40 protein-coding genes and 1 pseudogene are annotated in these 43,899 nt (G+C 67.4%); 24 read left to right on the top strand and 17 right to left on the bottom strand.

Annotation, left to right across the window (positions count from 1 at the left end):
- Window positions 1-49: 49 nt before the first annotated feature.
- From QRO93_RS07975 to QRO93_RS08005, 7 genes are all read left to right on the top strand, one after another.
- Window positions 50-535 carry a DUF962 domain-containing protein gene (locus QRO93_RS07975; RefSeq protein ID WP_164087717.1) on the top strand — a complete coding sequence of 162 codons (486 nt, stop codon included), beginning with the start codon at window positions 50-52 and terminating at the stop codon, window positions 533-535.
- A gap of 333 nt (window positions 536-868) precedes the next feature.
- Window positions 869-3,697 carry a monovalent cation/H+ antiporter subunit A gene (locus tag QRO93_RS07980; protein WP_180878904.1) on the top strand — a complete coding sequence of 943 codons (2,829 nt, stop codon included), beginning with the start codon at window positions 869-871 and terminating at the stop codon, window positions 3,695-3,697.
- Window positions 3,697-4,089, top strand: a complete 393-nt coding sequence (locus QRO93_RS07985; protein ID WP_180878902.1) for a Na+/H+ antiporter subunit C — start codon at window positions 3,697-3,699, stop codon at window positions 4,087-4,089. The genes QRO93_RS07980 and QRO93_RS07985 overlap by 1 nt, the downstream gene beginning before the upstream one ends.
- The gene (locus QRO93_RS07990) at window positions 4,086-5,621 is read left to right on the top strand and encodes a monovalent cation/H+ antiporter subunit D (protein WP_008266484.1); all 1,536 of its coding nucleotides are present in this window, start codon (window positions 4,086-4,088) and stop codon (window positions 5,619-5,621) included. The genes QRO93_RS07985 and QRO93_RS07990 overlap by 4 nt, the downstream gene beginning before the upstream one ends.
- On the top strand, window positions 5,618-6,124 hold the full coding sequence (locus QRO93_RS07995; RefSeq protein ID WP_008268238.1) for a Na+/H+ antiporter subunit E: 507 nt from the start codon (window positions 5,618-5,620) through the stop codon (window positions 6,122-6,124). The genes QRO93_RS07990 and QRO93_RS07995 overlap by 4 nt, the downstream gene beginning before the upstream one ends.
- Entirely contained in the window at window positions 6,121-6,405 is a 285-nt protein-coding gene (locus QRO93_RS08000; protein WP_006399171.1) for a K+/H+ antiporter subunit F, read from the top strand. Before QRO93_RS07995 ends, QRO93_RS08000 begins: the two co-directional genes overlap by 4 nt.
- Complete coding sequence (locus QRO93_RS08005; protein ID WP_133935766.1) at window positions 6,402-6,791, top strand: Na+/H+ antiporter subunit G; 390 nt, start codon at window positions 6,402-6,404, stop codon at window positions 6,789-6,791. Before QRO93_RS08000 ends, QRO93_RS08005 begins: the two co-directional genes overlap by 4 nt.
- A gap of 143 nt (window positions 6,792-6,934) precedes the next feature.
- Here QRO93_RS08005 and QRO93_RS08010 read toward each other — a convergent pair whose 3' ends face one another.
- Window positions 6,935-7,900, bottom strand: a complete 966-nt coding sequence (locus QRO93_RS08010; RefSeq protein ID WP_053451004.1) for a sodium:calcium antiporter — start codon at window positions 7,898-7,900, stop codon at window positions 6,935-6,937.
- Between the two features lie 73 nt (window positions 7,901-7,973).
- Window positions 7,974-8,636, bottom strand: coding sequence for a hypothetical protein (locus QRO93_RS08015; RefSeq protein ID WP_180878900.1), 663 nt, complete (start codon window positions 8,634-8,636; stop codon window positions 7,974-7,976).
- A 125-nt stretch (window positions 8,637-8,761) separates the two neighbouring features.
- On the opposite strand from QRO93_RS08015, the gene QRO93_RS08020 reads away from it, so the two are divergent.
- The gene (locus QRO93_RS08020) at window positions 8,762-9,322 is read left to right on the top strand and encodes a hypothetical protein (protein WP_053451006.1); all 561 of its coding nucleotides are present in this window, start codon (window positions 8,762-8,764) and stop codon (window positions 9,320-9,322) included.
- A gap of 81 nt (window positions 9,323-9,403) precedes the next feature.
- On the opposite strand, the gene hmgA is transcribed toward QRO93_RS08020, so the two are convergent.
- Window positions 9,404-10,711 (bottom strand): homogentisate 1,2-dioxygenase, encoded by a 1,308-nt coding sequence (gene hmgA, locus QRO93_RS08025; RefSeq protein WP_164087721.1) that lies wholly within the window; start codon window positions 10,709-10,711, stop codon window positions 9,404-9,406.
- 85 nt (window positions 10,712-10,796) lie between these two features.
- Window positions 10,797-11,909: a 4-hydroxyphenylpyruvate dioxygenase gene (gene hppD / locus QRO93_RS08030; RefSeq protein WP_008264994.1), complete on the bottom strand. Its 1,113-nt coding sequence runs from the start codon at window positions 11,907-11,909 to the stop codon at window positions 10,797-10,799.
- 129 nt (window positions 11,910-12,038) lie between these two features.
- Between hppD and QRO93_RS08035 the strand changes: the two genes are divergently transcribed.
- Together QRO93_RS08035 and QRO93_RS08040 are read left to right on the top strand one after the other, a co-directional pair.
- Window positions 12,039-12,530 carry a MarR family winged helix-turn-helix transcriptional regulator gene (locus tag QRO93_RS08035; RefSeq protein ID WP_053451008.1) on the top strand — a complete coding sequence of 164 codons (492 nt, stop codon included), beginning with the start codon at window positions 12,039-12,041 and terminating at the stop codon, window positions 12,528-12,530.
- A gap of 377 nt (window positions 12,531-12,907) precedes the next feature.
- Complete coding sequence (locus QRO93_RS08040; RefSeq protein WP_180878898.1) at window positions 12,908-13,963, top strand: YhcG family protein; 1,056 nt, start codon at window positions 12,908-12,910, stop codon at window positions 13,961-13,963.
- A 9-nt stretch (window positions 13,964-13,972) separates the two neighbouring features.
- On the opposite strand, the gene QRO93_RS08045 is transcribed toward QRO93_RS08040, so the two are convergent.
- From QRO93_RS08045 to QRO93_RS08060, 4 genes are all read right to left on the bottom strand, one after another.
- On the bottom strand, window positions 13,973-15,112 hold the full coding sequence (locus QRO93_RS08045; RefSeq protein ID WP_164087723.1) for a hypothetical protein: 1,140 nt from the start codon (window positions 15,110-15,112) through the stop codon (window positions 13,973-13,975).
- 233 nt (window positions 15,113-15,345) lie between these two features.
- Window positions 15,346-15,951, bottom strand: a complete 606-nt coding sequence (locus QRO93_RS08050; RefSeq protein WP_180878896.1) for a thioredoxin family protein — start codon at window positions 15,949-15,951, stop codon at window positions 15,346-15,348.
- A 19-nt stretch (window positions 15,952-15,970) separates the two neighbouring features.
- Window positions 15,971-17,470: a peptide MFS transporter gene (locus QRO93_RS08055; RefSeq protein ID WP_164241295.1), complete on the bottom strand. Its 1,500-nt coding sequence runs from the start codon at window positions 17,468-17,470 to the stop codon at window positions 15,971-15,973.
- 180 nt (window positions 17,471-17,650) lie between these two features.
- Window positions 17,651-18,526 (bottom strand): tryptophan 2,3-dioxygenase, encoded by an 876-nt coding sequence (locus tag QRO93_RS08060; RefSeq protein ID WP_180878894.1) that lies wholly within the window; start codon window positions 18,524-18,526, stop codon window positions 17,651-17,653.
- A 335-nt stretch (window positions 18,527-18,861) separates the two neighbouring features.
- Here QRO93_RS08060 and pdhA point away from each other — a divergent pair, with 335 nt between their 5' ends.
- Genes pdhA through QRO93_RS08080 form a run of 4 tightly spaced genes read left to right on the top strand, consistent with a single transcriptional unit; the run spans window position 18,862 to window position 22,744 of the window.
- Window positions 18,862-19,944: a pyruvate dehydrogenase (acetyl-transferring) E1 component subunit alpha gene (pdhA, locus tag QRO93_RS08065; protein WP_180878892.1), complete on the top strand. Its 1,083-nt coding sequence runs from the start codon at window positions 18,862-18,864 to the stop codon at window positions 19,942-19,944.
- A complete protein-coding gene (locus QRO93_RS08070) occupies window positions 19,937-21,004 on the top strand; it encodes an alpha-ketoacid dehydrogenase subunit beta (protein WP_006474353.1) in 1,068 nt (355 codons plus the stop codon). The genes pdhA and QRO93_RS08070 overlap by 8 nt, the downstream gene beginning before the upstream one ends.
- 1 nt (window position 21,005) lies before the next feature.
- Window positions 21,006-21,359: an SH3 domain-containing protein gene (locus QRO93_RS08075; protein WP_053451012.1), complete on the top strand. Its 354-nt coding sequence runs from the start codon at window positions 21,006-21,008 to the stop codon at window positions 21,357-21,359.
- A complete protein-coding gene (locus QRO93_RS08080; protein WP_053451013.1) occupies window positions 21,356-22,744 on the top strand; it encodes a dihydrolipoamide acetyltransferase family protein in 1,389 nt (462 codons plus the stop codon). Before QRO93_RS08075 ends, QRO93_RS08080 begins: the two co-directional genes overlap by 4 nt.
- 123 nt (window positions 22,745-22,867) lie before the next feature.
- Here the strand turns inward: QRO93_RS08080 and QRO93_RS08085 are convergent, their stop codons facing one another.
- The 3 genes from QRO93_RS08085 to QRO93_RS08095 all read right to left on the bottom strand — a co-directional run bounded on the left by QRO93_RS08085 (window position 22,868) and on the right by QRO93_RS08095 (window position 24,946).
- Window positions 22,868-23,254 (bottom strand): VOC family protein, encoded by a 387-nt coding sequence (locus QRO93_RS08085; RefSeq protein WP_180878891.1) that lies wholly within the window; start codon window positions 23,252-23,254, stop codon window positions 22,868-22,870.
- 349 nt (window positions 23,255-23,603) lie between these two features.
- The gene (locus tag QRO93_RS08090; protein WP_180878889.1) at window positions 23,604-24,311 is read right to left on the bottom strand and encodes a YafY family protein; all 708 of its coding nucleotides are present in this window, start codon (window positions 24,309-24,311) and stop codon (window positions 23,604-23,606) included.
- Window positions 24,311-24,946: an NAD-dependent dehydratase gene (locus tag QRO93_RS08095; protein WP_180878887.1), complete on the bottom strand. Its 636-nt coding sequence runs from the start codon at window positions 24,944-24,946 to the stop codon at window positions 24,311-24,313. Before QRO93_RS08095 ends, QRO93_RS08090 begins: the two co-directional genes overlap by 1 nt.
- A gap of 104 nt (window positions 24,947-25,050) precedes the next feature.
- Between QRO93_RS08095 and QRO93_RS08100 the strand changes: the two genes are divergently transcribed.
- The gene (locus tag QRO93_RS08100) at window positions 25,051-26,589 is read left to right on the top strand and encodes a GGDEF domain-containing protein (RefSeq protein ID WP_180878885.1); all 1,539 of its coding nucleotides are present in this window, start codon (window positions 25,051-25,053) and stop codon (window positions 26,587-26,589) included.
- A gap of 105 nt (window positions 26,590-26,694) precedes the next feature.
- On the opposite strand, the gene QRO93_RS08105 is transcribed toward QRO93_RS08100, so the two are convergent.
- Window positions 26,695-27,621: a DUF808 domain-containing protein gene (locus QRO93_RS08105; protein ID WP_180878883.1), complete on the bottom strand. Its 927-nt coding sequence runs from the start codon at window positions 27,619-27,621 to the stop codon at window positions 26,695-26,697.
- Between the two features lie 207 nt (window positions 27,622-27,828).
- Here QRO93_RS08105 and QRO93_RS08110 point away from each other — a divergent pair.
- Together QRO93_RS08110 and QRO93_RS08115 are read left to right on the top strand one after the other, a co-directional pair.
- Window positions 27,829-29,475: pseudogene (locus tag QRO93_RS08110) on the top strand (ABC1 kinase family protein); the annotation flags it as partial.
- A gap of 244 nt (window positions 29,476-29,719) precedes the next feature.
- Complete coding sequence (locus tag QRO93_RS08115; protein ID WP_180878881.1) at window positions 29,720-31,825, top strand: phosphoglycerol transferase I; 2,106 nt, start codon at window positions 29,720-29,722, stop codon at window positions 31,823-31,825.
- A gap of 394 nt (window positions 31,826-32,219) precedes the next feature.
- Here QRO93_RS08115 and QRO93_RS08120 read toward each other — a convergent pair whose 3' ends face one another.
- Both QRO93_RS08120 and QRO93_RS08125 read right to left on the bottom strand, forming a co-directional pair.
- Window positions 32,220-34,649, bottom strand: a complete 2,430-nt coding sequence (locus QRO93_RS08120) for a DUF3772 domain-containing protein (protein WP_180878879.1) — start codon at window positions 34,647-34,649, stop codon at window positions 32,220-32,222.
- Window positions 34,650-34,736: 87 nt separating this feature from the next.
- Entirely contained in the window at window positions 34,737-34,985 is a 249-nt protein-coding gene (locus QRO93_RS08125) for a hypothetical protein (RefSeq protein ID WP_006474562.1), read from the bottom strand.
- A 181-nt stretch (window positions 34,986-35,166) separates the two neighbouring features.
- Here QRO93_RS08125 and QRO93_RS08130 point away from each other — a divergent pair, with 181 nt between their 5' ends.
- The 3 genes from QRO93_RS08130 to QRO93_RS08140 all read left to right on the top strand — a co-directional run bounded on the left by QRO93_RS08130 (window position 35,167) and on the right by QRO93_RS08140 (window position 37,488).
- Window positions 35,167-35,661, top strand: a complete 495-nt coding sequence (locus tag QRO93_RS08130) for a lipocalin family protein (RefSeq protein WP_053511756.1) — start codon at window positions 35,167-35,169, stop codon at window positions 35,659-35,661.
- Window positions 35,662-35,673: 12 nt separating this feature from the next.
- Complete coding sequence (locus QRO93_RS08135) at window positions 35,674-36,882, top strand: FAD-binding oxidoreductase (protein ID WP_180878877.1); 1,209 nt, start codon at window positions 35,674-35,676, stop codon at window positions 36,880-36,882.
- A gap of 126 nt (window positions 36,883-37,008) precedes the next feature.
- Window positions 37,009-37,488, top strand: a complete 480-nt coding sequence (locus QRO93_RS08140; RefSeq protein ID WP_053451023.1) for a hypothetical protein — start codon at window positions 37,009-37,011, stop codon at window positions 37,486-37,488.
- Between the two features lie 127 nt (window positions 37,489-37,615).
- Here QRO93_RS08140 and QRO93_RS08145 read toward each other — a convergent pair whose 3' ends face one another.
- Window positions 37,616-38,050: a PepSY domain-containing protein gene (locus tag QRO93_RS08145; protein ID WP_049456463.1), complete on the bottom strand. Its 435-nt coding sequence runs from the start codon at window positions 38,048-38,050 to the stop codon at window positions 37,616-37,618.
- 143 nt (window positions 38,051-38,193) lie between these two features.
- Here QRO93_RS08145 and QRO93_RS08150 point away from each other — a divergent pair, with 143 nt between their 5' ends.
- Genes QRO93_RS08150 through QRO93_RS08160 form a run of 3 tightly spaced genes read left to right on the top strand, consistent with a single transcriptional unit; the run spans window position 38,194 to window position 40,468 of the window.
- Window positions 38,194-38,484: a PepSY domain-containing protein gene (locus tag QRO93_RS08150; RefSeq protein ID WP_180878876.1), complete on the top strand. Its 291-nt coding sequence runs from the start codon at window positions 38,194-38,196 to the stop codon at window positions 38,482-38,484.
- Window positions 38,484-39,143, top strand: a complete 660-nt coding sequence (locus tag QRO93_RS08155) for a response regulator transcription factor (protein ID WP_053451024.1) — start codon at window positions 38,484-38,486, stop codon at window positions 39,141-39,143. The genes QRO93_RS08150 and QRO93_RS08155 overlap by 1 nt, the downstream gene beginning before the upstream one ends.
- The gene (locus tag QRO93_RS08160; RefSeq protein WP_053451025.1) at window positions 39,140-40,468 is read left to right on the top strand and encodes an ATP-binding protein; all 1,329 of its coding nucleotides are present in this window, start codon (window positions 39,140-39,142) and stop codon (window positions 40,466-40,468) included. Before QRO93_RS08155 ends, QRO93_RS08160 begins: the two co-directional genes overlap by 4 nt.
- A gap of 59 nt (window positions 40,469-40,527) precedes the next feature.
- Here the strand turns inward: QRO93_RS08160 and QRO93_RS08165 are convergent, their stop codons facing one another.
- Both QRO93_RS08165 and speA read right to left on the bottom strand, forming a co-directional pair.
- Complete coding sequence (locus QRO93_RS08165; RefSeq protein ID WP_006474656.1) at window positions 40,528-40,848, bottom strand: DUF6122 family protein; 321 nt, start codon at window positions 40,846-40,848, stop codon at window positions 40,528-40,530.
- Between the two features lie 43 nt (window positions 40,849-40,891).
- On the bottom strand, window positions 40,892-42,781 hold the full coding sequence (gene speA, locus QRO93_RS08170) for an arginine decarboxylase (protein ID WP_133935788.1): 1,890 nt from the start codon (window positions 42,779-42,781) through the stop codon (window positions 40,892-40,894).
- A 191-nt stretch (window positions 42,782-42,972) separates the two neighbouring features.
- Here speA and speE point away from each other — a divergent pair, with 191 nt between their 5' ends.
- Entirely contained in the window at window positions 42,973-43,827 is an 855-nt protein-coding gene (speE, locus tag QRO93_RS08175; protein WP_008268330.1) for a polyamine aminopropyltransferase, read from the top strand.
- Window positions 43,828-43,899: the final 72 nt, after the last annotated feature.

Below are 43,899 nucleotides of genomic sequence, written 5' to 3' on the forward strand. Positions count from 1 at the left end.
CCCCCCCCCCCCCCCCCCCCACTACCGTTGTCCGAGGAAGCAACGCAGCATGCAGACCACCACCCAGCTTGCGCGGCCGATCGACCGCTACTTCGCCAGCTACTCCGACGACCACCGCAATGTGATCAACCAGCGCATCCATGTGGTGGCGGTGCCCGCCATCCTCTGGTCGGTAGTGGCCCTGCTGTGGTGCCTGCCGCCGCTGATCACCTGGTTCCAGTACGGCATCTGGTCGGCGTTCGCGATGTTCAGCGCCTGGTGCTTCTACAACAAGCTGTCGCGCCCGCTGGGCATCGGCATGCTCATCCAGTTCTTCGTGTTCGGCTGCCTGTGCCGCCTGCTGGAGGCCGAGATCGGCCTGCACAACCTGTTCTGGCTGGCGGTGGGCGTGTTCGTGGTGGCCTGGATCGCGCAGTTCATCGGCCACAAGTTCGAGGGCCGCAAGCCCAGCTTCCTGACCGACCTGACCTACCTGCTGATCGGCCCGGCCTGGGTGATGGCCAAGGCCTATCGAAAGCTCGACTGGCGCTACTGAGGTGCCGGCGGCCGACAGCGGCCGTCGTTTCCTGAACGGGCGGGTTCCGTCACCCGCACTCGACGGCGGCCCTGCCAGCCTGCGCCGGTGAACCGCTCCCCACGTCCCGCCCGTCGACGGCAGCCCCTGTGCGACAGGGCCTGCGGTCTCCCTGCGCGGGCGTAGGGTGTCCCCCGAGGGCAACCGGGGAGGTGATGCAGGAACGTGATGCTGCGCCGCAAAAAAGATGAATCAGCGGACGTTACATGCAATTGATCGCTGTTCGATGGGTTTCGGCGACATTTCGCAGCCTGTTATCCTCCCTGACCTGCTCGTGAATCATGGATTCCCTGCATGCTCCCCAGCCTGCCCCTGCTGCTGGCCCTGCCCTTCCTGATGGCAGCGGCCGTTGCGGCCTTCCCCCGTAGTTCGCGCTCGACTGCTGCCTGGCTGGCGGCGCTGGCGCCGTTGGGCGGGCTGGCCATCCTCGGCTGGCTGACCCCGTCCGTGCTCGATGGCCAGCTGGTGCGCACGATGGTGCCCTGGCTGCCGCAGATCGGCCTGGACTTCACCCTGCGCCTGGATGGGCTGGCCTGGATGTTCGCCGGGCTGGTGCTGGGCATCGGCGCGCTGGTGGTGCTGTATGCGCGCTACTACCTGAGCCAGCAGGACAGCGCGCACCGCTTCTACTGCTACCTGCTGCTGTTCATGGGCGCCATGCTGGGCATGGTGCTGTCGGGCAACCTGCTGTTGCTGATGATCTTCTGGGAAATGACCAGCATCAGCTCGTTCCTGCTGATCGGCTTCTGGTCGCACCGCCAGGACGCCCGCGAGGGCGCGCGCATGGCGCTGGTGATCACCGGCGGCGGTGGCCTGGCCCTGCTCGGTGGCGTGCTGCTGATCGGCCGCATCGTCGGCAGCTTCGACCTGGACGTGGTGCTGGCTGCCGGCGAGCAGATCCGCGCCAGCGCGCTGTACCCGTACGCGCTGTTCCTGGTGCTGGCCGGCATCTTCACCAAGAGTGCGCAGTTCCCGTTCCACTTCTGGCTGCCGCACGCGATGGCGGCACCGACCCCGGTCTCGGCCTACCTGCACTCGGCCACCATGGTGAAGGCCGGCGTGTTCCTGCTGGCGCGCCTGCACCCGGCGCTGGCCGGCAGCGACCTGTTCTTCTACACGGTCAGCGGCATCGGCGCGCTGACCCTGCTGATCGGTGCCTGGAACGCGATCTTCCAGCACGACCTGAAGGGCCTGCTGGCCTATTCGACGATCTCGCACCTGGGCCTGATCACCCTGCTGTTCGGCCTGTCCACGCCGATGGCGGTGGTCGCCGGCGTGTTCCACATCCTCAACCACGCCACCTTCAAGGCCTCGCTGTTCATGGCCGCCGGCATCATCGACCACGAGACCGGCACCCGTGACATGCGCAAGCTGGGCGGGCTGCGCAGGCTGATGCCGTTCACCAGTGCGCTGGCGATCATCGCCTCGCTGGCGATGGCCGGCATTCCGCTGCTCAACGGCTTCCTGTCCAAGGAAATGCTGTTCGCCGAAGCGATCACCGCGGGCGGCCCGGGCATCATGCGTACGGCGGTGTCGATCGCCGCGCTGCTGGCCGGCGTGTTCGGCGTGGCCTACAGCCTGCGCTTCGTGCACGACACCTTCTTCGGCCCCGGCCCGCACGACCTGGATCGCGTGCCGCACGAGCCGCCGCGCTGGATGAAGGTGCCGGTGGAGCTGCTGGTGGTGATCTGCATCGCGGTGGGCGTGGCTCCGGCGCTGACCGTGGCACCGGTGCTGCACGCCGCCGCTGCCTCGATTCTCGGCCCGGCCATGCCCGAGTACAGCCTGGCGGTGTGGCACGGCTTCAACCTGCCGCTGGCGATGAGCGCGATCGGCGTGGTCGGTGGCGTGGCGCTGTACTTCGGCCTGCGCAAGCTGATCAACCTGCACGGCGTGACCAACGTCAGCACCGGTCGCAACGTGTTCCATGCACAGCTGGATGCGGTGTCCGCGCTGGCCATGCGCCTGACCAACGGCATCGCCAACGGCAGCCTGCAGCGCATGCTGCTGGGCCTGGTGCTGGTGGCGATCGTGGTCGCTGCGGCGCCGTTCGTGGCCAATCCGGCCTCGCCGAACTGGACCGCACCGCAGCCGATCCCGCTGCTGGGCTGGGCGCTGTGGCTGGTGATGATGGCCTGTGCAGTGGCCACCCTGCGCGTCTACAAGCAGCGCCTGCTGGCGGTGCTGCTGGTCGGCGGCGTCGGCCTGATGGTGGCGCTGACCTTCGTGTTCCTGTCCGCGCCCGACCTGGCCCTGACCCAGCTGCTGGTGGAGATGGTCACCCTGGTGCTGATGCTGCTGGGCATGAACTACCTGCCTGCACAGTCGGGGCCGGAGCGGCCGCGCTGGCGCAAGCGCCGCGATGCGGTGATCGCGATCGTCGCCGGTGCCGGCCTCGGCGCGCTGGCCTATTCGGCGATGACGCTGCCGCCCAACACCATGGCCGGCGAACTGCTGGGCCGGGCGCTGCCCGAGGCGTATGGGCAGAACGTGGTCAACGTGATCCTGGTCGACTTCCGCGGCTTCGATACCTTCGGCGAGATCACCGTGTTCGGCATCGCAGCGCTGGTGGTGCATGCGCTGCTGCGGCGCACGCGGATGGCACCGGAGCAGATCATGCCCGGCCCGCCGATCAAGCTGCCGGTGCCGGCCGACCTGGCCCAGATCATGTTCCCGCTGACCCTGACCGTGTCGATCTTCCTGTTCCTGCGCGGCCACAACGCGCCGGGCGGTGGCTTCATTGCCGGCCTGGTGCTGGCGGTGCCGCTGCTGATCCAGTACGTGATCCAGGGCACCGCGTCGGTGGAATCGCGCTTCGGCTTCGACTACATCCGCTGCATCGGCATGGGCCTGCTGATCGCCCTGCTCAGTGGCAGTGCCTCGATGCTGTTCGGCGTGCCATTCCTGACCAGCGGCCACCTCGATCTGCACCTGCCGCTGATCGGCGACGTGCCGCTGGCCAGCGCGATCGGCTTCGACATCGGCGTCTACCTGGTGGTGTTCGGCGGCGCCATGCTGATGCTGTCGATGATGGGCACGATCAAGCCGTCGCGCACCCGTATCGCCCGCAAGGGCGAGATCGACCTGCAACGCCGTTCGGCACGCACCGGGGAGATGCACTGATGGAACTGGCCCTGGCTACCGCGATCGGCGTGCTGACCGCGATCGGCATCTACCTGCTGCTGCGTGCGCGCAGCTTCGATGTGATTCTCGGCATGACCTTCCTGTCCTACGCGACCAACCTGCTGATCTTCGCCGGTGGCCGCGTGGTGCTGGGCAAGGCGCCGGTACTGCAGGAGGGCGTGGACAGCCACCTCGGCAACTACACCGACCCGCTGCCGCAGGCACTGGTGCTCACTGCCATCGTCATCGCGTTTGCGATGACCGCGGTGAGCATCGTGCTGGCCATGCGCAGCCGCAGCGACAACCACAGCGACCACGTGGACGCCCACGAGCCGGATGACGACCTGCAGGACGAGAGCATGCCGCCGCGCCAGGGTGAGGACCGCGCATGAACCATCTGGTGATCCTGCCGATCCTGATTCCGCTGTTGGGTGCTGCGCTGTCGCTGTTCGTCGAACACCGCCGCTATGGCCCCAGGGTGCAGCGCGCGGTGGCCTGGACCTCGCTGTCGGCGCTGGCCCTGGCGGTGGGCCTGCTGTTCGCCACCACCGCCAGCGGTGAGATCAACGTCTACCTGCTGGGCGACTGGCCGTCGCGGCTGGGCATCGCGCTGGTGGCCGACCGGCTGTCGGCGTGGATGCTGTTGACCACCCTGCTGCTGGCCATCCCCTGCCTGCTGCATGCCTGCTCGGGCTGGGACCGCCGCGCGCCGCACTTCCATGCGCTGTTCCAGTTCCAGCTGGTCGGCCTCAACGGCGCCTTCCTGACCGGCGACATCTTCAACCTGTTCGTGTTCTTCGAGGTGATGCTGATCGCCTCCTATGGCCTGCTGCTCAGCGGCGGCCGCGGCCTGCGCATGCGCATCGGCCTGCACTACGTGGTGTTCAACGTCACCGCCTCGACCCTGTTCCTGATCGCGCTGGGCCTGCTGTATGCCTCGCTGGGCTCGCTGAACATGGCCGAGCTGTCGCAGCGCATCGCCGAGGTGCCGCCAGCCCAGCTGACCCTGGTCAAGGCGACGATGGGCCTGTTGCTGCTGGTGTTCTGCGCCAAGGCCGCGCTGATGCCGCTCTATCTGTGGCTGCCGGAAGCCTATTCGCGTGCACCAGCGGCGGTGGCCGCGCTGTTCGCGATCATGACCAAGGTCGGCCTGTACGCGGTGCTGCGCATCCAGATGCTGTGGTTCGGCGACGACGCCGGTGCGATGGCCGGCTACGGCCGCGACTGGCTGCTGTGGGCCGGTGTGGCGACGCTGGTGCTGGGTGGCCTGGGTGCATTGGCCGCGACCCGACTGCGCGTGTTGATTTCGTACCTGGTGATCGTCTCGGCGGCCACGCTGTTCATCGCCTTCGCCGTGGGTACGCCACAGGTGCTCTCCGCTGGCCTGTACTACCTGCCGCACAGCAGCTTCGTCGCCGCCGCGCTGTTCCTGATTGCCGACCTGATCCGCCGCCGCCGCGGTGGCGCCAGCGACCGCAAGGAAGTGGTCGCGCCGATGCCGGGCAAGGAAACGCCAGCGGTGCTGTTCCTGATCGGCGCGGTGTCGGTGGCCGGCCTACCGCCACTGTCCGGCTTCCTGGCCAAGGCCGCGCTGCTGGCCGGCATGCCGGCGCAGTACACCGGCCCGGTGTGGACCGCGGTGCTGGTCAGCAGCCTGCTGGTGATCATGGGCCTGACCCGTGGCGGCATCCGCCTGTTCTGGCGCGTGCCGCCGGTCGATCCGGAGGCGCCGCCGCCACGCAAGGCACGCCTGCGCCGGGTCGAGCTGTATGCCGCCTGCATCCTGCTGGCCTACGGCATCGGCATGACCCTGGCCGCCGCGCCGTTGATGCGCTACACCGACGCCACCGCCGCACAGCTGCTGCACCCCAGCGAGTACGTGCAGCAGCTGCGCGCGACCACGCCGGAGATCCGCCAGCCATGACCGCCCAGCGCTCCCTGTTCCGCCGCATCATTCCCTCGCCGATGCTCAGCATCATGGTGGTGGCGTTCTGGCTGCTGATGTCCGACAGCTTCACCCTCGGCCAGATCGTGCTGGGGCTGGTGCTGGGCGTGGTGGTGCCCCTGTTCGCCGCACGCCTGGACCGCGAGTTCGCCCGCATCGGCACGTTGCGACCGCTGCCGAAACTGCTGTGCGTGACCCTGTGGGACATCCTGATGTCCAACATCCGCGTGGCCATCCAGGTGCTGGGCCCGGAGAAGAACATCCGCCCGGGCTTCATCTGGCTGCCGCTGGACATCGCCAACATCCACGGTATCGCCGCACTGACCAGCATGATCACGCTGACCCCGGGCACGGTCTCGGCCGTGCTCAGCGACGACCGCAGGTTCCTGATGGTGCATGTGCTGCACCTGGAGGATCCGCAGGACCTGATCGACACGATCAAGCGACGTTACGAAGCCCCGTTGATGGAGATCTTCCCATGACTGGATTCCAGATCATCCAGACCACGCTGGTGGTGTGCATGCACGTGGTCGGCCTGGCCATGCTGCTGGCCACCTGGCGCCTGCTGCGCGGCCCGACCGTGCCCGACCGCATCCTGGCGCTGGACACCCTGTCGGTGACCGCGATCGCCGAACTGATGCTGTTCGGCATGTACCTGAACTCCGCGATCTACTTCGAAGCCGCACTGGTCATCGCCATGCTCGGCTTCGGCAGCACCGTGGTGCTGAGCAAGTTCGTGCTGCGCCGGGACATCGTCGAATGATCACCGCGATCCAGATCGGCCTGTCGATCCTGCTGCTGTTCGGCTGCTTCTTCATCCTGGTCGGGGCACTGGGCCTGGTGAAGCTGTCCACGTTCTTCAAGCGCCTGCACGCCCCCACCAAGGCCAGCACGCTGGGCGTGGGCTGCGTGCTGGTGTGTTCGGTGTGCTACCACATCTTCCTCGGCCAGGACCCGCAGCCGCGTGAGCTGCTGATCACCGTGTTCCTGTTCATCACCGCGCCGATCAGCGCACACATGATGGCCAAGGCCGCGCTGTCGCTGCTGATGGAGAAGCGTCCCAGCCTGCCGGGCAACGAACCGGCCGCCGAAGAACAGCTGCCGCCGCCGGAACCGGTGCGGGAAGAAGAGCACGCGCAGAATCGGTAATTCCGGTAGAGGCCGACCTTGGTCGGCGCTTTTCCCCGGGTGCCAACCAAGGTTGGCAGCTACCGCATCATCGGCGGCTAGACCGGTAGGTGCCGACCGTTGGTCGGCACAGACAATCAACCGCATCCACGCATGGCGTGGATCTACAGGGCCGGTGCGCCCACCAGCAGCACTTCCAGCACCAGCCAGCCGACGAACGCGACCAGCAGGATCACGCCTTCGCCGCGGTTGATCTTCAGGTCACCACGCAGCATCGGGTACAGCACCAGCGCGAACGCCAGCAGCGCCGGCAGTTCCAGGCGCACGAACGAGGCCGGCAGCGCCAGCGGCTGCAGCATGGCCATCGCGCCGATCACCAGCAGCAGGTTGACCGCGCTGGAACCCAGCACATGCCCCAGCACCATGTCGCCATGACCGCGACGCGCGGCGGCGATGGCGGCGGCGACCTCCGGCAATGCGGTGCCGATGGCCACCGGCAGCAGGCCGACCAGCAACGGCGTCCAGCCCAGCGCGGTTCCGAAATCAGCCGCCGCACCGACCACCAGGCGTGCGCCCCAGTACAGGGTCAATGCGGCAATCAGCACGCGCAGGATGTTCAACGGCAGGCTGGTGCGGCTCAGCGCGGATTCGGCGATGGCTGCCTGCACCTCGGCGCTCTCGCGGCCGCCCCGGCGCAGCAGCACGACCTGCATGACGATGAAGCCGGCGACCAGCACGCCGCCTTCCCAGCGCACCAGCCGGCCGTCGAGGCCGAACAGGATCAGCAGCGCAGCGGCCGCCAGCAGCGACCACCACAGCACCGTCTGCAGGCGCGCGCGCAGCAGCAACGGTGCGGCGATCGCCGCCAGGGCCAGGGTCACGCCCAGGTTGGCGATGCTGCTGCCCACCGCATTACCCAATGCCAGCTCCGGTTGGCCGACCGCCAACGCCCGCGCGTTGACCGCCAGTTCCGGCAACGAGGTGGTCACCCCAAGCAGCAGCAGGCCGGCGGTGAACGGGCTGGCCCCGAAGCGCTGGGCCAGGCCGGACACGGCCTTGACGATGGAGTCCCCGCCCAGCGCCAGCAACAGCAGGCCGAGCAGGAACCAGGCAATGGCAATGGCGATCATCGAGCACTCCCCCAGCGGTCGTGGCGCGATTCTACGCTGGCCCCGCGCGCGTGGCTGGGCCGTGGATCAAGGATCAGCCACAGCCTTCCACGTAATCGACCTGCGGAGTCTTGCCGACCCGCCATGCGCCGACCTTGCCGTCGGCACCCAGCGCGAAGTCGATCACCGCATCGCCTTCCTGCGCCGGGCGCACACGCAGGTGCTGGGCCTTCTCGTCGTACTTGTCAGGGCCGACATCGGCGCGCTCGGGGTACAGCACCTGCAGCTCGCCCAGGGTCATGCCGACCTTGCCGCCGCCCGGTGCGATGATCGCGGCGCTGCGCACGTCATAGCGCACCAGCTTGCGGCCTTCGATCATCAGGCGCGGATCCTCGGCGTCCTGCGGACGCAGGAGGTAGCAGCCATCGTTGCTGTCGTCGGCCGGCAGCGGCTTGCCGGCCGCATCGGTGCCGAGCCCCTGCAGCGGCGTTCCAAATCCCGTGCGGACCTCGGCGATGCTGGCGCCCAGCTTGGCGCCTGCGAAGCCGTCCAGGCGCGCTGGGCTGTCAGCCCGGAGGTCATTGGCGGGGCGGGCGGCCAGATCCGGATCCGGATCCGCCGACTGTGCCGGCCCAGTTGCCGAAGCGGTTTCCGCCGGCGTGTCACTGCCGCTGCCCGCGGCGCCCTGTTTGTCGGAGCCACCGTTGCAGGCGGTAAGCGAAAGGAGCATCAGACCAGCAATCGGAAGGTGCTTCATCAGTGCGGTTCCCTGGCACGAAGGTGGCTGCACGCTAGCGCAATGCGCGTGCAGGCGCTGCATTGTCATCGCGGTTTCATCGCCTTCGTTCAGGCTCGGCCTGCACCGACTCGCCAGTCCCTTCCATGCAACCGCGCAAGACCGATCTCGCCCGAACCGCGCTGCAGGCCCACCGCGCGCCGCTGGACATGCGCCAGCGCCGGCTGCTGATCCTGTGCGACGGCCAGCGCACTGTCGCCGAGCTGACCGACCTGCTCGGCCAGGAAGCGCCCGCCATGGTGATCCAGCTGGTGCAGAGCGGCTACCTGGACACCGGGCCGACCACAGCACCGCTGCCGGCGCCCGCCGCACCGGCCGCACGACCCGCTGCGCCACCGGCCCCGACGCCCGTCACGGCCAGGGCGCCCGCACCAGCGCCCACCGCGCCGGTCGAACGCCGCCGCTCGCTGGTGGCCGCGCGCATCTATGTACTGGGCATCCTGGAAATGCAGCGCCACCCGCAGGCGGCGGCGCTGTTCCGCGACCTGCAGCAGGCGCGTGCGGAAGACGAAGTGCTGCAGCGGCTGCAGTCGGCGATGCAGATGCTGCCCGGACTGACCTCGGACGGCTATTGCCAGCGCGTGCGGCAGCGCCTGCTGGAGGCACTGCCGCTGGAGCATTGCGACGCCTTCGCCGAAGCCGCGTAAGCACAGGTTCCGGCGGGAATCATCCACGCATGGCGTGGATGCGGTCAGGATCCATGCCGACCAAGGTCGGCACCTACCAAGCTAGCGGGACGGCCGGAAATTGTTGCGCAGGCCGTTCCAGCACTGCTGGTAATCGCCCTGGCGATGGCCGGCGGCCAGCGCCTGTGCGGTCGGCCGGATCACCGCGCGGGTCTCGAACATGAAGGCCATCGTGTCCTTGATCACGTCCGCCTTCGACAGGTCGGCATTGGAGGCCTTGTCGAAAGTCGGCGCATCCGGGCCGTGGCCGCTCATGCAGTTGTGCAGCGACGCGCCGCCCGGCACGAAGCCTTCGGCCTTGGCGTCGTACGCGCCATGCACCAGGCCCATGAACTCGCTGGCGATGTTGCGGTGGAACCACGGCGGACGGAACGTGTTCTGCGCCACCAGCCAGCGCGGCGGGAAGATCGCAAAGTCCATGTTGCTGGTGCCCGGCGTGTCGCTGGGCGAATGCAGCACCAGGAAGATCGACGGATCCGGGTGGTCATAGCTGATCGAGCCGATGGTGTTGAAGCGGCGCAGATCGTAACGGTACGGCGCGTAATTGCCGTGCCAGGCCACCACGTCCAGCGGCGAATGGTCGATCGGTGCGCGCCACAGGCGGCCTTCGAACTTGGCGATCAGCTCGAAGTCACCGTCCACGTCCTCGAATGCCGCATGCGGGGTCTCGAAGTCGCGCGGGTTGGCCAGGCCATTGGAACCGATCGGACCGAGGTCGGGCAGTTTCAGCAGCGCGCCGTAGTTTTCGCAGATGTAGCCACGGCTCGGGCCGTCGGGCAGTTCCACCCGGAAGCGCACGCCACGCGGGATCACCGCAATCTGCTGCGGCTCGATCTCGATCACGCCCAGCTCGGTCAGCAGGCGCAGCGCGCCCAGCTGCGGCACGATCAGCAGTTCACCGTCGGCGTCGTAGAAGTAGCGGCCGACCATGTCGCGGTTGGCAGCGTAGAGGTGGATGCCCACGCCGGCATGCGCATCGGGCGAGCCGTTGCCGCCCATGGTGTACAGGCCTTCGACGAAGTCGGTCGGCAGCTCCGGCAACGGCAGCGGGCTCCAGCGCAGCTGGTTCGGCGAGGCCGGCTGTGCGCCGAAATCACACTGCAGCTGCGACTGCGCGAACGGGGTGAACTCGCCGTGGGTGACCGCCGGGCGGATCCGGTACAGCCAGCTGCGGCGGTTGCTGCCGCGTGGCGCGGTGAAGGCGGTGCCGGTCAGCTGTTCGGCATACAGGCCGTGGGCCACCTTCTGCGGCGAGTTCTGCCCGACCGGCAGTGCACCGGCCACGGCCTCGGTGGCGAATTCGTTGCCGAAACCGGACTGGTAGCCGCGGGCGGTGAGGGCGGTGGACATGGAAACTCCAGAGATTGCCGGCCAGCGGCCGGCACTACCATGTGGACAGGCAATGCCGGCGGGAGGCCGACATTGCCTGCAGACCTTACAGCACGCCGCGGCGGATCTGGTCGCGCTCGATGCTCTCGAACAGCGCGGTGAAGTTGCCTTCGCCGAAGCCTTCGTTGCCCTTGCGCTGGATGATCTCGAAGAAGATCGGGCCGATGCAGTTCTGGGTGAAGATCTGCAGCAGCTTGCGCTGGTGGGTTTCCGGATCGGCGTCGATCAGGATCTTGTTCTTCGCCAGGCGCGCGACGTCTTCACCGTGGTTCGGCACGCGCTGGTCGATCACGTCGAAGTAGGTCTCCGGCGTGTCGAGGAAGTCCACGCCCTGCGCGCGCATCGCTTCGACGGTTTCGTAGATGTTCTCGGTGAAGCAGGCGATATGCTGGATGCCCTCGCCCTTGTACGCGTCCAGGTATTCATTGATCTGGCTCTTCGGGTCGGACGATTCGTTCAGCGGGATGCGCACGATGCCGTCCGGCGCGGTCATCGCCTTGGACACCAGGCCGGTCTTCAGGCCCTTGATGTCGAAGTAGCGGATCTCGCGGAAGTTGAACAGGCGCTCGTAGTAGTCCGACCACTGCTGCATGTTGCCGAAGTACAGGTTGTGGGTCAGGTGGTCGATGAAGGTCAGGCCGAAGCCGACCGGGTGCAGGTCGGTGCCGGCGATCTGCTCGTAGTCGCCGTCGAAGATGCTGCCGGCGCTGCCATAGCGGTCGACCAGGTACAGCATACAGTCGCCGATGCCCTTGATGACCGGCGCGTTGACGGCCTTGCTGTCCGGCTTGAAGGCGATGGCTTCGGCGCCGTTGCCCAACGCGGTCTGGTAGACCTCCTGGCCCGGCTTCTTGAAGCGGATGGCGAAGCCGCAGGCGCACGGACCATGCTTTTCGGCGAAGTCGGCAGCGAACGAATCGGGGTCTTCATTGACCAGGAAGTTGACGTCGCCCTGGCGATAGACGGTAATCGGACGCTGCTTGTGCTTGAGCACCGCGCTGAAGCCCATCTTCCGGAAGTACTCGTGCAGCTCCTGGCCACGGCCGGCCGGGGCGGCGAATTCGACGAACTCGAAGCCGTCGATGCCCATCGGGTTCTCGAAGGTGGTGACCTGCATGCCGGGGTTGGGGTGCGAGGCGGTCGGGACTGCGGTATTCATGGCGTGGCTCCGAATCGGTACCGCATCGGTACAAACCAGGTGCGGGCAGGTAGGGACCCGGCGAGAATGCAGGGTCTGGACCTACCCCTTATAGTTACACTTGAAACCACCAGCAAGGTGCACCGCAACATGAGCCCCGAACCCGCCTCGACCCGCCTGCGTGCCTCGCACGTCCTGCTCGACCTGGAACAGTTCCTGCCCTACCGGCTGAGCGTGCTGTCCAACCGGGTCAGTGGCAACATCGCCAAGCTATACGGCGATCGTTACGGCCTGGCGATTCCCGAGTGGCGGGTCATCACCATCCTGGCGCTGTACCCGGGTTCGTCGGCCAGCGAGGTCTCCGACCGCACGGCGATGGACAAGGTGGCGGTCAGCCGTGCCGTGGCCCGCCTGCTAGAGCGCGGCTTCATCAAGCGCGAGACCCACGGCGATGATCGTCGTCGCTCGGTGCTGGCACTGTCGGCGGCCGGCTTCGAGGTGTACGAAACCATTGCGCCGATGGTGATCGAGATCACCCGCAAGCTGATGTCGGTACTGAGCGACGAGGAAGAGCAGGTGCTGGAGAAGCTGATCCTGCGCCTGGCCGGCGACGGCCTGGAGCGGATGGGCGAAGGGGTGTGAGCAAAAAGGGGCGGAGGGGATCAAGTCGTTTTGGGCCCCAAGTCACGGGTGCCGGCCCTGACCGGTAGCAGAACAGTGGCTGGGCGATTGTCGTCCTCCCCCTTTGATCTGACGGGACCCACTCTCTAGCGGGCGGTGGGCCGACTGCGAACGAGGCCGTCGAACGTATTCACTTCCCGCAGATCCCGTCCTGAAGTGTCGCCCTCGCCCGCCAGCATTTCCGCATTGGCCCGATACGGCCCGTTTCCGCGAGGCTGGTGTATCGAAACCGGCTGATCCAGTGAGTTCTCCTATTGGACTGTCTGTGTGTGCGGCCTGACGGTAGGCGTTCAACGGGTATCAGCCCGGCCACGGATCCACATCGCACGGGCTCCCTCATGGATGACACGTGTTCAACGCTGCCGCATGGCCAGGAATTGCTGGCTGATCTCAGAGAGCTGATCTGCACGGCGCGCAGCAGTATGCACAGGACCATCAACGCCGAGCTCACTCTGTTGTACTGGCGAATCGGGCGTCGCATCCATGTGGACCAGATGGCTGGGCAACGCGCGCGCTACGGAGAGCTTGCCTTCATCCGGATCGCCAAGGCGCTGTCTGCCGAATTCGGCACATCCTTCGGTGAGAAGAGCCTGCGCAGGATGGTGCAGTTCTCAACCGCATTTGCAGACGAGCAGATTGTCGTATCGCTGATACGACAATTGAGCTGGACCCACTTCATCGCGCTGATCCCACTGGCGGATCCGCTCAAGCGTGACTTCTATGCGCAGATGGCCGCCACCGAGGGCTGGAGTGTACGCACGTTGCGCCAGCGCATCGATTCGATGCTGTATGAGCGCACAGCGCTTTCCAGCCAACCCGAGCAGACCATCGCCGATGAGTTGGCGGCACTGCGCAGCAACCAGCCGCTGTCTCCGGGTCTGGTACTGCGTGATCCCTACGTACTGGATTTTCTTGGTCTGAAGGACCGCTGGGACGAGCAGGACCTTGAAAGCGCGATCCTTCGCGAGATGCAGGGTTTCCTGCTCGAACTTGGCACGGGCTTCAGTTTCGTCGCCCGCCAGAAACGCATCCAGATCGACGGCGATGACTTCCACCTGGACCTGCTGTTCTACAACCGGCGCCTGCGCAGGCTGATCGCCATCGAGCTGAAGATCGGCGAGTTCAAGCCCGCCTACAAAGGGCAGATGGAACTCTATCTTCGATGGCTGGACCGCTACGAACGTGAGGACGGCGAGCAGGAGCCGTTGGGCATCATCCTCTGCACAGGGAAGAAGGCCGGCCAGATCGAATTGCTGGAGCTGGACCGCTCGGGCATCCATGTTGCTGAATACCTGACCACTCTGCCCTCTCGTGAGGTCCTCAAGCAAAGATTGCAGACCGCCATGGAGCGGGCCCGGCAACAGCTTCAGACCGCGCCCCCAAGCCCCCGGTAGACGCATGCCTCAGCTCAGGTGCTTGCGCCGCGCGTGTATCCACGGCACTGCCAACGCCGCGATGGCGCCGCCGGCGAAGCCGAGCGAGGCGGCGACGGTGGCCGCTTCTACCGCCCCCGGCAGTGCCAGCGCCGCGGCCACCAGCAGCAGTGACGGCAAGCCGACGAAGGTACCCAGGAAGAAGTGCCAGCGCGGCGACCAGGTGTTGAGCTGCAGCAGGCTGACCGGCTGCCAGGCTTCGGATGCGGCGTCTTCGGCGATCTTCGCCACCACCTTGCCCAGGTCCACTTCGGGCAGCGCGCGGCCAAGCCGGGCGGTGGCCAGCAGTTCGGCAACCGCCTCCACCGGCGGGAAGCTGGTCGGCCACGCGACCGGTGCCGGCACGCCGTAGGCGGTCAGCAGCGGCACGCTCAGCCACGGCGCCACCAGCGGGCGCATGCGGCGTCGGCCATGCACGCACCAGATCTGCGGTTGGCCGTGCGCGGTGACGCTGTACAGCGCCAGCTCGTTGGCCGGCGGGTAGCCCAGCATGGTCACCCGCGCCGCCAGGCTGTCCTGGCCCATCGCACGCAGGAAGCCGGGGCGGCTGCGCCCTTCCTGCATCCACGCCAGGCCCAGCGCCCCCACCAGGTACGCCTCGGCCACGTCCTTGCTGCCGGCGGTGGCGCGCTCGTCACTGGCCAGGTACCAGGCCAGTGACTTCGGTTCGGACACATCATCCAGCCCCCAACGGCTGTCATCGCCCAGCACGTGGCGCACCGGCAGCCGCGCAGGGGCGGTCTCGCCCCGCTCGCCCGGCTGCAGGAACGGCAGCACGCCCTGGATGAAGGTGGACAGCTCGATCGCGCGCACGCCATGGCCCTGCCATTCCGGCGGCAGCAACCCGGCCAGCTGGCCCTCGGCAGCCAGCGCGTCGAGTCGTGATTTCTGTTCGACCAGCTTCTGCACCGCGCCCTTCAGCACCACGTTGTCGGGCAGCGCGATCTGCGGCAGGCGGTGGCGCGGGGGGGCCAGTTCGACGGTGTCCTGGCCGGTGCCCGCGTCATCCAGCAGCGCTTCCTGCGGCGGCAGGGTCACGCCGTCGCCTGCCCCAGCGTCGGCCAGGTCGCTGGCAGCTTCGGGCAATCGTTCGGCGTGGTCGCTGTGCATGGGGCGTTCCGGTAGGTTGCGTCGACGGCGCGTCGACTGAAGTCCTTGCCGGTAACGGCGTCCGTGCGGTGAAGTTGAGACGCCAATTCAGAGAGTGTGACGGCGCGCGCAGTAGATCCGCGCGGGGCGTGGATGCGACCCGGGATCAGTGCCGACCAACGGTCGGCACCCACCGGGCACCACGGCCAACGGTCGGTATCCACCGGGCATGCCGGCCAGCGGCCGGCGCGACCTCATTCCGGTTTGTCAGGCGCCCATTGTTTGAGGAAGGCGCTCACACGCACAGGCTGGAACGCTTCGCCCCGGCGCAGCTCGCCGGTGGCCTGCGACACCAGCAGGCTGCCGTCGGCGTCGAGCACCAGCAGGTGCGGGTAGTCGCGCTCCATTTCCGGGAACTGGGCGAGGAAGGCGGTGTTGGGCTGTTCGTCGCTGGCGTTGACCTTCATCCACACGAAGTGGGCGTCGCGGAAGCGGCGCAGGTCGCCGTTGCCTTCCACCAGCTCGTCCAGCGCCTGGCAGCGATCGCAGGCCGCGTTGCCGACCTCGAGCAGGATGCGCTTCTTGCCGCGCTGGGCTTCCACCTTGGCGGTGGCCAGATCGTCGGCGGGGTCTCGGGCCGGGTCGAACTGCGCGCCGAGCCCGGCGATGGCGGCGATGTCCGCCGCCACCGGGGTGTTGCCTGAGGCCACCGGTTCGCTGGGGTCAGCGACCGGTGGCTCGGTGGGCCGGGTATCCAGCGGCTGCGTCGGCTCGGCGGCGGCAGGCGGTTGCGGTTGGGAACAGGCGCCGATCAGCGCCGCACAGACCACCACCACTGCACCACCGAGCTTCATACGCATGCCAGCTACCCTCTCTTCATCACTTGACGCCGTGCATCAGCTTGTTGATCAGCGGCGCGATCAGGAACAGCACCACGCCGGAGCCGATCAGGGCCCAGAACCCGAAGGTATACCCCTTCAGGGCCGACTCGACCGTCATGCCGCCTTCACCACTGACCACGCCGGCGAAGATGCCCGACAGGTTGTTGCCGATGCCGGTGGACAGGAACCAGCCACCCATGCCGAAGCCGACCAGGCGCACCGGAGCCAGCTTGGTCACCATCGACAGGCCGATCGGCGACAGGCACAGCTCACCCACCGACTGGATGACGTAGACCATGAACAGGGTCCAGAACGGGATCTTGCCGTCCACGACCATCTGCGACAGCGCATACATCAGCAGGGCGAAGGCGGCGCCGTTGAACAGCAGGCCGAGGCCGAACTTGCGCGGAATCGACGGATTGGCGCGACCCAGGGCCACCCAGATCCAGGCGATGATCGGCGCCAGGGTGATGATGGCCACCGAGTTGACCGACTGGAACCAGGCCGTCGGGAAGGTCCAGTCACCCATCTGGCGGTTGACGATGTTCTCGGCCAGGAAGGTGAACGAGCTGCCGGCCTGTTCGAAGAACATCCAGAACATCACGTTGAAGGCGAAGATGATCAGCATGGCGATCACGCGGTCGCGCTGCACCTTGCCCTCGCGGATGCCCTCAACCAGCAGCAGCACGGCCAGCGCGGTGAACATCGCGCCCAGGATCCAGGCCAGCGCGGTGGCGCCGGTGGCCAGCAGGAAGTAGGCCACCGGGATCGCGACCACGGCACCGACCAGCACCATGATGATGCGGCCGAAACCTTCAGCGCCGGCCGGCGGTGCACCGATGCCCTTCAGGCCGGCGCGGCCGATGTAGAACCACACCAGCGAGATCAGCATGCCCACGCCCGAGGCGATGAACACGACCTTGTACGACGGCATTTCCGAGGTACCGAAGACCTTGCGGGCCAGGTACTCGGTCAGCACCGGGGCGATCATCGCGCCGATGTTGATACCCATGTAGAAGATGGTGAAGCCCGAATCGCGACGCTCGTCCTTCAGGCCATACAGCTTGCCGACCATGGTCGAGATGTTCGGCTTGAACAGGCCGTTGCCAACGATGATGGTGGCCAGGCCGAGCTTGAAGATGTGCTCCTGCGGCAGCGAGATCATGAACAGGCCGGCGGCCATGATGATCGCGCCGGTCAGGATCGAGCGCTGGTAGCCCAGTACCCGGTCGGCCACGTAGCCACCGAAGATCGCCGCGGCGTACACCAGGGCCAGGTAGGCACCGTAGATGCGGCTGGCGTCGCCTTCACCGGCAGCGTTGCCGTTGTAGAACTGGGAGACGATGTACAGCACCAAGGCCCAGCGGATGCCGTAGAACGCAAAGCGTTCCCAGAACTCGGTCATGAACAGCATCCACAGCGGGCGCGGATGGCCCAGCGTGGTCTTGAAGTCCGGCAGGGCCGGCTCTGGGGTGTTCGCAGTGGCGTTTACGCTCATGCGGGTTTCCTGGTTCGGTGGATGACGAGCACGTCCGATGTGCAGTGGAGCAACGCGCGAGGATCACCGACTTCTGGCGTTCACGTCAAATACACGCCGTTTGAGGCAGGTCACCGCCTGCTCGCTGAACTTGCATCTGAAACGATCCAGCCGCCGGCCGGGATTCAAGCTGAATGGGGATCAGCCCAATGCGGCCGGGGGCGCCGCCTGCAGGCTGGTGCGTACCTGGAACAACTCGGGGAAGAAGGTCAGCTCCAGCGCCTTGGCCAGGAAGCCGACCCCGGACGAGCCGCCGGTGCCGCGCTTGAAGCCGATCACCCGCATCACGGTGCGCATGTGACGGAATCGCCACAGCTGGAAGGCAGTCTCCAGGTCCACCAGGTCCTCGCACAGCGAGTACTCGCGCCAGTAGCGGTCGGTGTCCTGGTAGATGCGCTCGAACACCGGCTGCAGTGCGTCGTCGGCTACATGCGGCTGGGTCCAGTCGTGGTTTTCATACACGGCCGGTACGGCGTGGCCGAAGCGGGCCAGGTACTTCAGGAATTCCTCGTACAGGCTCGGCGCCTCCAGCACGGTGCGCAGCTGCGCCTGCCCGGCCGGGTCGTGCTCGAACACCTGCAGCATCTGCGCGTTCTTGTTGCCCAGCAGGAACTCGATGTAGCGGTACTGCAGCGACTGGAAGCCCGAGGATGGGCCCAGCACATCGCGGAAACCCATGTACTCGGACGGGGTCAGCGTTTCCAGCACCGACCACTGCTCGGTAAGCTGGCGCAGCACCTGCTTGCTGCGCGCCAGCACCTTGCGGCACTGCCAGACTTCATCGCGCTGCAGGAAGCCGATCGCCGCGCGCAGCTCGTGGCCGAGCAGCTTCAGCCACAGCTCCGAGGTCTGGTGCTGGATGATGAAGAGCATCTCGTCGTGATGCGGCGGGCTGGACAGCGGCTGCTGCGCGCTGAGCAGCTGGTCCAGCCGCAGGTAGCCGCCATAGGTCAGGCGCCCCTGCAGATCGGTGTGGATGCCAGCTTCGAGATCGCGTTGGTTGTTGTCGACGGACATGGGCGGGACCAGATCGGGGGCGGCAAGGGTAGCGCGTTGCCGCCGCGCTGGCAGCCGCCGGGTCCATACCGGGCCGTGCGGTTGGCCGTGGAGCATCGGCCGATGCCGGGGCTGCGCGTGGAACCGATCAGGCCGTTGCGCAGCCAGTCAGCCAGAGGCGTATTCTGATGCTTTGCAGCAACGACTGAATACGTTGTTGTTATTGGCCCCCCACCCGCCGGCAGGGGTAAAACAGGGCATCGCCGTGTTGCGGCGCAGGAAGGCTATTCCGTACGCGTTCCTTAACATGGCGATTCATATCATTTGTAACTTCTCTGTCGAAGGTGCAGTACGCAATGACGGTTGCCGCTGAATTCAAGATCGAATACCTGCAGTACCTGGACGCGGACGGCAAGCTCGTCCGCGATGACCTGCCCGCGTCGCTGCGCGACCCCAAGGTCCTGGTACCGCTGTTCAAGCAGATGCTGTTCGTACGTACGTTCGACAGCAAATCCATCGCGCTGCAGCGCACCGGCAAGCTCGGCACCTACGCCGCCTGCCTGGGCCATGAAGCCGCGCACGTGGGCATCGGTGCCGCGATGCAGAAGGACGACGTGTTCGCGCCTTCGTACCGCGAGTATGGCGCGATGTTCATGCGTGGCGTGCGTCCGCACGACGTGCTGATGTACTGGGGCGGCGACGAGCGCGGCAACGACTACGGCGGCAACGCGGCCAAGGACTTCCCGTTCTGCGTGCCGATCTCCACCCAGTGCCTGCACGCTGCGGGTGCCGCGCTGAAGTTCAAGCTCAACAAGGAACCGCAGATCGCGGTGGCCGTGTGCGGCGACGGCGGCAGCTCCAAGACCGACTTCTACGCGGCACTGAATTCGGCCGGCGCCTACAAGCTGCCGCTGATCCTGTGCATCGTCAACAACGGCTGGGCCATCTCGGTTCCGCGTTCGGCCCAGACCGGTGCCGAGACGCTGGCGCAGAAGGGCCTGGCCGGCGGCCTGCATTGCCTGCAGGTGGACGGCAACGACTTGATTGCAGTGCTGGCGGCCATGGAGCAGGCGCGCGAACGTGCGCTGGCCGGCGACGGTGGCACCGTGCTGGAACTGATGACCTATCGCCTGTCCGACCACACCACCGCCGATGACGCGCGCCGCTACCGCGACGATGCCGAGGTGAAGGATGCCTGGCAGCGCGAGCCGATGCTGCGCCTGCGCAAGTACCTGATCAACGCCGGCGTCTGGAGCGAGGAAGAAGAAGCCGCTTGGGTCGCCGAGTGCGGCACGCGCGTGGACGAGGAAGTGAACCTGTACCTCAATACGCCGGTGCAGCCGGTCGAGGCGATGTTCGATTTCCTCTACGCCGATCCGCCGCAGGACCTGCTGGCCCAGCGTGCCCAGGCGATCGCCCTGGAGCAGCGCCATGGATGAGATCAAGAACGGCGCGCCCGGCGCGCACACCAACGCCGCCGACAGCGCCGCCGTCGCGCGCGGAGAACAGAGCATGACCACCACCCCCATCACCCTGATCGAAGCCATCACCCAGGCACTGGCCTGGGAGCTTGAGCACGACCCGTCGGTGCTGGTGCTGGGCGAGGACGTGGGCGTCAACGGCGGCGTGTTCCGTGCCACCGCCGGCCTGCAGCAGCGCTTCGGCTCCGAGCGCATCCTCGACACCCCGCTGGATGAAACCACAATCGCCGGCCTGACCATCGGCCTGGCCGCACAGGGCATGAAGCCGGTGGCCGAAGCCCAGTTCGACGGGTTCATGTACCCGATGGTCGACCATATCGTCTGCCACGCCGCCCGCCTGCGCTATCGCACCCGTGGCCGCCTGCACTGCCCGATGGTGCTGCGCGTGCCGTGGGGCGGCGGCATCCGTGCGCCGGAACACCACAGCGAAGCCAACGAGGCCATCTTCACCAACGTGCCGGGCCTGCGCGTGGTGCTGCCGTCGTCGCCGCAGCGCGCCTATGGCCTGCTGCTGGCCGCGATCCGCGAGCCGGATCCGGTGATCTACATGGAGCCCAAGCGCATCTACCGCCAGTACAAGGAAGTGGTCGTCAACGACGGCGAGGCCTTGCCGCTGGACGTCTGCTTCGTGCTGCGCGACGGCACCGACGTGACCCTGGTGACCTGGGGCGCGCAGGTGAAGGAAGCGCTGGAAGCGGCCGACAAGCTGGCCGGCGAAGGCATCAGCGCCGAAGTGATCGACGTGGCCACGCTGCGTCCGCTGGACTTCGCCACCATCGCCGAGTCGGTGGCCAAGACCGGCCGCTGCGTGATCGTGCAGGAGGCCCCGAAGACCGCGGGCTTCGGCGCCGAGATCGCCGCGCGCCTGGCCGAGGAATCGATCTACGACCTGCTGGCTCCGGTCGAGCGCGTCACTGGCTACGACACCCACATTCCGCTGTTCCGCCTGGAAATGAAGTACCTGCCGAGCGTTGAGCGGATCGTGGCTGCGGCCAAGCGCGCGGTGGCGGCCGGCTGACATGCGGGCCCGCCTTCTGGGGGCTTACCGCAGCCAGTATCCCAACCCGCTCCGGTTCCACACCGGCCAGATCGTCGAAGTAGGTGTTCGTGACGAGGAATGGCCGGCGTTTGCCTGGGTACGCACCAACGATGGGCGCGCTGGATGGGCGCCCGTCGCGTGGCTGCAGCTGCTGGACGAGGGTCGCGCCGAAGCGCTGTGCGACTACGACGCCCGCGAGCTGGATGTGGAAAGCGGCGAGATGGTGAAGCTTCATCACGAACACGGTGGGTGGTGGTGGTCCGAGCGCGCCAATGGCGCGACGGGCTGGCTGCCGGCCCGCGAACTGGAACTGCTGGAAGAGAACTGCACATGAGCCAGACCAAGAACTTCAACCTGCCCGACCTGGGCGAAGGCCTGCCGGACGCCACCATCGTCGAGTGGTTCGTCAAGGAAGGCGATGTGATCAAGCTGGACGAGCCGCTGGTCTCGATGGAGACCGCCAAGGCCGTCGTCGAAGTGCCCTCGCCGTTCTCCGGCAAGGTGCTGAAGCTGTCCGGCGCCGCCGGCGACATCATCCCGACCGGTTCGGTGCTGGCCAGCTTCGAGCTGGACCCGAACCTGCCGCAGCGTGCCGATGGCCAGGACACCGGCCACAGCCACGGCCACGCCGCGCCTGCCGCCGCACCGACGCCGCCGCCGCTGCCGGCCGCTGCCGCACCGGTGGCCACCGAAGCCGCCAAGCCCGCCGCCGCCGAGCGTGATGACGCCGGTACCGTGGTCGGTGCGATGCAGAGCTCCAACGCCGTGCACGCCGAGCAGGCGCTGGCCGTCGGTGGCGTCAAGGCCGTTCCGGCCGTGCGTGCCACCGCGCGCAAGCTGGGCGTGGACCTGTCCCGCGTGCGTGCCACCGGCGCCGATGGCGCGGTGACCATGGCCGACGTCAAGCAGGCCGCCGCCAATGGCAGTGCCAAACTCGGCGCCGCGCCGGCACCGGTTGCCGCGGCTGCCTATGCCGCGCCGGCCCCGGCGCAGGTGTCGGCCCCGGTGCAGAGCGAAGCGCGCACCCCGCTGTCTGCCGCCGGCAAGCCGATGCGCACCCAGCCGCCGGGCGTGGTGGCCAAGGGCCAGCCGGAACCGCTGAAGGGCGTGCGCCGCAACATGGCCCGCGTGATGGCCGATGCGCACAGCAAGGTCGTGCCGACCACGCTGAACGACGACGCGGACATCCACGCCTGGCTGCCGGGCAACGACGTCACCGCGCGCCTGGTGCGCTCGATCGTGGTGGCCGCGCAGAAGGTGCCGGCGATGAACGCCTGGTTCGACGGTGAAGCGCTGACCCGCACCCTGCACGCGCAGGTGGACATCGGCATTGCCGTGGACACCGACGACGGCCTGTTCGTGCCGGCGCTGCGCAATGCCGACATGCTCGATGCACGTGGCATCCGCGAAGGCGTCAACCGCCTGCGCGAGCAGGTGGAATCGCGTTCGATCGCCGCCTCGGAACTGAGCGGCTACACCATCTCGCTGTCCAACTTCGGCATGTTCGCCGGCCGCTACGCGACCCCGGTCGTGGTGCCGCCGTGCGTGGCCATCGTCGGTGCCGGCCGTGCCCGCCACCAGATGACCCCGGTGATGGGCGGCGTGGAAGCGCACAAGGTGATCCCGCTGTCGGTCACCTTCGACCACCGCGCGGCGACCGGTGGTGAAGCGGCCCGCTTCCTGCGCGCGATGATGGACGACCTGGCGCTGGCCAGCTGATCGGCCACCTGATCGGTAGGTGCCAACCTTGGTTGGCACATGATCTGGAAAAACGCCGGGCACTGCCCGGCGTTTTTTTGTGCCCGTATCCACGCATGGCGTGGATCTACACAATGCGGGCGATCAATCGCGCGCGACCATGCCCTCGGCGCGGCTGTAGACACGCAGGCGGTGGCCATCAGGATCGGCGCCGACGAAGGTGTGGCCGAATTCCAGTGTCACCGGCGCCTGCAGGATCTGCACGCCGAGCGCGCGCCACGCGTCGTGCATCTGCTGCACGGCTTCCGGGTTGGCCACCACCATCGCCAGTTCGGCGGCACCGGCCTGCGCAGACACGGGGGGCTGCACGTCATCGCGCTGCCACAGGCCGAGTGCGGTGCCATCGCCGAGCAGGAACAGGGCGAAACCGGGCGACTGCTCGACCGGCGGTTTGCCGAGAATGCCGCTGTAGAAAGTTGCGCTGGTGGCGACGTCGCGCACGTACTGCAGCAGGGTGCTGGGCGTGAACATGGGGAAGCTCCGTTGTTGGGAGGCTTCATGGTGGTACCGGCCTGCTGACAGATTCTGTCAGTAGCGTCGAGCTTGCTCGACGGCCGTTCGCGAAGATCAAAGGCGGTCGAGCAAGCTCGACCTCTACCGGGAGCAAAGAGCGAAGGCCGCCCTCCCCCCAGAGAGCAGGAAACGAAGCGCGAAAGACTGCTGTTGCCGTTGCTCTGGTAGATGTCGAGCTTGCTCGACGGCTGTTCGCGAAGATCAAGGGCGGTCGAGCAAGCTCGACCTCTACCAAGAGCAAAGAGCGAAGGCCGCCCTCCCCCCGAAGCAGGAAGCGAAGCACAGAAGCAGTCGAGCAAGCTCGACGCTACGAGCGGTCCAGCCAGTCCGGTGCGATGCCCTGCGCCTTCTGCCAGCGCCGCAGCAGGGTCGCGCGCGGCACGGGGTAGCGGTCCTCCAGCGCGCGCACCTGGCGGATGCGGTCCAGGCGGAAATGGCGGAAGTCTTCGCGGCTCTCGCACCAGGCCGCCAGCATCGGCACTTCATCGAAGTAAGCCAGTGCGAACGGCCAGACGATGCGTTCGCTGCGCTGGCCGTGCGCATCCTCATAACCAAACCTGAGGCGCTGCTGCGCACTGACCGCCTCGCGCACGGCCTGCAGCCGCGCGGCGGGCACCTTGGCCGTCGTTCGCGAAGGGCCAACGCGCAGGCCACTGTCACGCAATGCCTCGCGCCGCGCTGCAGGCAACACATGCGCGATACGCGCCAGGGCATCGCGTGCGGCTTCGGCCAGCGCAGGCTCGGTGCGCGCCGCAACCCAGCGCAAGCCCAACACCAGCGCGTCGACCTCGGCCGGTGGCAGGGTCATTGGCGGCAGGGTGTCACTCGGCACCAGCTGGTAGCCGATGCCGGCTTCCCCGCGCAGGTCGGCACCCTGCTCGCGCAGGGTCTCGATATCGCGGTACAGCGTGCGCAGGCTGATGCCCAGCGCGTCGGCCAACGTCTGCCCGGCCACCGGCCGCCGATGGCGGCGCAGCAGCTGCAGCAGCTGGGTCAGGCGCAGCGCACGCGACATCAGCCGACCAGTGCGCTGGATGCCACCACGTGCTCGCCCGGCGGCGGAGCCAGCGCGGCATCCACCAGCGCCCTGGCAATCCGTTCGGCCGGATTGATCCGCCACGCCCGCGGCAACACCGGCCCCAACACGCCCAGCACCCGCAGGGCGAAGTGTTCGCCACGGCGCACCTGCTGGCGCTGCCCGCCAATCAGGCCGGGCCGCACCAGGGTGAGCGAAGCAAACTCGAGCGCGCGCAGATCGCGCTCCAGTTCACCCTTCACCCGGTTGTAGAAGATCGCGGAGCCTGCATTGGCCCCCGCTGCCGAATTCAGTACGAAGGCGCGTGCACCCTGGCCGCGCGCCAGCTGCGCAAACGCCAGCGGGTAGTCATGGTCGATACGATGGAAGGCCTCACGGCTCCCCGCCTGGGCCATCGTGCTGCCCAGCGCGCAGATCACGGCATCCACCTGCGCCCAGTCGGGCGCCTCCGGCAGGGCGTCGAACTGCAGCAGCGGGGCGTACAGCTTCGGGTGGGCCAGGGTCAGCGCCCGCCGGGAGGGGGCCACCACGGCACGGCAGCGCGGGTCGTCCAGCAGCATCGGCAGGGCCAGCCCGCCGACCAGGCCGGTCGCCCCCACCAGCATCACGCGCATCACTACCTCCACTGCGGCATCCTGTGGCCCATCCTAGCCGTTCAAGCCGTCGGCGGCCGCGCCGATATGCTGGAACCAGTCCCTGCCAGCCCAGGATTTGCTCCATGACGGACCAGCCCGACCACCGCCCCGCCCCCGGTACTGCCCTTGGGCCGCCGGCACGCGTGCGCGCGGTGGTGGATGACGGGCTGGGTGACCGCGTGGTGCTGCAGGGCGGCGGTGGCGTGGCCCTGCAGCAGCTGTTTGCCGGCGCCGATGCGCCGGAACCGCTGCTGGCCGCGTTCGCCAACGGCATGGCCACCCTGCCCGGCGAACTCGGTGACATGGGCGACCGCCTGCAATCGGCGCAGGCCAGTGCCGATTGGCCGCGCTATGGGCGCGCGATGCGGCAGTTGATCGACAAGTACATCCGCACCATCGAGCAGCATTCACCGGATGGGCAGCCCGAAAGCCTGCGCTTGTCCGAGCAGCTGCGGCTGCTGCTGGGCGGCGCGGTGGTGGCGCTGCTGCAGCACGACCCGGACCTGCGCGAACAGGCGCAGGCGCTGGCCATGCGCCTGCGGCAGTGGCAGCCCGGCACGGCCCTGGAACCGATCGAACAGGGCGTGCGCGAACTCGGCCACCAGGTCGGCGTGCGCGCCGAGAGCTGGCAGGAGCAGCAGGCGCTGCTGCTGGAGCTGTTCGCGCTGCTGCTGGAGAACGTGAGCGAACTGCTGGACGACCGCAGCTGGCTGCAGGGCCAGATCGCTGCGGTGCGCCAGCTGCTGGACGGGCCGCTGGAGGCCGAAGCCGTCGAGCGCACCCGCGCCGAGCTGCGCGAAGTGATCTACAAGCAGGGCCTGCTGCGCCAGGGCATCGACGATTCAAAGGCAGCGATGCGCGGGCTGATGGGCGAGTTCATCGAGCGCATGGATGGCATGGCTGCCAGCACCGGCGAGTACCACGATCGCATCGGCAGCTACGCGTTGCAGCTGCGCGAGGCGCGCAGCATCGCCGACCTCAACCAGCTGCTGCAGGACGTGATGCGCGACACCGGCAAGGTGCAGCAGCAAGCCGCGCAGGCGCGCGACCACCTGGCCAATGCGCGTCAGGAAGTGGAGCTTGCCGAGCAACGCATCGCCAAGCTGGAGCAGGAACTGCGTGCTGCCGGCGATCTGGCCCGCATCGACCCACTGACCCAGGCACTGAACCGCCGTGGCCTGGAAGAACTGCTGCAACGCGAGCTGGCGCGTGCCGCGCGCAACAACTCGCCGCTGGGTGTGGCGATGATCGATATGGACGACTTCCACCAGACCAACGACGCGCACGGCCATGCCGGTGGCGATGCGCTGCTGCAGCACCTGGTGTCCGTATGCAAACTGCTGCTGCGCGCCACCGATGGCATCGCCCGGCTGGGCGGCGACGAGTTCGTGCTGGTGCTGCCGGAAACCCAGGGCGCCGACAGCATGGCCACCGTGCAGCGCCTGCAGCGCTCGCTGGCGCACCGCGTGCTGACGGTGCAGGATCGGCGCGTGCCGGTGCATTTCAGTGCGGGGTTGGCCCAATGGCAGCCCGGCGACGACGCCGAGGCGCTGCTGCGGCGCGCCGATGATGCCCTGTACGCGGCCAAGCGACAGGGCAAGAACCGGGTGCAGGCGGGATAGCGCCCGGCGCCCGTGAACCGCTTCGGTAGGTGCCAACCTTGGTTGGCACGTGCGGGAAGCAAAGCACCGACCAAGGTCGGCCCCTATCGGGGAATCCGTCGCCGCTTATTTCCCGCGCAGCTTCTGGAAGCCGCTCACCGCAGCCAGCACGATGGCACCGGCGATGATGCCGACCACCATGTTGCCGACCGCACCGATCAACCAGCCCCACTGGCCCTCGCCACCCAGTGCCTGCACCGCGTGATGCAGTGCCGGCACGTTGTGCGCCAGGATGCCGCCACCGACCAGGAACATGGCGATGGTGCCGGCCACCGACAGGAACTTCATCAGCCACGGTGCAGAGGCGACCAGGCCGCGACCGAACGCCGCAATTGCGCCGCCCTTGCGCGACAGGTACAGGCCCACGTCATCGAGCTTGACGATGCCCGCCACCAGTCCGTAGACGAAGATCGTCATTGCCAGTGCGACCACCGCCAGCGTCAGCAGCTGGTTGGTGAAGGTCGCGGTGGCCACCACGCCCAGGGTCAACACGATGATCTCGGCCGAGAGGATGAAGTCGGTGCGGATCGCCCCCTTCACCTTGTCTTTCTCCCACGCCACCATGTCCACCTGCGCGTCGGCCAGCGCCTTGCGCCGCTCGGCCTGGCGCTCGGCGTCGTCATCGGATGAGTGCAGGAAGCGGTGTGCCAGTTTCTCCACGCCTTCAAAGCACAGGAAGGCGCCACCGATCATCATCAACGGCACGATCAACGGCACATTCCAGCCACGGCTGTGCAACCACGCCTCCAGTGCACTGATCGCCAGCGCGGCCGGCACCAGGATCACCTTGTTGACCAGCGATCCCTTGGCCACCGCCCACACCACCGGCAGCTCGCGGTTGGCGTTGACCCCGGTCACCTGCTGCGCGTTCAGCGCCAGGTCGTCGCCCAGTACGCCGGCGGTTTTCTTCGCCGCGACCTTGGTCAGCACCGAGACATCGTCCAGCAGGGAGGCGATATCGTCGAGCAGGGCGAACAGGCTGGCACCGGCCATGGGGCATCCAAGTGAGGGAATGAGCGGATTCTGACCGATACCGGGGCCGCTGCGGAAGCGGCCGGATTCACCGCGTGCCTACCGCCCCCCGGCGACACTGCGGAATCTGGACATTGCCGGCCAGCGGCCGGCACTACCAACTTTGTCGCATGGGAGTGTCGCTTGAGCAATCCGCCCACCGCCAATGGCAATCCCCCGCTGGTCAAGGGCATGAACCGGCGCAGCCAGATCCTGCGCCTGCTGATGCGCTACCGCCATTCGGGGGTGTTCTCGGGCATGAACCTGGACGCCGCCAGCCACCAGGCCGACGTGCCCGCCGACGGCAACCCGGAACAGTTCGTCAGCGACCTGGAAGCCCTGGGGCCGACCTTCGTCAAACTGGGCCAGATGCTGTCCACCCGCCCGGACATGGTGCCTGTGGAATTCGCCACCGCGCTGGAGCGCATGCAGGAAAAGGTGGCCGAGATCCCGGTCGAGCGCATCCATGCCATCGTCGAGCAGGAACTGGGTGCGCCGGTGAACAAGCTGTTCGCTTCGTTCGATCCCGAGCCGCTGGGCTGCGCGTCGATCGCGCAGGTGCACCGCGCGGTGCTGCACGATGGCCGGCAGGTGGCGGTGAAGGTACAGAAGCCCGAGGTGGCCGCGCAGCTGCGTTCGGACCTGGAGGCGCTGCGCAGCTTCGCGCTGGCCGCCGACCACCTGACCCAGGTGGGCCGCCGCGTGCGCCTGCGCGACTGGCTCAACGAGTTCGCCAAGACCCTGATGCAGGAGTTGGACTACCACGCCGAGGCCGAGAACCTGGCGCGCTTCGGCCGGCACCTGAAGCCGTTCCGCCGGCTGTGGATTCCGCAGCCGCTGTGGGATTACAGCAGCCAGCGCGTGCTGACCATGGAACTGGCTACCGGCGTGCGCGTGGACGCGATTCCCGATGTGCGCCGCACCGAGCAATCGATGGACCCGCTGGCCGCGGCGCTGATCCGTGGCTACCTGGACCAGATCTTCGTGCACGGCGAGATCCATGCCGATCCGCACCCGGGCAACCTGCGGGTGATGCCCGACGGGCGGCTGGCGATCTTCGACCTGGGCATGGTCGCGCACATGCCGCCGCGCCTGCGCGAGCGGCTGCTGAAGATCCTGTTCGCCGCCGTGGATGGCCGCGGCGAAGAAGTGGCCGACGACCTGATCAGCATCAGCACCCGGCTGGAGGCGTTCGACGAGGAGCGCTACCTGCGCGAGACCGGCCAGTTGATTGCGCGCTACGCCGCCAGCGGCAGCTTCTCCGAGGGCCGCGTGGTGCTGGACATGGTGCGCATCGCCACCGCCTGCGGCCTGCGCACGCCGCCGGAGCTGAGCCTGCTGGGCAAGGCGCTGCTCAACCTGGAAACCGTGTGCCGGCTGCTGGCACCCGAGCTGGAAACCCGCCGCATCGTCGAGCGCCAGCTGCAGCACGTCATGCGCGCGCGCCTGAAGAAATCGCTGTCGGCCGCCAACATCGCCAGCGAAGCAATGGAGCTGCAGCAGCTGCTGCGCGATGGGCCGCGCAAGCTGTCGGACATCATGGCGCTGCTTGCCGAGAACCGCCTGCAGATGAAGGTGACCGGGCTGGAAGAATCACGGTTGATGGAGAACCTGCAGAAGATCGCCAACCGCGTGGCGGCCGGCATCATCAGCGCGGCGCTGATCATGGCCGCCGCGATGATGATGAAGATCGACACCGGCTGGCACCTGTTCGGCTACCCGCTCATCGCGCTGATCCTGCTGTTGATCGGCGTGGTGCTCGGACTGGGCATCGTGACCAGCGCACTGCTGTTCGATCGTCGCGCGCGGGCACGCGAGGAGCGCGGCCACCGTTAGCGCATCCACTGAAACCGCCGTATTCATGCGGTTTTTAATGCAATCCAACGAAGCCTTTCACGCTCGTTTTACCTTCCGGGCGTGATTGCGCGCGCGTCATTTCAACAAACATTTCAGTCAGGTTCGTGCATGCACTATCGGGTCATCGGCCTGTCATGTGGATGTGCTTGCGGCAGCGCCGGTCGGATGGACACGCGTCGGTACGACGTCCATCACCACCACCCCGTCACTGCCGAAGCTGCCTATGCTCTGGATACTGCTGCTGTCGTTGTTGCTGCTGTGCTGGTTGTTCCTCGCGTCCGACAAGTGGGTGTGGTGGAAGGCCGGTGCGTTCTCGCTGCTGCTGCTTGCACTCAGTGCGTGGTGGTTGATCGACAAGCTGTCCGGTGATGGGCTCAATGCCGCCACCCTGTACCACCTGGGCGCCGACATGGAAGGCGCTGGCGTCGCCGACTTCAAGGGCTATATCGCCGGTTTCATCGTGCTGGCGCTGGTCTCGCTGCTGCCGCTGATTGCCACGCGGGTGAAGCGCTGGCGCCGGCCCGGCCACGGTGCTGCCTGGTTTGCAGGCTTCGCGGCAGTGTGGGTGGCCACGATCATGATCAGCCCGCTGGCGCGCGACGGCCAGCGCCTGTACCAGCAGTTGCGCCCGGTCGATTTCGCCCGCATCGCACCCGAATACCAGGTGCCGACGCAGCCATTGCAGCGCCCGCGCAACATCGTCTGGATCTACGGCGAAAGCCTGGAGCGCACCTACCTGGACGAGAACGTGTTTCCGGGCCTGATGCCCAACCTCAACCGCCTGGCGTCCGAGTCGCTGGACGTGCGTGGGCTGGCCTCGGCCGAGGGCAGCGGCTGGACCATCGCCGGCCTGGTGTCGTCGATGTGCGGCGTGCCGCTGACCACCTCGCAGGGCGACGAGAACAGCATGGACCGCATGGGCAGCTTCCTGCCCAAGGCCGTGTGCTTGGGCGACTACCTGAAGCAGCAGGGCTACACCAATCATTACCTGGGCGGCGCCAACGGCCAGTTCGCCGGCAAGGGCCAGTTCCTGGCCAACCACGGTTTCGATGAAGTGCACGACCTGGCGTGGTTCAAGCAGCAGAAGAAGATCGGCCGCATCCACTACTCGGCCTGGGGCGTGCACGACGACGTACTGCTGGACACCGCCTACCAGCGCTTTGAACAGCTCTCGCGTGCGGGCTCACCGTTCATGCTGACCACGCTTACGATGGACACCCATCATCCCGCCGGCCACCTGCCGGTATCGTGCAAGGGCGAGCGCTACCAGAGCCAGTACGGCAACATCAACATGCTCAACGCGCTCAAGTGCAGCGACCGGCTGATCTCGCAGCTGGTGCAGCGCATTCAGGCCAGCCCGTACGGCAAGGACACGCTGATCGTGATCGCCTCCGACCACCTGGCGATGCCCAACGATCTGACCCATATCCTGACCCGGCAGAAGCGCGAGAACCTGCTGCTGTTCCTCGGCGACGGCGTGGCACCGCGCCAGCTGGCGGTGGAGGACGGTTCGACGCTCGATTCCGGCGCGACCCTGCTCAGCCTGCTCGACCCGAAGCTGCAGACCATGGGCTTTGGCCGCTCGCTGCTGGATGAAGAGCGCGCACCGAGTGCCAGCGTGGCCGCACACCGCGACGGCGGCCGCGACTATCCGCAGTACCTCGCCTTCGCGCGTTCACTGTGGCTGGGCGAACCGACCCGCGAACTGAAGATCGATGGCGATGACCAGGTGGTGGTCGGCCTGCAGCACGTGCAGCCGCCGGTGCTGCTGGAGTACGACAAGGACTGGGGCCTGAAGTCGGTGTACCTGGAAAACACCTCGCGCCAGTTCGATGACGCGAACCCGGACAACACCCTGGCCTACGTCGACCGCTGTACCGCGTTCGAGGACGGCTCGGCCGACGGCGACTGGTGCGCCCTGCTGGTCAACCGCGACAATGGCATCAAGCTCTACCGCGACAATGACCTGCGCGGCGGCATCGCGGTGGATGCACCACTGGACGCCTTCCAGGGCCCGCGCCCGAGCGTGCGCCAGGCGCACATGATCACCCAGAAGGGCCGCCGCACCCGTGCCGGCCAGTACATGCTGCAGCTGGTGGCGAGCACGCGCCCGGATCGCGGTTTCTGGATCGAGGCGGTGTCCTCGCAGCGCAAGGTGGTATTGGCGCAGCAGTGGGTACAGCCTGATGCCAACGGCAAGATCAACGTGTCCTTCGGGCTGGACCACGAAGTGGATGATCTGGAGATCCGTGCGTGGTTGAACCATGCCGAGAAGCTGGCGGTGGATACGTTCGCACTGGTGCCCTCGCGCAGCCGGCCGCGCGGGTAGGGTTCTTTGCAGGGCCTGCGGCCCTGCACCTGCTACAAGCAACGGCAACATCAAGAGCGGGCAGTCCGTGGGTTGGCGGGGCGGTGTCGACCTTGGTCGACACGTCTCTCAGATATCGAAATCAATCTGGGGTCAGATCCGTTTTCCTCCGGAAAACGGATCTGACCCCCAAGAGCATTTCCGACAGATCGCGGCCATCTGTCAAAGGCGGGGTGGGTCCGGTTGCGGGGGTGTCCGCGGCATGGATGCCGCGGCCAAGCCCCCATGGACGGGTTTACGGCGTCCCCCGCAACCGGACCCACCCCGCCATCCCACGGAATGCACGCTGTTGCTGTTGCTGTTGCGTTTGCTCTAGCCCGTAGCGGGTGCAGGGCGCAGCCCTGCAAAGAAACCCCTACTCCTGTGGATCGCGGGTGATGTGGATGTCGGTCGGGGTCGACAGCGGAATGTTCCGCTCCGCCAGGATCTGCAGCAGGCTGAAGTACAGATCGCTGCGGGTGGCATAAACCTGCCGCGGGCTGGCCACGTACGCAAAGCTGTTGATGGTGATCTGGCCACCGGCAATGCTGTCGATGTAGACCGTCGGCGCCGGCTGCTTCAGCACGTTGGTATGCGCGGTGTACGCATCCAGCAGCGCCTGGCGCAGATTGCCGACATCGGTGCTGGGCGGCACTGCGAACTGGATCTGGATGCGGCCCTGGTTGTTGCCCATCGTCATGTTGCGCACGGTCTTGGTGACCAGCTCGGAGTTGGGCACGATCAACGTCGACTTGTCGCCCACCTGGATTTCGGTCGAGCGCAGGCTGATGCGGCGGATGTCGCCTTCCTGGTCGCCCAGCTTCACCCAGTCACCGATCTTCACCGGGCGCTCGGCCAGCAGGATCAGGCCGGACACGAAGTTCTGTGTGATCACCTGCAGGCCGAAGCCGATACCTACCGACAGCGCGCTGACCAGCAACGCCAGCTTGCTCAGCTGGAGGCCCATGGCCGACAGCGCCCAGATCACCGCGATGATGATGCCCACGTAACGGGCGACGGTACTGACCGAGTTGCGTGCGCCCAGGTCCAACTCGGTCTTGGGCAGGTAGGTGTCGGTCAGCCAGCGCTGCACCAGCTGAGTGATTGCCAGGCCGGCCAGCAGCACCAGCACCGCCAGCACGATCCCCATCGGCTTCAACGTGGTTCCGCCCAGCGGAATGCCGGTCGTGAGCAACGAAGCGAACCGCTCCACCACTGCGCCGATGTTGCCGAACGGCGCCACCAGCGCCAACAGTGCGATCAGCACGACAATGGTGCGCAGCGCCGCCGACAGCAGCACGCCGGCCTGCTCAAGCCGCGACACGCTCAGCCCGGTGCTGAGCAGGATGGTCTGGCCAACCTTGCTGTCGGCATTGAGCATCCAGGTGCTCAGGTCATCGACGAACTTGAACAGCAGCGTCGCCGCCAGCACCACGATGCTGCCGCCGATCAGCTGCTGGTTCACGAACTTGGCGAAATTCAGATAGCCCAGCAACGTGGCGATGATGGCCGCCACCACCGCGATGTTGCCTGCCACGCGTGCCAGCACCAGCCAGCTGCTGCGCCGCACCGGCGTGCTCGCGCCCACACCTTCGGCCTGCGCTTCCAGTTTGGCTTCGGCCTCGGCGGTCTGCCGCCGATGCAGGCGTGCCAGCGTCACCAGCATGGCCATGATCAGGCCCAGGTAGGTCAGCGCGATCACACCGTCCAGCGCCACCGTGGTGACATCGCTGGTGCGCGTGGCCTGGTCGATGGCCACCAGCACCGTGCTCAGCCAGGCCAGCGCCGCCGCGCCCCAGGCGTACTTGCGCAACTTCAGCGCGGCGGTGTCATCCAGGTTCAGCAACCGCCACGAGGGCCGCGACGGCACCAGCAGGCAGGCACTGAGCGCGGCGATGAACGCGGCGGCGAAGGTGGCCTGCTGCACGCCGTCGGCCACGTTCTGCAGGCGCGGCGCAATCGCACCGATGGCGTTGAGCGAGGCGATGAACACCACCACCGCATAGCCGGGCAGCAGCGTGCCCACCAGCAACAGCCACATGGCCAGCCCGGAACGGCGCAGGCGGCCATCGGGCGCGCGGTCCGACGCAGCGAACTGCCGCCCCAGGCGGCGTAGCCACAATCGCAGCGGGAACATCATCACCAGCGCGGCCACCAGGCCCAGCAACGGCGTGCCCCAACCATTGGCGCGGATACCGGCGACGAACGCATCGCGTCCCTGCTCTGCCAACGGCGCAACCCGTGCGATATCGATCGGCAGGCGCTCGGCCACCTTGCTCCACAGCGCAGGCGACAGCGGCGAGGCGACCTTCTGCCCCAGCTCCTCGGTGCGTTGTGCGGCGCGTTGCTGGTCGATGTCGGTCGCCAGCTGCTGGGCGCGCACGGCACTGGCCTTGGCCTGGGCCACCGATGCGGCCAAGCCGTCGCGCTGCTTGTTGAGGGTGCGCCGTTGCGCCGCCAGTTCGGGCGGCTCGATGGCGCCCTCGGCCGGCGTGCCCAGCTGTGCCAGCTGCTCGTCGAGGCGGTCCAGCTGCGGCTGCAGCGACTTCTCCAGCGCCTCGGCGTCACGTCGCGCTTTCGAAGCGTCCTCGGACAACATGGCCAATGTTTCGATGGCCGCAGCATCACCACGCTTGCGGTCGACTTCCTTCAGCTTCGCATCGATATCCGCCAGCTGCTGTTTCGGCGTGGGGTCCTCGTCCTGCGCCAGCACCGGCGCGGACAGCAGGAAGACGCTGCACAGCAACAGGGCCAGCCAGGGGCCCCGTGCACGGATCGATCGCAGGAAAGAAGACACGCCAGCCACACCGGTTCGCGCGGACCACCGCGCCTGCGCGCGACTATACGGCACAGGCGATAAAGGGCGGGTGGGCAGCCCCAACAGCGTCGAGTGTCAGTACTTCAGGCGCAACTCTTCCACCGTGGGCTGCTGCAGCGCGTACCAGTCCTGGAACTCTTCCTCGGTGATCTCGTCGGGCGCATACACCGCCACCGGGTGCCAGTCGTGGTCGGTCGGCAACGGCTGGCGCGGGCCGGCGCGCAGGCTGTAGCTCACGCCTTCGTAGTCGACCAGGTCATCGACCTGCGGCCACTGTTCGCGCGCGAACGCGGATTCACTCTTCAACAGGATCACCTGGTACATCGGCACCTCCACCTCGGTTGGATCAGGAAAACACGGCGCTGGCGGCAGGATACCGCCACGCCGATGACAACGTGCACTCCGCCGGGGCGACGGAACGTTCTGGACACGGCCATCGCCCCGGCTTCACCCGCCCATGGCAAGGCCATCGGCATCGTGGAGGCCCACCCCTGCCACTACGCCGATGACCGACCACCCACCGCTGAAGACCGTCGCCGACCTCAAGCTGCCCCGCTACCTGGGCACCTGGTACGAGATCGCGCGCCTGCCGATGCGCCACGAGCCGGAAGGCTGCACCGACGTGTCGGCGCACTACACCCTGCTCGACAACGGCAACGTCGGCGTCACCAACCGCTGCCGCATGGACGGCGAGATCGAGGAAGCCAGCGGCGAGGCCTGTGCCGTCGACAACGACAGCGCGCGCCTGGAAGTGAGCTTCCTGCCCAAGGGCCTGCGCTGGCTGCCGTTCGCCAAGGGCGACTACTGGGTGATCCAGATCGCGCCGGACTACAGCGTGTCGCTGGTCGGCAGCCCGGACCGCAGGTACCTGTGGCTGCTGGCGCGCGAGCCGCGGCTGGACGCGACCGTGCAGGACCATTATCTGGCGGCGGCTCGCCTGCAGGGCTTCGATCTGTCCGAACTGATCCAGACCCCGCACACCGGCCACCCCACTGCCTGAGCTTCGTCGCGCATGGACCTGAAAAGTGGCTACCCGTGGTGGGCGGTGCGCAACGGCCTGATCCACGCCTTCCCGCCGTTGCAGCAGGACCTGCGCTGCGACGTGCTGGTGGTCGGCGGCGGCATCACCGGCGCGCTGATCGCCGACGAGCTGTCCCATCACGGGCATGACGTTGCAGTGATCGAGCAGCGCGACATCGGCTGGGGCAGCACCGCCGCCAGCACCGCGCTGCTGCAGTACGAGATCGATACCCACCTGCTGGAACTGACCGAACGCTACGGGCAGGACGCCGCTGCACTGGCGTACCGGGCCTGCGCGGAGGCAATCCCGGCGCTGGGCGACGTGGCTCGTGGCCTGAAGGACGTGGACTTCCAGCGCATGGACAGCCTGTACCTGGCCAGCCGCCATCGCGACGTGCCACGCCTGATGGCCGAGGGCGCCGCGCGGCGGGGCATCGGCCTGGATGCGCGCTGGCTGGGCCCGGAGGTGCTGCGGGAACGCTTCGACGTGGATGCCGGTGGCGCGCTGCTGACCCGCCAGGCGGCACGGGTCGACCCCTACCGGCTGACCTATGCGCTGCTGCAGCGCGTGCGCCGGCGTGGCGGCCACGTGCATGACCGTACCGTGCTGCACACGCTCACGCCGGGCCCGCGAGGCGTGCGTGCGCTGACCGAGGCCGGCGCCACCGTCCACGCCCGCCACGTGGTGCTGGCCATGGGCTATGCCAACCAGCGCTGGCTTGAACAGCGGGTCGCACGCAACCGCAGCAGCTACGCCTTCATCACCGATCCGATCGATGCCGACGTGCTGGGCCGGCTGCGCAACACGATGGTGTGGGAGAGCGCCCGCCCCTATCTGTACCTGCGCGCCACTGGCGACCGCCGCCTGCTGGTGGGCGGGCTGGATGATGCCATCGACATCCCCGCCCGCCGCGACCGGCGCGTAGAGCGCAAGGCCGATAAACTGATGAAACAGCTGCGGCATTGGTTCCCACGGCTGGATCCGGTGCCTGCCTTCTCCTGGGCCGGCACCTTCGCTGAAACGGCCGATGGCCTGCCGTTCTTCGGCCCGCATGCGCAGTGGGGGCCCCGGGTTCATTTCGCCATGGCCTACGGCGGCAACGGCATCACCTACTCGATGATCGGCGCGCAGCTGCTGCGGGCCCGGATCGAGCGGCGGAAGCATGCGCTGGAAGGGCTGTTCGGGTTCGGGCGGTTGTGACCTGCAGCCAGGCATGGCCTGGCTCTACCCCAATCCGGCGCCGACAGGCATCATTCAAGCAACCCCTGCTAGCGTCGGCCTGTACCGCCGCGTGTTGCGTGGCCACCTGTCCGCTGGAGCGCCGTCATGATCCGCCCCCTGACCCTGCTGCTGTGCCTGGCCCTGCCGGGAACCGTGCTGGCCCAGTCCGCTGCCGGCGCCACCGCGCCGCAGGCGGCCGGCCTGGACCTGTCGCTGCCGCAGGCGCCGATGCGCTACCTCAACGACCCGGCCCTGCAGCAGGACCCGCCCGGCACCTACTACGGCGACAAGAGCGGCCCGCGCGTGCACGACGACGCCAGGATCGCCGACGTGACCGACGACAAGGTCAAGGTGTCCGGCAGCTTCACCACCGGCATCGGCTATTCCAAGAACGGTGGCAACAGCCACTACAACGCCGCCACGCTGAACCTCAGCAAGAACTACACCACCGATGAAGGCAAGACCCACGGGGTCAACGTCAACATCCACGTGAGCGAAGGCAAGGGCCCGGGCTTCTTCGGCCCGTACGGCGGCTACTACGGCCGCGGCCCGGGCTGGGATTACCCGCCGCCGTACGGCTGGTAACGCCGACCCTCTAGAGCCGAGCCCATGCTCGGCTGGTAGTCGCACGGTAGCGCCGGCCGCTGGCCGGCGACTCGCGGGGTTGGAAACGATCATGGGTTGCCGGCCAGCGGCCGGCACTACCAGCAGGTCAATCCAGCCAGCCATCGCGCTCGCTGTGCAGGATGCGGCCGTCATATCCGCTCAGGCGCACCTCCACCTTCTGGTTGCGGGCATTGCGCGCTTCCAGCGACCAGGTCGCGCCGTCACGTTCCAGCGAATGGATCTCGCGCAGGCCATGCGCCTGCGCCCGTGCCAGTACCTGCTCGGTGGTCAACAGCGCGCGGCTGCTGTGCTCATCGAAGATCTCGCCGGTCTTCGGGTCCACGTAGACCTCGCTGAAGCGGCCATCGGCACGGCTCACGTCGGCTTCCCACAGGCCGTCATCGCGCTCGATCTCGTGGATCTGGCTGTAGCCGGCCTTGCGCAGGGTCTGTTCGACCTGGGCCATGCCCAGCGGTGCGGCCTGCGCGGCCGGTGCGATGGCCAGCGCAGCGACGGTGGCGAGAGTGAGCGACTTCAACATGGGGGTTCTCCTGTTCGTGGCCGGATCATCCCGGCACCGCCACGATGCATGCCCCGGTTAACAGCGCCTTAGCCGCGGCTGTTAGGCAACGGTTAGTCGCCATCGGCATACTCGCGCCGGTTCCCCTTCCTGGCGCAGTCACGATGCTCCCCACCCTCACCCTGCTGCTGGCCCTGGCCGGCGCCCCGAACGCTGCCGCTCCGACCCAGGACCCGGCGCAGCAGGTTGCGCGCCGTGCCGTGCAGCAGGGCCGTTATGTGCCGCTGGAAGGCGTGGTGCGTGATGCGCTCCGGCGCTATCCGGGCCAGCTGCTGGAAGTGGAGCTGGACGACGGCGTCTACGAGGTGGAGATCCTGCGCAGCGACGGCGTGGTGGTGGAGCTGGATTATGATGCGCGCAATGGAAAGCTGCTGAAGACGGAGCTGGACGACTGATGCGTATCCTGCTGGCCGAAGACGATGCGGCGCTGGTTCAACGGCTGGTGCCTTTGCTGGAACAGGCCGGCTACGTCGTGCACACGGTGGCCGACGGGCGCCAGGCCGAGGAGATCGGCCAGGTCGAGGACCTGCAGGCCGCGATCGTCGATCTGGGCCTGCCCGGCCTGGACGGGCTGAGCGTGATCGAGCGCTGGCGTGGCAATGGCCGCAGCTTCCCGGTGCTGGTGCTGACCGCACGCGGGCGCTGGCACGACAAACTGGCCGGCTTCGATGCCGGCGCCGACGACTACCTCACCAAGCCCTTCCAGGCCGACGAACTGGTGCTGCGCCTGCGGGCGCTGATCCGCCGCAGCCATGGCCATGCCAGCCCGCGCCTGCAGTGCGGCCCGTTGCAGCTGGACGTCAATGCTGGGCGCTTCGAGCTGGATGGGCAGGCGCTGGCGCTGAGTCCGCAGGAGTTCCGCGTGTTGAGCTACTTCATCCACCACAGCGGCAGCGTGATCAGCCGCGACCGCCTCGGCGAGCAGGTTTTCGAAGGCGGCTACGATCCCGATTCCAACGCGCTGGACGTCCTGCTCGGGCGGGTACGCCGCAAGCTGGGCACCGACCTCATCCATACCGTGCGCGGCCAGGGTTGGCGGCTGGCCGAGGCATGAGCGCGCGCCAGCCTTCGCTGCGCCGCCGGCTGCTGCTGGTCGCGGGCATCGGTCTGGTGCTGGTCTCGGTACTGGCCAGCGTCCTGCTGGGCGAGCTGTTCAAGCGCAGCGCGCGTGACCGCCTCGACCACGAGCTGCAGCAGGACATGCTGACCCTGCTGGCGCAGGCCGAAGTGGACCCGGAAGGGCAGCTGCGCCTGCGCCAGGAACCGAACGACGCCCGCTTCCAGCGGGTGTTCTCCGGTGCGTACTGGCAGATCGCGGACCAGCAGGGCAAGGTGCTGCTGCAGTCGCGCTCGCTGTGGGACCAGACCCTGGCCGCCACCGCCGACGGCCCGACCCAGCGCAACCTGCCCGGGCCGATGCAGCAATCACTGCGCGCCCGCGTGCAGCAGGTGCGCCTGCCCCGTGCGGCACAGGCCTATGTCGCCGTGGTGGCCAACGACCGCAGCGCACTGGATGCCGATGTTGCCGCGTTCCGCCAACGCACCGCGATTGCGCTGGCGGTGCTGGTGGCCGCGTGGCTGGCGGTGCTGGCCAGCCAGGTCCATTTCGGGCTGCGCCCGCTGCGCGGATTGCGCCAGCAGCTTGAGCGCATCCGGCGTGGCGAAGCCGAACGTATCGACCGCCGCCAGCTCGATCTGGAAATCGCACCGCTGGCCGATGAACTGGACGCCCTGCTCGACCACCACCAGCGCATGGTGGCGCGTGCGCGCAGCAGTGCGGAAGATCTCGCCCATGCACTGAAGACGCCCCTGAGCGTGCTGGCCGCCGAGACACAGGGCGACGGCCGCGACTGGCGGCGTACGCTGCACGAACAGGGTGCGCGCATGCGCGCCAGCATCGACCGCTATCTGGCCGCCGGCCTGGCGGTGGACCACCGGCAGCGCAGCGAGGTGGCCCCCGCCGCCGAAGCGCTGTGCCGGCTGATGACCCGCGTGCACGCCGGCCGTGGCATCCACTTCCGGGTGGACGTGGCCCCCGGGCTGGCCTTCGCCGGTGCCGTGACCGATCTGGAAGAAATGCTGGGCAACCTGCTGGACAACGCCGGCAAGTGGGCCCGCCACGATGTGCGGCTGCGCGCCCTGGCCCAGCAGGACCGGCTGCACATTGAAGTGCGCGACGACGGCCCCGGCCTGGACGAGGCGAAGCTGGAGAGCGTGTTGCAGCGTGGCGTACGCCTGGACGAACGGGTGGAAGGCAGCGGCCTGGGGCTGGCCATCGCAGCCGACATCGCCGCCAGCCACGGCGGCTCACTGCGCCTGTCGAACGAAAACCCCGGATTGCGCGCGCGGCTGGAACTGCCGCTGGCGCCGGCTGACTAGGTCGAGGCGGGACGGACCCAGGCGCAGCCGAGCGTGGGCTCGGCTCAGCACGTCACTCATCAGCGGTGGTGCATCCACCAGCAATCGATCGCGTCCAGCACGATGTGGATCATCAACCCGATGCCGAACAACCGCGTCTTCTTCGGCACGCACAGACCGGCATAGACCGCGATGGCCGGCGCGGTGTGAAGCGGGTGGAAGCCGATGCTGCAACGGTTTGGCGCGTAGATCGGATCGGCCAGCAGGTGGTCCAGATCGATGATCCAGCCCAGCAGCATCAGCAGCCACGCCGAAGCGAAACGCTTGCGCCAGAACAGCCATGCCAGCAGGGCTGGCACGGCGGCATGCAGGAACAGATGGAAGATCGCGCGTGCGCTCATCAGGGCCGGCAGCGCCGGGCCATGCCCGGCGTTTCCTTCGACGTCAGACCAGCGGTTCGTCGGACAGGTAGGTGTAACCGGTCAGGCCGGCTTCCAGCGCGTCCGACAGTTCCTGCGCACGTTCCGGCGACAGCTGGGCCTCGGCCACGCGCTGTGCGTAGGTGGCACGCAGTTCGTCCAGGCGGTAGCCCACGTAGTCCAGCATCACGTCGGTGGTATCGCCACGGCGCTGCTGGGTGATGGCATAGCCATCGGCATCGGCCAGCACTTCCACCGCGTCGGTGTCGCCGAACAGGTTGTGGATGTCGCCCAGGATTTCCTGGTAGGCGCCGACCATGAAGAAACCGATGCGATAGCTCTCGCCCGGCTTCATCTTGTGCAGCGGCAGCGAGCTGTCCAGGCTCTCGTTCTCGACGTAGGTTTCCACCATGCCGTCCGAGTCGCAGGTCATGTCGGCGATGATGCCGCGACGGTCCGGGGTTTCGTCCAGGCGCTCGATCGGCACGATCGGGAACACCTGGTCGATCGCCCACACGTCCGGGATCGATTCGAACACGCTGAAGTTGACGAAGTACTTGTCGACCAGCCGCTCGTTCAACTCATCCAGCACCGGGCGGTGGCTCTTCTCGTCATAGCTCAGGCGCGCACGCACGCCGTGGGCGATGGCGTAGAACAGATCGTCGATGCGCGCACGCTGCGGCAGGTCGATCTGGCCCAGCGCGTAGCTGGCCAGGCCTTCGGCGTGGAAGTGCTGTGCTTCCTGGAACAGTTCCACCGCCGGGCGCACGTCCAGCTCGTCGTGGATCTCGCGCAGGTGGCGGATCGCCGCCGGCTCGTCGTCGTGCTGGTCCGGCACGCGGCCTTCCTGCGCCTCTTCCACTTCCGAGACGTTGGCGATCAGCACCGCGTGGTGCGCGGTCATCGCGCGGCCGCACTCGGTGACGATGCGCGGCGGGGTCAGGCCGAACTCTTCGCAGGCATTGGCCAGCGGCTGCACGATGTTGCTGGCGTAGGAATGCAGGCCGTAGTTGATCGAGCAGAAGCTGCGCGAACGGGTGCCTTCGTAATCCACGCCCAGGCCACCGCCCACGTCGACGTGGGTGATCTTCGCGCCCAGGCGCGACAGCTCCACGAAGTAGCGGGTGGCTTCGCGCATGCCGTTGGCGATGTCGCGCACGTTGGAGATCTGCGAGCCCATGTGGAAGTGCAGCAGGTTCAGGCAGTCGGCGTACTCGGTGTCACGCAGCGACTTCCACAGGTCCAGCAGCTGGCGCGGCGACAGGCCGAACTTGGCCTTGTCGCCACCGCTGTTCTGCCACTTGCCGGCGCCCAGCGAGGCCAGGCGCATGCGCACGCCCAGGCCCGGCTTCACGTCCAGCGCCTTGGACTCTTCCAGCACCAGCTTCAGCTCGGACGGCTTCTCGATGACGATGAAAGTCTGCAGGCCCAGCTTGCGGCCGATCAGGGCCAGGCGGATGTACTCGCGGTCCTTGTAACCGTTGCAGACGATCAGGCCACCCGGGCGCGACAGCGCCAGCACGGCCATCAGCTCGGGCTTGCTGCCCGCTTCCAGGCCGAAACCCTCGCCATGGTGGCTGGCCAGGGTGCCGGCCACGCCACGGGTCTGGTTGACCTTGATCGGGTACACGGCGGTGTAGCCGCCACTGTATTCCCAGTCCTGCTGGGCCTGGCCGAAGGCCGCCTGCAGCTTGCCCAGGCGCTGGCCGAGGATGTCCGGGAAGCGCACCAGCAGCGGCAGCTTGGCACCGGCCGCACGCGCCGCATCGACCACCTTGGGCAGCGACACCACCGGGCCGTCCGCCCCGGTCGGTCTCACCACCATGTGCCCGGCCTGATCCACGTCGAAGTAACCGTCCGCCCAATGCGGGATCGAGTAGGTCTTGCGGGCTTGGTCGAGGGACCAATCGGTCATTTCAGTCGGCCTTGTTGGCAATAAAAGGGGGGGCATGATAACGCCTATATGCCCACAGGTTCGTTATCATGCGCGCCCGCGCCCGTGACAGGTTCCAACCTGAACGGGCCGATCCGTCCGGATGTGGCATCTGTGCCACGCGGCCCCGCCCGCCAGCCCGGCTTCACCCCTCCGAACAGGACTGTTTTCCAATGACTGACAGCAACAACTGGTACATCGAACACTTCGAGCGCACCGGCTCGGCCATCGGCTATCGCATCACCGGCAAGCTGGACGAGGTGCAGTCGCCGTTCCAGAAGATCGAGATCTTCCAGACCACCGACTGGGGCAACCTGATGACCATCGACGGGGCCATCATGCTGACCAGCAAGGACAACTTCTTCTACCACGAGATGATCAGCCACCCGGTGCTGTTCACCCACGCCGCGCCCAAGCGCGTGGTGATCATCGGTGGCGGCGACTGCGGCACCCTGCGCGAAGTGCTCAAGCACAAGGGCGTGGAGAGCGTGACCCAGTGCGATATCGACGAGCAGGTCACGGTGATGGCGCGCAAGCACTTCCCGGAACTGTGCGACTCCAACGACGACGCCCGCGCCGAGCTGCTGTTCGACGATGGCGTGGCCTACATGGCCAACTGCCCGGCCGGCAGCGTGGACGTGGTGATCGTGGACTCGACCGATCCGGTCGGCCCGGGCGAAGGCCTGTTCAACAAGGCCTTCTACGAGAGCTGCTTCAAGGCCCTGAAGGACGACGGCATCCTGGTGCAGCAGTCCGAGTCGCCGCTGATGCAGCTGGACCTCATCAACGAAATGCGCACCGAGATGGGCAAGGCCGGCTTCGGCTCGTTCAAGACCCTGCCGTTCCCGCAGCCGTGCTACCCCACCGGCTGGTGGAGCGTGACCATGGCGCGCAAGGGCGACAGCAGCTTCGACTTCCGCCAGGCCGACTCGGCGGCCAAGACCTTCAACACCCTGTACTACACCGCCGCGCTGCACACCGGCGTGCTGGTGACCCCGCCGTTCGTGCAGGCGGCATTGAAGGGTTGATCCAACAAAAAACCCGCGCTGGCAACAGCGCGGGTTTCTGCCTTCTGTAGAGTCGAGCCATGCTCGACTCTA

It is taken from the genome of Stenotrophomonas maltophilia group sp. Smal17, from assembly GCF_030237045.1.
Taxonomy (GTDB): domain Bacteria; phylum Pseudomonadota; class Gammaproteobacteria; order Xanthomonadales; family Xanthomonadaceae; genus Stenotrophomonas; species Stenotrophomonas forensis.

Coding starts and splice junctions, on each gene's coding strand:
- QRO93_RS08160 (WP_053451025.1), top strand. CDS start 39,140: ATGAGCGCGCGCCAGCCTTCGCTGCGCCGCCGGCTGCTGCTGGTCGCG.
- QRO93_RS08070 (WP_006474353.1), top strand. CDS start 19,937: ATGGATGAGATCAAGAACGGCGCGCCCGGCGCGCACACCAACGCCGCC.
- QRO93_RS08125 (WP_006474562.1), bottom strand. CDS start 34,985: ATGTACCAGGTGATCCTGTTGAAGAGTGAATCCGCGTTCGCGCGCGAA.
- QRO93_RS07995 (WP_008268238.1), top strand. CDS start 5,618: ATGACCGCCCAGCGCTCCCTGTTCCGCCGCATCATTCCCTCGCCGATG.
- QRO93_RS08145 (WP_049456463.1), bottom strand. CDS start 38,050: ATGTTGAAGTCGCTCACTCTCGCCACCGTCGCTGCGCTGGCCATCGCA.
- QRO93_RS08050 (WP_180878896.1), bottom strand. CDS start 15,951: ATGCGTATGAAGCTCGGTGGTGCAGTGGTGGTGGTCTGTGCGGCGCTG.
- QRO93_RS08165 (WP_006474656.1), bottom strand. CDS start 40,848: ATGAGCGCACGCGCGATCTTCCATCTGTTCCTGCATGCCGCCGTGCCA.
- QRO93_RS08150 (WP_180878876.1), top strand. CDS start 38,194: ATGCTCCCCACCCTCACCCTGCTGCTGGCCCTGGCCGGCGCCCCGAAC.
- QRO93_RS08080 (WP_053451013.1), top strand. CDS start 21,356: ATGAGCCAGACCAAGAACTTCAACCTGCCCGACCTGGGCGAAGGCCTG.
- QRO93_RS08060 (WP_180878894.1), bottom strand. CDS start 18,526: ATGTCCGTCGACAACAACCAACGCGATCTCGAAGCTGGCATCCACACC.
- pdhA (WP_180878892.1), top strand. CDS start 18,862: ATGACGGTTGCCGCTGAATTCAAGATCGAATACCTGCAGTACCTGGAC.
- QRO93_RS07975 (WP_164087717.1), top strand. CDS start 50: ATGCAGACCACCACCCAGCTTGCGCGGCCGATCGACCGCTACTTCGCC.
- QRO93_RS08130 (WP_053511756.1), top strand. CDS start 35,167: ATGACCGACCACCCACCGCTGAAGACCGTCGCCGACCTCAAGCTGCCC.
- QRO93_RS08020 (WP_053451006.1), top strand. CDS start 8,762: ATGCAACCGCGCAAGACCGATCTCGCCCGAACCGCGCTGCAGGCCCAC.
- QRO93_RS08005 (WP_133935766.1), top strand. CDS start 6,402: ATGATCACCGCGATCCAGATCGGCCTGTCGATCCTGCTGCTGTTCGGC.
- QRO93_RS08090 (WP_180878889.1), bottom strand. CDS start 24,311: ATGTCGCGTGCGCTGCGCCTGACCCAGCTGCTGCAGCTGCTGCGCCGC.
- QRO93_RS08035 (WP_053451008.1), top strand. CDS start 12,039: ATGAGCCCCGAACCCGCCTCGACCCGCCTGCGTGCCTCGCACGTCCTG.
- QRO93_RS08075 (WP_053451012.1), top strand. CDS start 21,006: ATGCGGGCCCGCCTTCTGGGGGCTTACCGCAGCCAGTATCCCAACCCG.
- QRO93_RS07980 (WP_180878904.1), top strand. CDS start 869: ATGCTCCCCAGCCTGCCCCTGCTGCTGGCCCTGCCCTTCCTGATGGCA.
- QRO93_RS08115 (WP_180878881.1), top strand. CDS start 29,720: ATGCTCTGGATACTGCTGCTGTCGTTGTTGCTGCTGTGCTGGTTGTTC.
- QRO93_RS08105 (WP_180878883.1), bottom strand. CDS start 27,621: ATGGCCGGTGCCAGCCTGTTCGCCCTGCTCGACGATATCGCCTCCCTG.
- QRO93_RS08155 (WP_053451024.1), top strand. CDS start 38,484: ATGCGTATCCTGCTGGCCGAAGACGATGCGGCGCTGGTTCAACGGCTG.
- QRO93_RS08045 (WP_164087723.1), bottom strand. CDS start 15,112: ATGCACAGCGACCACGCCGAACGATTGCCCGAAGCTGCCAGCGACCTG.
- QRO93_RS08000 (WP_006399171.1), top strand. CDS start 6,121: ATGACTGGATTCCAGATCATCCAGACCACGCTGGTGGTGTGCATGCAC.
- QRO93_RS07985 (WP_180878902.1), top strand. CDS start 3,697: ATGGAACTGGCCCTGGCTACCGCGATCGGCGTGCTGACCGCGATCGGC.
- QRO93_RS08010 (WP_053451004.1), bottom strand. CDS start 7,900: ATGATCGCCATTGCCATTGCCTGGTTCCTGCTCGGCCTGCTGTTGCTG.
- speA (WP_133935788.1), bottom strand. CDS start 42,781: ATGACCGATTGGTCCCTCGACCAAGCCCGCAAGACCTACTCGATCCCG.
- QRO93_RS08015 (WP_180878900.1), bottom strand. CDS start 8,636: ATGAAGCACCTTCCGATTGCTGGTCTGATGCTCCTTTCGCTTACCGCC.
- QRO93_RS08140 (WP_053451023.1), top strand. CDS start 37,009: ATGATCCGCCCCCTGACCCTGCTGCTGTGCCTGGCCCTGCCGGGAACC.
- hppD (WP_008264994.1), bottom strand. CDS start 11,909: ATGAATACCGCAGTCCCGACCGCCTCGCACCCCAACCCCGGCATGCAG.
- speE (WP_008268330.1), top strand. CDS start 42,973: ATGACTGACAGCAACAACTGGTACATCGAACACTTCGAGCGCACCGGC.
- QRO93_RS08055 (WP_164241295.1), bottom strand. CDS start 17,470: ATGAGCGTAAACGCCACTGCGAACACCCCAGAGCCGGCCCTGCCGGAC.
- QRO93_RS08135 (WP_180878877.1), top strand. CDS start 35,674: ATGGACCTGAAAAGTGGCTACCCGTGGTGGGCGGTGCGCAACGGCCTG.
- QRO93_RS08095 (WP_180878887.1), bottom strand. CDS start 24,946: ATGCGCGTGATGCTGGTGGGGGCGACCGGCCTGGTCGGCGGGCTGGCC.
- QRO93_RS08100 (WP_180878885.1), top strand. CDS start 25,051: ATGACGGACCAGCCCGACCACCGCCCCGCCCCCGGTACTGCCCTTGGG.
- QRO93_RS08085 (WP_180878891.1), bottom strand. CDS start 23,254: ATGTTCACGCCCAGCACCCTGCTGCAGTACGTGCGCGACGTCGCCACC.
- hmgA (WP_164087721.1), bottom strand. CDS start 10,711: ATGTCCACCGCCCTCACCGCCCGCGGCTACCAGTCCGGTTTCGGCAAC.
- QRO93_RS08040 (WP_180878898.1), top strand. CDS start 12,908: ATGGATGACACGTGTTCAACGCTGCCGCATGGCCAGGAATTGCTGGCT.
- QRO93_RS07990 (WP_008266484.1), top strand. CDS start 4,086: ATGAACCATCTGGTGATCCTGCCGATCCTGATTCCGCTGTTGGGTGCT.